The sequence below is a fragment of the Mycobacterium sp. VKM Ac-1816D genome (assembly GCF_000416385.1).
Lineage (GTDB): Bacteria > Actinomycetota > Actinomycetes > Mycobacteriales > Mycobacteriaceae > Mycobacterium > Mycobacterium neoaurum_A.
Genome location: NZ_AOHQ01000141.1, coordinates 1 through 57,076, shown reverse-complemented (window position 1 = coordinate 57,076; position 57,076 = coordinate 1). Strand labels below are relative to the sequence as shown.

The 57,076-nt window shown below is 64.5% G+C and carries 57 protein-coding genes (1 of these 57 cut by a window edge); 35 read left to right on the top strand and 22 right to left on the bottom strand.

The genetic code is table 11. The features are described from left to right. A protein-coding gene (locus G154_RS20675; protein WP_019511700.1) for an FAD-dependent monooxygenase crosses the window boundary here: on the top strand, positions 1 to 743 show its end. 808 nt of this gene lie to the left of the window's left edge; only the last 743 of its 1,551 coding nucleotides appear in the window; its start codon lies off the left edge, out of view; it ends in the stop codon at positions 741 to 743. A 381-nt stretch (positions 744 to 1,124) separates the two neighbouring features. Here the strand turns inward: G154_RS20675 and G154_RS20670 are convergent, their stop codons facing one another. The 3 genes from G154_RS20670 to G154_RS20660 are packed head-to-tail and all read right to left on the bottom strand — an operon-like array spanning position 1,125 to position 4,766. Next, a complete protein-coding gene (locus tag G154_RS20670) occupies positions 1,125 to 2,150 on the bottom strand; it encodes an alcohol dehydrogenase catalytic domain-containing protein (RefSeq protein WP_023985160.1) in 1,026 nt (341 codons plus the stop codon). Between the two features lie 2 nt (positions 2,151 to 2,152). Next, a complete protein-coding gene (locus tag G154_RS20665) occupies positions 2,153 to 4,054 on the bottom strand; it encodes an NAD(P)/FAD-dependent oxidoreductase (protein ID WP_019511698.1) in 1,902 nt (633 codons plus the stop codon). A gap of 52 nt (positions 4,055 to 4,106) precedes the next feature. Next, the gene (locus G154_RS20660) at positions 4,107 to 4,766 is read right to left on the bottom strand and encodes a TetR/AcrR family transcriptional regulator (RefSeq protein WP_162181520.1); all 660 of its coding nucleotides are present in this window, start codon (positions 4,764 to 4,766) and stop codon (positions 4,107 to 4,109) included. A gap of 254 nt (positions 4,767 to 5,020) precedes the next feature. Here G154_RS20660 and G154_RS20655 point away from each other — a divergent pair, with 254 nt between their 5' ends. The 3 genes from G154_RS20655 to G154_RS20645 are packed head-to-tail and all read left to right on the top strand — an operon-like array spanning position 5,021 to position 9,386. Next, on the top strand, positions 5,021 to 6,598 hold the full coding sequence (locus G154_RS20655) for an FAD-dependent oxidoreductase (protein ID WP_023985161.1): 1,578 nt from the start codon (positions 5,021 to 5,023) through the stop codon (positions 6,596 to 6,598). Between the two features lie 38 nt (positions 6,599 to 6,636). Beyond that, positions 6,637 to 8,319, top strand: coding sequence for an acyl-CoA synthetase (locus G154_RS20650; RefSeq protein WP_019511694.1), 1,683 nt, complete (start codon positions 6,637 to 6,639; stop codon positions 8,317 to 8,319). Further along, positions 8,316 to 9,386, top strand: coding sequence for a phosphotransferase family protein (locus G154_RS20645; RefSeq protein ID WP_019511693.1), 1,071 nt, complete (start codon positions 8,316 to 8,318; stop codon positions 9,384 to 9,386). The genes G154_RS20650 and G154_RS20645 overlap by 4 nt, the downstream gene beginning before the upstream one ends. Before the next feature lie 65 nt (positions 9,387 to 9,451). Here G154_RS20645 and G154_RS20640 read toward each other — a convergent pair whose 3' ends face one another. After that, the gene (locus tag G154_RS20640) at positions 9,452 to 9,823 is read right to left on the bottom strand and encodes a nuclear transport factor 2 family protein (protein ID WP_019511692.1); all 372 of its coding nucleotides are present in this window, start codon (positions 9,821 to 9,823) and stop codon (positions 9,452 to 9,454) included. A 290-nt stretch (positions 9,824 to 10,113) separates the two neighbouring features. Then, positions 10,114 to 10,875 (bottom strand): membrane protein, encoded by a 762-nt coding sequence (locus G154_RS20635; RefSeq protein ID WP_019511690.1) that lies wholly within the window; start codon positions 10,873 to 10,875, stop codon positions 10,114 to 10,116. 245 nt (positions 10,876 to 11,120) lie between these two features. Here G154_RS20635 and G154_RS20630 point away from each other — a divergent pair, with 245 nt between their 5' ends. The 9 genes from G154_RS20630 (at position 11,121) to G154_RS27415 (ending at position 20,686) form a co-directional block, all read left to right on the top strand. Beyond that, positions 11,121 to 12,323, top strand: coding sequence for an MCE family protein (locus G154_RS20630; RefSeq protein WP_023985163.1), 1,203 nt, complete (start codon positions 11,121 to 11,123; stop codon positions 12,321 to 12,323). Then, positions 12,323 to 13,354 carry an MCE family protein gene (locus G154_RS20625; RefSeq protein ID WP_019511688.1) on the top strand — a complete coding sequence of 344 codons (1,032 nt, stop codon included), beginning with the start codon at positions 12,323 to 12,325 and terminating at the stop codon, positions 13,352 to 13,354. The genes G154_RS20630 and G154_RS20625 overlap by 1 nt, the downstream gene beginning before the upstream one ends. Then, the gene (locus G154_RS20620) at positions 13,344 to 14,411 is read left to right on the top strand and encodes an MCE family protein (protein WP_023985164.1); all 1,068 of its coding nucleotides are present in this window, start codon (positions 13,344 to 13,346) and stop codon (positions 14,409 to 14,411) included. Before G154_RS20625 ends, G154_RS20620 begins: the two co-directional genes overlap by 11 nt. Beyond that, positions 14,408 to 15,733 (top strand): MCE family protein, encoded by a 1,326-nt coding sequence (locus tag G154_RS20615; protein ID WP_023985165.1) that lies wholly within the window; start codon positions 14,408 to 14,410, stop codon positions 15,731 to 15,733. The genes G154_RS20620 and G154_RS20615 overlap by 4 nt, the downstream gene beginning before the upstream one ends. Continuing rightward, positions 15,730 to 16,911 carry an MCE family protein gene (locus tag G154_RS20610; protein ID WP_019511685.1) on the top strand — a complete coding sequence of 394 codons (1,182 nt, stop codon included), beginning with the start codon at positions 15,730 to 15,732 and terminating at the stop codon, positions 16,909 to 16,911. The genes G154_RS20615 and G154_RS20610 overlap by 4 nt, the downstream gene beginning before the upstream one ends. Continuing rightward, positions 16,911 to 18,617, top strand: a complete 1,707-nt coding sequence (locus G154_RS20605) for an MCE family protein (RefSeq protein WP_019511684.1) — start codon at positions 16,911 to 16,913, stop codon at positions 18,615 to 18,617. Before G154_RS20610 ends, G154_RS20605 begins: the two co-directional genes overlap by 1 nt. A gap of 182 nt (positions 18,618 to 18,799) precedes the next feature. Further along, a complete protein-coding gene (locus tag G154_RS20600; protein WP_019511683.1) occupies positions 18,800 to 19,471 on the top strand; it encodes a TetR/AcrR family transcriptional regulator in 672 nt (223 codons plus the stop codon). Positions 19,472 to 19,802: 331 nt separating this feature from the next. After that, a complete protein-coding gene (locus tag G154_RS27420; protein WP_312035616.1) occupies positions 19,803 to 20,288 on the top strand; it encodes a hypothetical protein in 486 nt (161 codons plus the stop codon). Next, positions 20,261 to 20,686, top strand: a complete 426-nt coding sequence (locus G154_RS27415) for a hypothetical protein (RefSeq protein ID WP_312035617.1) — start codon at positions 20,261 to 20,263, stop codon at positions 20,684 to 20,686. The genes G154_RS27420 and G154_RS27415 overlap by 28 nt, the downstream gene beginning before the upstream one ends. A 58-nt stretch (positions 20,687 to 20,744) precedes the next feature. Here G154_RS27415 and G154_RS26845 read toward each other — a convergent pair whose 3' ends face one another. From G154_RS26845 to G154_RS20580, 3 genes are all read right to left on the bottom strand, one after another. Next, positions 20,745 to 21,359, bottom strand: a complete 615-nt coding sequence (locus G154_RS26845) for a TetR/AcrR family transcriptional regulator (protein ID WP_019511682.1) — start codon at positions 21,357 to 21,359, stop codon at positions 20,745 to 20,747. A 17-nt stretch (positions 21,360 to 21,376) separates the two neighbouring features. Beyond that, complete coding sequence (locus G154_RS20585; protein WP_019511681.1) at positions 21,377 to 22,558, bottom strand: FAD-dependent monooxygenase; 1,182 nt, start codon at positions 22,556 to 22,558, stop codon at positions 21,377 to 21,379. 68 nt (positions 22,559 to 22,626) lie between these two features. Continuing rightward, the gene (locus G154_RS20580) at positions 22,627 to 23,238 is read right to left on the bottom strand and encodes a LysE family translocator (protein WP_019511680.1); all 612 of its coding nucleotides are present in this window, start codon (positions 23,236 to 23,238) and stop codon (positions 22,627 to 22,629) included. A gap of 112 nt (positions 23,239 to 23,350) precedes the next feature. Between G154_RS20580 and G154_RS27320 the strand changes: the two genes are divergently transcribed. From G154_RS27320 to G154_RS20570, 3 genes are read left to right on the top strand one after another with little or no spacing between them, the layout of a single operon-like run. Then, complete coding sequence (locus tag G154_RS27320; protein WP_019511679.1) at positions 23,351 to 23,479, top strand: hypothetical protein; 129 nt, start codon at positions 23,351 to 23,353, stop codon at positions 23,477 to 23,479. Between the two features lie 31 nt (positions 23,480 to 23,510). Then, positions 23,511 to 23,969 (top strand): MarR family winged helix-turn-helix transcriptional regulator, encoded by a 459-nt coding sequence (locus G154_RS20575; RefSeq protein WP_019511678.1) that lies wholly within the window; start codon positions 23,511 to 23,513, stop codon positions 23,967 to 23,969. Next, complete coding sequence (locus G154_RS20570; protein WP_019511677.1) at positions 23,966 to 24,781, top strand: NAD(P)-dependent oxidoreductase; 816 nt, start codon at positions 23,966 to 23,968, stop codon at positions 24,779 to 24,781. The genes G154_RS20575 and G154_RS20570 overlap by 4 nt, the downstream gene beginning before the upstream one ends. A 28-nt stretch (positions 24,782 to 24,809) precedes the next feature. Here the strand turns inward: G154_RS20570 and G154_RS20565 are convergent, their stop codons facing one another. Then, entirely contained in the window at positions 24,810 to 26,345 is a 1,536-nt protein-coding gene (locus G154_RS20565) for an APC family permease (protein ID WP_023985167.1), read from the bottom strand. Positions 26,346 to 26,527: 182 nt separating this feature from the next. Between G154_RS20565 and G154_RS20560 the strand changes: the two genes are divergently transcribed. Genes G154_RS20560 through G154_RS20515 form a run of 10 tightly spaced genes read left to right on the top strand, consistent with a single transcriptional unit; the run spans position 26,528 to position 34,275 of the window. Then, positions 26,528 to 27,808 (top strand): aspartate aminotransferase family protein, encoded by a 1,281-nt coding sequence (locus G154_RS20560; protein ID WP_019511675.1) that lies wholly within the window; start codon positions 26,528 to 26,530, stop codon positions 27,806 to 27,808. After that, positions 27,805 to 29,349, top strand: coding sequence for an aldehyde dehydrogenase family protein (locus G154_RS20555; RefSeq protein ID WP_019511674.1), 1,545 nt, complete (start codon positions 27,805 to 27,807; stop codon positions 29,347 to 29,349). Before G154_RS20560 ends, G154_RS20555 begins: the two co-directional genes overlap by 4 nt. A gap of 4 nt (positions 29,350 to 29,353) precedes the next feature. Further along, positions 29,354 to 29,953, top strand: coding sequence for a BMC domain-containing protein (locus G154_RS20550; protein ID WP_019511673.1), 600 nt, complete (start codon positions 29,354 to 29,356; stop codon positions 29,951 to 29,953). Beyond that, entirely contained in the window at positions 29,950 to 30,450 is a 501-nt protein-coding gene (locus G154_RS20545) for a hypothetical protein (RefSeq protein ID WP_019511672.1), read from the top strand. The genes G154_RS20550 and G154_RS20545 overlap by 4 nt, the downstream gene beginning before the upstream one ends. Continuing rightward, positions 30,447 to 30,698, top strand: a complete 252-nt coding sequence (locus tag G154_RS20540) for a EutN/CcmL family microcompartment protein (RefSeq protein WP_023985169.1) — start codon at positions 30,447 to 30,449, stop codon at positions 30,696 to 30,698. The genes G154_RS20545 and G154_RS20540 overlap by 4 nt, the downstream gene beginning before the upstream one ends. 9 nt (positions 30,699 to 30,707) lie before the next feature. Then, positions 30,708 to 30,989, top strand: coding sequence for a BMC domain-containing protein (locus G154_RS20535; protein ID WP_019511670.1), 282 nt, complete (start codon positions 30,708 to 30,710; stop codon positions 30,987 to 30,989). 2 nt (positions 30,990 to 30,991) lie between these two features. Beyond that, positions 30,992 to 31,636 (top strand): microcompartment protein, encoded by a 645-nt coding sequence (locus G154_RS20530; RefSeq protein ID WP_019511669.1) that lies wholly within the window; start codon positions 30,992 to 30,994, stop codon positions 31,634 to 31,636. Between the two features lie 31 nt (positions 31,637 to 31,667). Next, the gene (locus G154_RS20525) at positions 31,668 to 32,657 is read left to right on the top strand and encodes a phosphotransferase enzyme family protein (RefSeq protein WP_019511668.1); all 990 of its coding nucleotides are present in this window, start codon (positions 31,668 to 31,670) and stop codon (positions 32,655 to 32,657) included. Positions 32,658 to 32,675: 18 nt separating this feature from the next. Continuing rightward, positions 32,676 to 33,473, top strand: coding sequence for a 3-oxoacyl-ACP reductase FabG (fabG, locus tag G154_RS20520; protein ID WP_019511667.1), 798 nt, complete (start codon positions 32,676 to 32,678; stop codon positions 33,471 to 33,473). 37 nt (positions 33,474 to 33,510) lie between these two features. Continuing rightward, positions 33,511 to 34,275 carry a GntR family transcriptional regulator gene (locus G154_RS20515; RefSeq protein ID WP_019511666.1) on the top strand — a complete coding sequence of 255 codons (765 nt, stop codon included), beginning with the start codon at positions 33,511 to 33,513 and terminating at the stop codon, positions 34,273 to 34,275. Between the two features lie 56 nt (positions 34,276 to 34,331). Here the strand turns inward: G154_RS20515 and G154_RS20510 are convergent, their stop codons facing one another. Then, positions 34,332 to 34,778 carry a MarR family winged helix-turn-helix transcriptional regulator gene (locus G154_RS20510; protein ID WP_019511665.1) on the bottom strand — a complete coding sequence of 149 codons (447 nt, stop codon included), beginning with the start codon at positions 34,776 to 34,778 and terminating at the stop codon, positions 34,332 to 34,334. Between the two features lie 115 nt (positions 34,779 to 34,893). Here G154_RS20510 and G154_RS20505 point away from each other — a divergent pair, with 115 nt between their 5' ends. Further along, a complete protein-coding gene (locus tag G154_RS20505) occupies positions 34,894 to 35,388 on the top strand; it encodes a TspO/MBR family protein (RefSeq protein ID WP_023985170.1) in 495 nt (164 codons plus the stop codon). Here G154_RS20505 and G154_RS20500 read toward each other — a convergent pair whose 3' ends face one another. Genes G154_RS20500 through G154_RS20485 form a run of 4 tightly spaced genes read right to left on the bottom strand, consistent with a single transcriptional unit; the run spans position 35,389 to position 39,507 of the window. Next, positions 35,389 to 36,354 (bottom strand): SIS domain-containing protein, encoded by a 966-nt coding sequence (locus G154_RS20500; protein WP_019511663.1) that lies wholly within the window; start codon positions 36,352 to 36,354, stop codon positions 35,389 to 35,391. After that, positions 36,351 to 37,574 (bottom strand): glucosamine kinase, encoded by a 1,224-nt coding sequence (locus G154_RS20495; RefSeq protein ID WP_019511662.1) that lies wholly within the window; start codon positions 37,572 to 37,574, stop codon positions 36,351 to 36,353. Before G154_RS20495 ends, G154_RS20500 begins: the two co-directional genes overlap by 4 nt. A 2-nt stretch (positions 37,575 to 37,576) precedes the next feature. Further along, on the bottom strand, positions 37,577 to 38,881 hold the full coding sequence (locus G154_RS20490; protein WP_019511661.1) for a glycosyltransferase: 1,305 nt from the start codon (positions 38,879 to 38,881) through the stop codon (positions 37,577 to 37,579). After that, positions 38,878 to 39,507 carry a TetR/AcrR family transcriptional regulator gene (locus G154_RS20485; protein WP_019511660.1) on the bottom strand — a complete coding sequence of 210 codons (630 nt, stop codon included), beginning with the start codon at positions 39,505 to 39,507 and terminating at the stop codon, positions 38,878 to 38,880. Before G154_RS20485 ends, G154_RS20490 begins: the two co-directional genes overlap by 4 nt. 180 nt (positions 39,508 to 39,687) lie before the next feature. Here G154_RS20485 and G154_RS20480 point away from each other — a divergent pair, with 180 nt between their 5' ends. The 3 genes from G154_RS20480 (at position 39,688) to G154_RS20470 (ending at position 44,271) form a co-directional block, all read left to right on the top strand. Next, positions 39,688 to 41,076, top strand: a complete 1,389-nt coding sequence (locus tag G154_RS20480; protein ID WP_019511659.1) for an FAD-binding oxidoreductase — start codon at positions 39,688 to 39,690, stop codon at positions 41,074 to 41,076. 12 nt (positions 41,077 to 41,088) lie between these two features. Beyond that, complete coding sequence (locus G154_RS20475) at positions 41,089 to 42,546, top strand: aminobutyraldehyde dehydrogenase (protein ID WP_023985172.1); 1,458 nt, start codon at positions 41,089 to 41,091, stop codon at positions 42,544 to 42,546. Positions 42,547 to 42,843: 297 nt separating this feature from the next. Beyond that, positions 42,844 to 44,271 carry an APC family permease gene (locus tag G154_RS20470; RefSeq protein ID WP_200879136.1) on the top strand — a complete coding sequence of 476 codons (1,428 nt, stop codon included), beginning with the start codon at positions 42,844 to 42,846 and terminating at the stop codon, positions 44,269 to 44,271. Here G154_RS20470 and G154_RS25640 read toward each other — a convergent pair. Beyond that, the gene (locus G154_RS25640; protein ID WP_131701337.1) at positions 44,256 to 44,654 is read right to left on the bottom strand and encodes a hypothetical protein; all 399 of its coding nucleotides are present in this window, start codon (positions 44,652 to 44,654) and stop codon (positions 44,256 to 44,258) included. The genes G154_RS20470 and G154_RS25640 overlap by 16 nt on opposite strands. Positions 44,655 to 44,791: 137 nt before the next feature. Then, positions 44,792 to 45,427, bottom strand: a complete 636-nt coding sequence (locus tag G154_RS20460) for a L,D-transpeptidase (protein ID WP_235215542.1) — start codon at positions 45,425 to 45,427, stop codon at positions 44,792 to 44,794. Between the two features lie 212 nt (positions 45,428 to 45,639). Between G154_RS20460 and G154_RS20455 the strand changes: the two genes are divergently transcribed. After that, positions 45,640 to 47,076, top strand: coding sequence for a DHA2 family efflux MFS transporter permease subunit (locus tag G154_RS20455; RefSeq protein ID WP_023985173.1), 1,437 nt, complete (start codon positions 45,640 to 45,642; stop codon positions 47,074 to 47,076). Between the two features lie 15 nt (positions 47,077 to 47,091). On the opposite strand, the gene G154_RS20450 is transcribed toward G154_RS20455, so the two are convergent. Continuing rightward, positions 47,092 to 47,763: a S9 family peptidase gene (locus G154_RS20450; RefSeq protein ID WP_023985174.1), complete on the bottom strand. Its 672-nt coding sequence runs from the start codon at positions 47,761 to 47,763 to the stop codon at positions 47,092 to 47,094. Between the two features lie 8 nt (positions 47,764 to 47,771). Continuing rightward, entirely contained in the window at positions 47,772 to 48,014 is a 243-nt protein-coding gene (locus G154_RS20445; RefSeq protein WP_019511652.1) for a hypothetical protein, read from the bottom strand. 121 nt (positions 48,015 to 48,135) lie between these two features. Between G154_RS20445 and G154_RS20440 the strand changes: the two genes are divergently transcribed. The 3 genes from G154_RS20440 to G154_RS20430 are packed head-to-tail and all read left to right on the top strand — an operon-like array spanning position 48,136 to position 50,647. Then, positions 48,136 to 49,062: a metal ABC transporter substrate-binding protein gene (locus tag G154_RS20440; RefSeq protein ID WP_019511651.1), complete on the top strand. Its 927-nt coding sequence runs from the start codon at positions 48,136 to 48,138 to the stop codon at positions 49,060 to 49,062. After that, complete coding sequence (locus G154_RS20435) at positions 49,062 to 49,799, top strand: metal ABC transporter ATP-binding protein (RefSeq protein WP_019511650.1); 738 nt, start codon at positions 49,062 to 49,064, stop codon at positions 49,797 to 49,799. The genes G154_RS20440 and G154_RS20435 overlap by 1 nt, the downstream gene beginning before the upstream one ends. Continuing rightward, positions 49,796 to 50,647: a metal ABC transporter permease gene (locus G154_RS20430; protein ID WP_019511649.1), complete on the top strand. Its 852-nt coding sequence runs from the start codon at positions 49,796 to 49,798 to the stop codon at positions 50,645 to 50,647. Before G154_RS20435 ends, G154_RS20430 begins: the two co-directional genes overlap by 4 nt. 6 nt (positions 50,648 to 50,653) lie before the next feature. On the opposite strand, the gene G154_RS20425 is transcribed toward G154_RS20430, so the two are convergent. The 3 genes from G154_RS20425 to glgX are packed head-to-tail and all read right to left on the bottom strand — an operon-like array spanning position 50,654 to position 54,796. Continuing rightward, on the bottom strand, positions 50,654 to 51,820 hold the full coding sequence (locus G154_RS20425; protein ID WP_019511648.1) for a SpoIIE family protein phosphatase: 1,167 nt from the start codon (positions 51,818 to 51,820) through the stop codon (positions 50,654 to 50,656). After that, entirely contained in the window at positions 51,817 to 52,617 is an 801-nt protein-coding gene (locus G154_RS20420; protein WP_019511647.1) for an alpha/beta fold hydrolase, read from the bottom strand. The genes G154_RS20425 and G154_RS20420 overlap by 4 nt, the downstream gene beginning before the upstream one ends. Positions 52,618 to 52,645: 28 nt before the next feature. Next, a complete protein-coding gene (gene glgX / locus G154_RS20415; protein ID WP_019511646.1) occupies positions 52,646 to 54,796 on the bottom strand; it encodes a glycogen debranching protein GlgX in 2,151 nt (716 codons plus the stop codon). 295 nt (positions 54,797 to 55,091) lie between these two features. Between glgX and G154_RS20410 the strand changes: the two genes are divergently transcribed. Next, positions 55,092 to 55,970 carry a formylglycine-generating enzyme family protein gene (locus G154_RS20410; protein WP_019511645.1) on the top strand — a complete coding sequence of 293 codons (879 nt, stop codon included), beginning with the start codon at positions 55,092 to 55,094 and terminating at the stop codon, positions 55,968 to 55,970. 25 nt (positions 55,971 to 55,995) lie between these two features. Here G154_RS20410 and lysE read toward each other — a convergent pair whose 3' ends face one another. After that, positions 55,996 to 56,595 carry an L-lysine exporter gene (gene lysE / locus G154_RS20405; protein ID WP_019511644.1) on the bottom strand — a complete coding sequence of 200 codons (600 nt, stop codon included), beginning with the start codon at positions 56,593 to 56,595 and terminating at the stop codon, positions 55,996 to 55,998. Positions 56,596 to 57,076: the final 481 nt, after the last annotated feature.

Sequence of the window (57,076 nt, the reverse complement as noted above, 5' to 3'; positions counted from 1 at the left end):
CAGTGTTTCGGATCAGCCACCGCATCGTGGACGCCTACGGCCGCGGCCGGGTCTTCGTCGCCGGCGACGCCGCGCACATCCACCCGCCCACCGGTGCGCAAGGAATGAACACCGGAATTCAGGACGCCTACAACCTGGCATGGAAGCTGGCGTTGGCCGTGACCCGTGATGCGGCGGACGGGCTTCTCGACAGCTACGACGCGGAGCGTCGACCCATCGGTGAGGAGGTGGTCGGACGTACCGTGCGCAGCGCGCGGGAGGGGATCGGCGCCGACTCGACCGATCCCGACTTCGTCATCCGCCGGGAGGCGCAACTGCTGGTGAGCTACGCGGACAGTCCCATCGTGGCCGCCGGTGCCGGCCGCCGGGCACCCGATGCGCGTGGGTTGACCCGAGCGGCCGAGGCCGAGCCGTTGCGCCTGTTCACTCTGTTGGTGGGCACCCGACACACTCTGCTGTTGTATGCCGACCCAGCAACAGGTTTCGAGGAGCTGGAGAACGCAGCCGAGGCCGCCGAGCGTGCTGCGCACGGGCTTCTCGATGTGTACGTTGTCGCTCACCCCGATGCGGCTGTCGAGGCCACCGTGCTGCCGTTGGTGCGCGACGAAATCGGCGAATTCGCCGCGGCTTACGGTGTCGACGGACCTGCAGCCATCGTGGTGCGTCCTGACGGGCATCTGGGCTATTCCGGCGCGGTGGATGCTGACGCGCTCGTGGGGTACCTGAAGCGGACGTTCGTCTAGCGTCCGCGGCCCTCGATCGGAGTCGAACCGCCTTTCGGCATGCGCGAGCCCGGGGTGTTCGACCTGGCGGGACCGGCGACGCCGCCTTCGCCGGTAACACCATGCACGCGTTTCACTGTGTAGTTATCAAGGTACGCAGTAACTTTGGTCGGACATGGTCTCAAGGCGGCGGTGTGTTCGGAGTGGAGTCGCAGATGATGGGTGGCTACATACCGGACCCAACCTTTCGCAAAGGCCAGCACAATGCCCTTCGGGCACGATGGTTCGCACAGGCCTCGTCGGGGCTGTAGAACCTCTCGGTGACTGGGTCACCGACCCGGGCTCACCGGATATCTCGTGGGAGCCACGTACGCTTCGAACTTGTGGACGGCCGCGGACGACTCAGGGGATCAACTGCACCTTCAGATGGTCCTCCGACCGTGCCATCGCCACCGCGTATCCGGCGGCGGCATCGTTCAAAGGCAATGTGGTGGTGAAGATGCCGTCGACGTCGAGCCGGCCGGCCTGTAACAGCGGGATGAGTGCGGGCCAGGTCTGTTGCACCGGGGCGGTGGTCAGCCGGATGGTGAGGCTGCGGATCAGGCAGGCCAGCGCGGGCAGCGGGTAGGGCTGCAGATCGTGTACGCCCACGATCGACACCGTACCCCCGGTGCGCACGCTGTCGATGGCATCGCTGATGGTGGCGTCCGTGCCGACGGCGTCGATCACGGCATCGGCGCCCAGCCCACCGGTAGCTTCCCGAATATATTGCACAGCAGGCGAATCCACAGCAACCGCACCCCATGCGGCCGCGCGGTCGCGGCGCGTCTGCACCGGATCGACCGCGTACACAGTGGCTGCGCCGAGGGTCAGCGCGCTGCGCAGCGCGCACATGCCGACCGCGCCGAGGCCGATCACCGCGACGGTGCCGCCGACCGGGATGTCGGCGCGCAAGGCTGCCGCCCATCCGGTGGCCAGGTTGTCTGTCAGTAGCAAGGCCTGCTCGGTGCTGATCGACTCGGGCATCTTGAGTAACTGGAAGTCGGCGGCGGGCACCGCGAGCAACTCCGACTGTGCACCGCCGAGCCCGCCGGATCCGAAGATCTGGGGACCGAGCACGCAGCGGATGGGGTCGCGGGTGGCACAACCCGAGCATCGTCCGCACCCAGCCACCGAGGAGACCAATACCCGGTCGCCCACGTTGAAACCGGCTACCTCCGAGCCGGTTTCGACGATGGTCCCGATCGCCTCGTGGCCGAGCGCTACGGGTTCGGCGAGCGGGTAGTGGCCTTCCAGGAAGTGCAGGTCTGACCCGCAGATCGCGGCCGCCTCGACGGCGATGATGGCACCGTCGGCGCCAGGCAGGAGCGGGTCGGGACGGCTCTGGACGCTGACGGTGCCTTCGGCGTCGACCACCACTGAACGCATGCTCATTCCTCCCGGAAGTCCGACCAGATGGGTTCGCGCACGGCAGCGTGATAGGTGCTCAGGCGCCAGGGGCTGACGGTGTGGATCTCACCGTCGTCATTCTTGAAGTACGAGTGGGTGATCGATGGGTGAGCCCAGACGGTCTTGCGGATCTCTTCCTGAGACCGCCTGTGCCATTCGGCGGTCGGATCGGGTAGTGGTTCGATGCATCGCAAGTCGGCGGTGATCAGGTGCTCCAAGCATTGGTTGATATAGCGCATCTGCAACTCGGAGTTCAGGATCAGACTGCCGCCGTGCGCCAGGTGGGCGCCCGGACCGTAGGTCATGAAGAAGTTGGGAAAGCCCGGGACGGTGATGCTGCGGTAGGCATACGGTCGGGTGCCCCACACCGCGTGCAGGTCGAGGCCGTCGCGGCCGGTGACGGTGATCGGGAACAACACGTCGGTGGCGCGGAAACCGGTGGCGTACACGATGATGTCCGCCTCATGGGTGGTGCCGTCGGCGGTGACCACGCCCGTCTCGGTGATGCGCTCGATCGGGGTCCTGATGAGCTCGACATGGTCGCGTTTGAGTGTGCTCAACCAACTGCCGTTGTCCTGCAGGGTGCGCTTGCCGGTGGCCGGGTAGTCGGGTAACACCTTGGCCAGCAGGTCTGGATCATCTCCGACCTGGTTGGTGATCCAGTCGGTGAACATGATGCGCGCGATGGCGTTGATCTCGCTGACGGCATTGCTCTGGTCTCGGTAGTCGGGGTCGACCAGCGCGGCATCCAGACCTTTGTCCGCGCCCGGCCAGAGCAGTAGGAAGCGATACCAGCGGCCGTAGTAGGGCAGGTGTTCCATTGCCCAGTGCACGCCTTCGGCCACGGGCTCGTGGTACATGGGATTGGGAAACATCCACTGGGCGGTGCGCTGAAAGACGTTGAGGCGTGCGACGTTGTCGGCGATTGCTGGGGCGATCTGGAATCCGCTGGCCCCGGCGCCGATCAGGGCAACGCGCTTTCCAGTGATGTCGACGCCGTGATCCCAGGCAGCGGAATGGAATGACGGCCCGGTGAACGTGTCGGCGCCAGGGAAGTCCGGGATCTTGGGACGGTTGAGTTGTCCGACGGCGGTGATGATGGCGTTGGCGGCGAAGCTTTGGCCGTCGCCGGTGGTGACGTTCCAGCGATCACCATCCCAGCTCACCTGCCGGACCTCGGTGCCGAAGCGGATGTGCGGGCCGAGTTCGTGGCGGTCCACGACATCGGTGAAGTACTGCCGCAGTTCGGGCTGTTCGGCGAAGAAGTGCTGCCAGTGATTGCTGGGTTCGAAGCTGTAACAGTAGAAATGGTTGGCTACATCGACACGAGCACCGGGATAGCTGTTCTCCCACCATGTTCCGCCCGGTCCGCTGTTCTTCTCCAGGATGGTGAAGCCGATGCCGGCCTGCCTGAGCCGCACGCCGGCCAGGATGCCGGACTCACCGCAGCCGATGACGATGACATGGAAGTCCCCGGTGTCCTCGAGCGCATGCGGTCGCCGTGGGTCGATCCCGTCGAGGTCGAGCTCCTCGAGTACCAGCGGCAGGTTGTCCTCGCCGACGTGCTCACAGGCTGCCCAGTCGAGCATCTGTCGGATCAGTTCCGGCGAAAGGGGTTCCGGCACCGGGCACCCGGCGTCGCGGTATGCAGTGATGACGGGAAGGGCCTCGGTGCGAGCACGGTCCTTGTCCTCCTCGGACATGAAACCCTGTACCTCATTGAGGAACAGTCCGGCCTGCTTGTAGTCGCGGATGAAACGCGGGTCGCCGGTGATGTGAACGAGTGACAGCAGCAGCGTAGGAATGCTGACCTGCTCCAATGCCGCGGCGATATCGGCTTCGGGGGTCTCGAAGGGCCGGCCGGTGTGGAAGCTGCGGGTCACAGCTGGTTACGCTACGGCGGGTTGCGGAATGAGGCAAGGGTGTGGTGATGCTTCACCCTCGACTCGGTCGGCGCTCGGCGCTGCGCCCCACGATGTCGATGGCATGGCCCAATCTGGAGCGCATCTCGGAGAACGTCCTTCGGCCCTGGACCAACGCGAGTACCTCTGAAGTCCACACGTCGGTGATGAGGTCTGCGATGGCGGCGAAGGTGTTCATCTCGGCGGAGTAACCCTGGGCCATGACGTGTATGAACATGATCGCCGTCTGTCTGCGGATCATCTCGGCTTCCACGGAAGCCACCACATGAGACGCGACATAGGCATGGGTGAGCGAGTGTGTCACTCGGTCGGAGTGTTCCATGGCGTTGATCAGGCTCCAGACCGACAACCGGAGTCTCGATATCGGGTCGTCGATGGCGGACAGATCCGCGCTCAGAAATTCGTCGAATCGGATCAACTCCCGTTCCAAGGCCATCACGAGAAGATGAACCTTCGACGGAAAGTAATGATAGAGCGTGCCCATCGCGACACCTGCTTCGTCGGCGATGGTGCGCATGTGGACGCGGTCATATCCGCCGGCACCCGCGACAGACACGGCGGCGTCGAGTATTCGGGATCGGCGTTCGCGCTGACGTTCGGTGGTCAGTTCTTCTTCGGGCAGCGAAGCGACGTGATAGTGGTACGCCTCCTCGTCGTCTGGCCTCAGCGCCACGCGGTCTCCCTGTAGATCGTAGCCATCCATCCGTTGAAACCGTGGTGGACAGGTGTCCAACGATATGCCCCTATCGACCGTCCGACAGTTGTGTCCGCTTCGTTGGTCGTGGACGTTACCCGCCGGAAAGATGCGACAAAACAGGCACAATCGGTGGACGCTTGTTAAACGATAACGGATCATATAATAATGGACACCTGTCCAGCTAATCGAGTGGATGTAGTCCGATGACCGTGAGGTCGAGGGGAGGGGTCGTGGCGTACGTCATCACGCAGAATTGCTGCAAGGACGCCAGTTGTGTGCCGGTCTGCCCGGTGGACTGCATTCGTCCGGTCGATGCGTCGGCCGCCGACATGCTCTATATCGACCCCGAGTCGTGCATCGACTGCGGCGCCTGCTTCGACGAATGCCCGGTCGATGCGATCTACTACGAGGAGGATGTGCCCGCTGCGCAGGCACGGTTCCGCGAGATCAACGCCGAGTACTTCCAGCGCCATCCGCTGGAGCCGGACACCACGCCGCAGCGACCATCGCGACAGGTTGCAGACGGCGAGTTGACGGTGGCGATAGTCGGCGCCGGTCCGGCGGCGTGTTACGCCGCGGCTGAACTCATGGCGATCGACGGAGTGCGGGTCAACCTCTTCGAGCGGTTACCCACCCCGTTCGGCCTGATTCGGGCCGGTGTCGCACCAGATCATCAACACACCAAATCGGTGGTCGACATCTTCGATAGAACCTTCGTCAACCCCAGGTTCGGGTGCCACCTTGGCGTGGAGATCGGTAAAGACTTGAGTCACGACCAGGTGCTCGACCATCACCACGCGGTGATCTACGCCGTGGGCGCGGCCACCAGCAGGCCGCTCGGGATTGCCGGTGAGGACCTGCCCGGCAGCCACCCCGCCGCCGACTTCGTCGGCTGGTACAACGGCCATCCCGATTACGCGGACGGTGGGTTCGTCCTCGACGGCGAACGTGCGGTGATCATCGGCAACGGTAATGTCGCGCTCGATATCGCACGGATGATGCTGCTGGACTCCGTTGCACTCGGTCGCACCGATATCGCGGATCACGCATTGGACGCACTGCGGGACAGCACGATCCGTGAGGTCGTGGTCCTGGGGCGACGGGGCATCGCGGATGCCGCCTTCTCGGTAGGCGAGTTCCTCGCGCTCGGGGAGCTCGACGGAGTCGATGTGACCATAGACGGACCGGTGCAGGATTCGACCGGGGACACCGACCTCTGGGCCACCTTGAAGCTGGACATCGCCAGGGAGTATGCGGCGCGGCCCACCGCTCCGGGCAACAGACGAATCATCCTCCGTTTCAACACATCACCGGTAGAGATCATCGGTGACGGAAGAGTGTCCGGACTGCGTGTCGAACGGGACGGCGCCAACGAAGTGTTGGACACATCATTGGTGTTGCGTTCGATCGGCTATCGCGGGGTGCCGGTGCCCGGCCTCCCGTTCGACGATGTCGCTGGGGTCGTGCCCAACGAGGACGGCCGCGTGCAGGACAGCCCGGGTAGCTATGTCGCAGGCTGGATCAAGCGCGGCCCGCGCGGCGTCATCGGTAGCAACCGCACGTGTGCAGAACAGACCGTCGATACGCTCTGGCGTGATCACTGCGACGGCAAGCTGACCCGTGACATCGCTGGGCCCGAGTCCCTCAGTGCGGCGCTGCGTGAAAACGGTGCGCAACCGGTGGATTGGTCGGGTTGGCGCAATATCGACGCCGCCGAGCGACGACGCGGCGCGGCAGTCGACCGCCCACGGGTCAAGTTCATCGGAATCCCGCAACTGCGGTCCGCGTCGGTGACGGCGGGATCGTGATCGAAGATGGGTCGATCCAGGGCAGGAAGTAGGTCGCGGTGAGCTTTGAATTCGATCTGTCCAGTGTGTTCCGCGCGGTTGCCGCCGCGATACCGGATTACTGTTTCCTGCACTGGCGTGGTGAGCGGTTCACCTATGCCGCCACCGATATTCGTGTCGACGGCGTTGCGCACTATCTCCACAGCCTGGGCGTGGGTTGTCACATCGAGCGCCGCGGGCTGCAGGGTTACGAATCCGGGCAGGACCACCTCGGGATCTACCTGCGGAACAGCAACCAGTATCTGGAGACCATGCTCGGTGCATACCGTGCGCGTGTCGCACCGTTCAACGTCAATTTCCGTTACACCGGCGAGGAACTGATCTACCTGTTACGCGATGCGCGTGCCACCGTGCTGGTCTACGGCGCGGAGTTCGCACCACGAGTCGCCGAGATCCGTGATCGCTTACCTGAGGTGAAGTTCCTCATCCAGGTGCCGGATGATTCCGGACATCCTCTTCTCGAAGGTGCGGTCGACTTCGAGACCATCGTCCATACGGCGCCACCCTCGACCGCCATGCCGGCTCCTTCCGGTGAGGACCTGTTCATCATCTACACCGGCGGCACCACAGGCATGCCCAAAGGCGTGTTGTGGCGCCAGCACGATATCTTCATGTCCTCCATGGGCGGCCGACCTCTGGGAGGTGGACCTGCCTTGGAAAGCCTGGAAGCGCTACAGGCTCGCGTCCGGCAGGCACCAGGCGCATTGTCACTGTTGATGGTGGCTCCGTTCATGCACGGTGCCGGACAATGGGCGACGTTCTATCTCATGACCATGGGAGGTTGGATCGCGCTACCCGATGATGTCCGCACACTTGATCCGGCCAAGGCGCTGCGTCTGGTCGATCAACTCGGAATCACCGGAATCCCGGTGGTGGGTGACGCGGTCGCTCGCCCGCTGATCGACGAGATCGAGACTGGGGGTCACGATCTGAGGACACTCCTCACCATCACCAATGGTGGGGCGCCGCTCTCGCCCACCGTCCGGGACCGCATTCTGGCGGCACTGCCGCACGTTGCGCTTGTCGACGTGATCGGGTCGTCGGAGACCGGCACTCAGATGAACAGGTTGTCCACCGCCGAAGTCGCCGAGGCGACGGGCTTCTCTCCGTCGGATGCGACTGCAGTGATATCGCCTGATCGCGAGAGGGTTCTCGCCCCCGGCGGCGGGCAAGGGTGGCTGGCTCAACGAGGGTTCATACCGCTTGGATACCTTGGTGATCCGGCCAAGACTTCGGCGACCTATCCGACGATCGACGGGGTGCGATGGTCCCTGCCGGGCGACCGAGCCGAATATCGCTCCGATGGCCATATCGTTCTGCTCGGCCGTGATTCACTGACCATCAATACGGGAGGAGAAAAGGTCTTCGTCGAAGAGGTCGAGCGGGCTCTGTGTGCGCACGACGCGGTGTACGACGTCGTAGTCGTGGGACGGCCCTGTCCGCGTTGGGGCCAGGAGGTCGTGGCCATCGTCCAGCTGATCGACGGTGTAGAGGCGACCGACCAGGAGTTGGCTGCCACATGCTCCGAACGGCTTGCGCGCTACAAGATTCCGAAGTCTTTCATCCGAACTTCCACCATCGTACGATCCCCGGCAGGGAAGGCCGACTACCGCTGGGCCAGAGAACTGGCTATCCGAACCAGTGCCCAGCTGCCCGAGTCGACACCGTCGGAGATCGCATGATTCCGCTACAGCCGAGCGAGATCACGCCGGCCTGGATGTCCGGTGCACTGCGTTCGGTGAGCACCGAGCCAGTGGTCGACACTGCAACGGTGACCCCCGTCGGAACCGGCCAGACCGGGGCGACCTACCGTGTCGCGGTGACGTACACCCGAGGTGGCGATCAGCTGCCGTCGAGCTACGTCGTCAAGTTGCCGTCGCAGGATCCCGAAGTGCGGCAACGGGTTGCGCTGGGATACCGATCTGAGCATGCGTTCTACACGGAGGTTGCGGCGACCGTCGCGGTGCCGACACCGCACTGCTATCACATCGACATTGCGAACGAGGGCGTCGACTTCGTGATGCTCATGGCCGATCTGGCACCGGCTGTTCAAGGTGACCAGATCCACGGTTGCTCCGCAACCGAGGCTGCGTTGGCAGTCGAGGCTCTTGCCGGCCTCCACGGTCCGCGTTGGTGTGATCCCGCGTGGCTGGACTTCGGGGGCACGACGATGCCGCGTGCGGATGCCGACATCGCCCGCGGAATGGGTGATCTGGCGCGGTTCGCCGCCGACACCACCACGGAGCGACTAGGGGCCCGGATATCGCCCGAGGACCTCCTGACCATCGACCGGGCGGTCACGCTCGTGTCGGCGTGGCTTCGTCTTGAACCGAACCGCTTTGCTCTTCTCCATGGGGACTACCGTCTGGACAACCTGTTGTTCGATCCAGGATGCACCCGGGTGACTGTGGTGGACTGGCAGACACTCGCGGTCGGGTTGCCGGCGCGTGACCTGGCGTACTTCATCGCGACGAGCTTTCCGGTGGCCGAGAGGGCCGGCTTCGAAGCGGATCTCGTCACGGCGTATCACCGCCGGCTGTGCAGCCACGGCGTCACCGGTTACGACGTAGGCGCGTGCTGGGATGACTACCGCATCGGCATGCTTCAGATCCCGCTGTTGACCATGCTTGGATTCGCCTTCTCCGCTGCCACCGAACGCGGCGACGACATGGTGCTGGCGATGCTGGCACGCGGGTGCGCAGCCATCAGAGACCTCGGCACGCTCGACCTCATCGAGCGCCGCTCATGACCAACCGCGCGGTGTGCCCACGCGGTGTAAGCCGCAACTGACCATCGAGACACGCTGTACCCGTGTTACGCCCAGGACCCTTCTTGATGGCCTGTGTTCCACACTTCGGTGATCCTGCCATCGACGACCCGGAAGATCTCCATGCTGCCGATGGCGCTCACCGTGCCGTCGTCGAGGACGATTGTGGCGTCGTACATGATCGCGGCGTGCTCACCGTCCACCCCGGCGACGATGGTTCGCACATCGAATCGAATGCTCTCGAACATCGCGTGGTGGTCTTTGATACGCGCGACCGCCTCATCGTGGGTCAGGACGGTCACCGAGCCCACACCGTGCCGAATGATTCTGTCGCCCAGAAGTTCATCGGCGAGATCGAGGTCGCACTGATTCCAAGCGATGAGGTTATACGCTTCGACCACCTCACGCGCCGACCGCAACCGAGGCGCTATCGGCCGATTCGACTGCGGGTTTGAGGGCGACGAGGTCGGAATATCCCGCATCAGCGCAGCGGTTGATCGACGAGTCCGCAGAAGAATGTTCGCTGCGCATACGCGAACGGACCTGGCGCTCTGGAATCGAGCAGACTATGCACACGCCGGGTGGCCATCTGTCCAGACTAGGATCAGAGTCCGGGTGGGGCAAGGATCCTGCGAAAGTTGTTGTACCAGAATGGTGGCCGTAGGCAAGACCCCAGGGGTGGCGGCGCGGGTGACAGGTTCGATGCCGATCAGAATCGGACGGTCAGATCCTGGCCGACGAGGCGACGCACGCCCCAGAAATAGGTCAACAACGGCATGGTGCACCACAGTACGTTGATCAACACGAACTTGACCCACATCTCAGCCGGCGACGACATGCTCTCCAAGTTGTTGGCGATCTCCACGCCGAAGTAGACGGCAGGAAGCGTCACCTCGACGATCATGCCGGCCATGATCAGTGAGAGCTGGTTACTGGTGAATCGACGGCCGTTCCGGAAGAACTGGAACAGCGCGTAGGCCTCGAAGATGCCGACGAACAAGGCGATGTACTCCATGCAGACGATCAGCGGGTCGCCGGTGAGGTAACGTGCGTCGCCGCCCAGCAGGATCGGCGACCACATGTAGGTCCACAGTGCGCCGTTCTCGATGCCCTCCACGATCTGGTCGAAGAACAACAACCATGGCAGCTCCCAGATGAACCGGGGAATCAGCGCGATGAACACCCAGACGATGATCATCGCCCCGAAGCGGTCGGCGCGAGTCCAGTCGCGGCGGTCGCCGACCCGAAGCCACGGCAACGCGAGAGCGGTCACAAAGCAGCAGACCACCAACACCACGAGCACGGTGGATGCTGTGGACTGCGGCACGCCGACGTGCATCTCCAGGTACCAGAAGATTGGTTGGATCGCGAAGAAGACTGCCAGCACGACGAACAGCGCTTTCTGAAGCGAGGAGAATCCGCGCCGTTGGCGGGTGTGCTCGCCACCATCGGGGGTGATGGTCTCGGTCATGAGCGCTTCCTCCGCATCGAGGTATTCATCGAACTCGTACTCGTCCGATCCGACGAGTGGGGGCCGTCATGAGGGACGTCGAGACGGACTCTAGTTTTATATCACGCGTAATGTTATAACGTGTTGTAGTTTTTTGGGACCGTCCCAGCGAAGTTCCGGTGTCGATCCAGTCGACTCCTGTTGCCTTCGTTCACGGCGGACCCGGATGCCGGCAGTGAACATTCCGACGTGGCGAAGGGCGCGCAGTGGCAGTGCATCTGACTCGTGGCACCAAGGTGCGAGTGGCTGCGGTCGTGCTGACGGCAACCTGCCTGGCTGCAGCGTGCGTCACCTACCTCGGCTACCAAGGTGCGTTCGCCTCGACCGCGGCCGTCACGTTGACCGCACCGCGGGCAGGTCTGGTGATGGAACGTGATGCCAAGGTCAAGTTTCTCGGCGTCCAGATCGGGCGAGTAACCGATATTGAATACGAGGACGACGCTGCCCAACTAACCCTGGCCATCCGCACCGACGAGCTCGCCAAGGTCCCGTCGAACGTCACCGCGCGCATCGCCAGCAGCACGATCTTCGGAGCGAAATCCGTCGAGCTGCTGCCTCCGGAGCGTCCTGTGGCGGATCACCTTGCCCGCGGCGCGCATCTGACGGCCGCCGATGTCAGCGTCGAGGTCAACACACTGTTCCAGACTCTGGTCGACACACTCGACAAGATCGACCCGGTTCGCCTGAACGCCACCGTGACTGCGCTTGCCGAAGGGTTACGCGGCAACGGGCATGATCTCGGTGCCGCACTGACATCTCTGTCCGAGTTCGTCGGCAGTGTCAGCCCACATCTGCCGACCCTGCAGACTGATCTCCAGAAGTTCAGTGGCACGGGTGACATCTACAACGCCGCTGCCGACGACCTGGTGTCCACACTGGGAAATGTGCCGACGGTGAGTGCCACCATTGTCGACGAAGCCGACCAACTCAGTTCGGTCTTGATGGCGACGACCGGGCTCTCCATCACCGGAGCGGACACCCTCGCACCCGCTGAGAACGATGTCGTGGCCGCCGTCCAACGACTACGCGCCCCGCTGGGGGTGCTCAGTGATTATTCTCCGGAATATGGTTGTCTCATAGACGCATTGGCCATGGCCTACAAAAAGTTCGGGCCCAATATCGGCGGAGTGCAACCGGCGCTCTTCGTCAATGCCGGATTCATTCCCGGGACCGCGGTCTACACCTATCCCGAGAGTCTTCCGTTGGTCAACGCATCAGGTGGCCCCAATTGTCGAGGTCTTCCCAACCTGCCCACAAAGCAATCCGGCGGATCGTGGTATCGCCCCCCTTTCCTTGTGACCGACAACGCCTATGTGCCATACCAGCCGAACACCGAGCTCCAGTTCGACGCGCCGTCGACACTGCAGTTCCTCTTCAACGGCGCCTATGCCGAACGGGATGACTACTGATGCGCTCCCGGAGGACCGGCCTGAAAGTTGCCATCTTCACTGCCGTCATGCTGCTCGTGCTGGCAGGCCTGGTCGTCACGTTCGGTCAGTTCCGCTTCGGATCGAACAACACCTTCCGTGCCGAGTTCGCGTCGGTGTCGCGTCTGAAAACCGGTCAGGACGTGCGCATCGCCGGAATTGCCGTCGGCTCTGTCAAAAACATCGCCATCGAGGGCGATCACGCCATCGTCACATTCACCGTCGACAAACGTCAGCAGCTCTACACCTCTACCCGGGCCGCCATCCGCTATCTCAACCTCACCGGCGACCGGTACCTGGAGATCCTCGCCGGACCCGGCGATCTCGTGAAATTGCCTGCTGGAGCCACGATTCCACGCTCGAACACTGTGCCTGCGCTCGATCTGGACGCTCTTCTCGGCGGCCTTCGACCTGTTCTCAAAGGTCTCGATGCAGCCAAACTGAACACCGTCAGCAATGCCATCATCGAGCTGTTACAGGGCAAAGGGGGCACGCTGTCCACGGTGCTCGCCACCACCGCCGATTTTACCCGGACGATCGCCAGCCGTGATCAGTTGATCGACCAGACGATCGACAATCTGACCACGGTGCTGGCCGCCGCCGATCACCGAAGTACCGAACTCAACACCAGCATCGATCAGCTCCAACAACTGGTCACCACACTGAGCAAAGGGCGTGACCCCATCGTCGACGCCGTCGAACCGTTGGCGGCGGCGCAACGAGATCTCACCGATGTCCTCAGCACGGCGCGACGTCCGTTGCAGGGCGTGCTCGAGAACGCCGGCCCGTTGGCCACCGCGCTGGACGACCGGAAACAGGAGGTCAACGCGACGATAGAACCGCTCGCCGAAGACTATCTGCGGTTGAGCGCGCTCGGTGCCTACGGATCGTTCTTCAACATCTACTTCTGCTCGGTCAAGATCAAGATCAACGGCCCCGCCGGTAGCGACATCCTCTTGCCTGCGGTCAAACCGCCATCGTCGAACAATGGGAGATGCGACTTTGTCAAGTAGCCCCACACGGCGAGATCCGCTGCGCACAGGTGTTTTCGGCATCTTTGTCGTCACCTGCCTGGTACTGGTGTCCTTCAGCTATCCGAAATTGCCGATCTGGCCACAGGGCCTGCACTATGACGCGTACTTCGCCCACGCCGGTGGCATCGTCGTCGGAAACCCGGTCCAGATCTACGGTTACACCGTCGGTCAGGTCGACTCCGTCGAGCTCGACCTCACCCACCGAGCTGCCAAGGTGGGTTTCACCATCGACCGTGATATCCGGATAGGCGACCAATCTTTGGTTGCGATAAAGACCGATACCGTCCTCGGCCAGCGCTCGGTAGAGGTCACCCCACTCGGAGTCGGTTCTGTCACCGCGATACCCCTGGCCCGTACCACCACGCCGTACACGCTCAACAATGCGTTGCAGGACCTCGGGCACAATGTGGGCGAACTCGACCAACCCCGCTTCGTCGAGACGCTGGACGTCCTGACGACCGCCATGCGCGATGCCACCCCACACGTACGGGCTGCGCTGGACGGCATCACGGCGCTCTCGCGCAGCGTGAACAACCGCGACGAGAAGGTGCAACGGCTTCTCCAGCATGCGAAGTCGCTGTCGGATGTGGTCGCCGCGCGGTCCGGGCAGATCAACCAGCTGGTCACCGACGGTAACCTGCTGTTCGGCGCCCTGGCGGAACGGCGTTACGCCATCGACCAGCTGATCACCGGCATCAGAGATCTCGCTACCCAGCTCAAAGGGTTCGTCGACGACAACAAAGAGCAACTCGGTCCGACGCTGACCAAGTTGAATCTCGTTCTCGACAACCTCAACGAACGGCGCGAGCACATCTCGGCCGCCCTGACGCGACTACCTGCCTACTCGACCGCACTGGGTGAAGTGGTCGGGTCCGGACCGGGCTTTCAGGCCAACGTCTTCGGTGTCCCCCCACCATCGATCGGAGGGATCCTGCTGGACTCCTACTTCCAGCCCGGCAAGTTGCCCGACAGCCTGGCCGATTTTCTTCGCGGGTTCATCACCGACCGTGCGGTTGTGAGGCCGAAATCGCCATGACGCGACTCAATGCTCTTCTGCGCCGCCGGACTCCCCGGCTAGCCTTGGTCGTTGCACTGCTGGTGGCGCTGACCGGGGGTGTCATCGTGGGGAGGCCCAGTCCGGCCCCGCTGACCGTCACCGGACATTTCGCCTCAGCCGTCGGGCTTTACCCTGGTGACGACGTCGAAATCCTCGGCGTACCAGTCGGTACGGTCGCCAGTATCAGCCCGGGCGTGGATCACACTGCGGTGACTTTCACCGTCAATCCCGGAGTCACCGTCCCGGCTGATGCCTCCGCCGTCATCGTGGCGCCCAATCTGCTTTCGGCTCGCGTCATCGAGATCGGCCCGCTGTACACCGACGGGCCCACGCTGGCCGACCATTCCACGATCCCGATCGAACGTACCGCGGTCCCGGTGGAGTGGGACGACGTCAAAGACGAACTCACGCAGCTTGCGTCCCAACTGGGGCCGCACAACGGTGCAGTACAAGGACCGCTCAGCGCCGCGATCGATCAGGCAGCCGACACGTTTGACGGCAAGGGCCGATCCTTCCGTGACGCCATCCGCGAACTGTCGCAGACCGCAGGGCGTCTGGGAGACTCCCGATTCGATCTGGTGGGCACGGTGAAGAATCTGCGCACCCTTGTCGATGCGCTTGCAGGCAGCAACGAGCAGATCGTCCAGTTCACCGGCCACGTCGCATCGCTGTCGCAGGTGTTTGCCGACAGCACCGATGATCTCGCGAGTTCACTCGACGTCCTCAACACCGCACTGGCCAGTGTCAAGAACTTTCTCCAGGAGAACAATTCGGTCATCAGCGGACAGGTGCGCAAGCTCACCGATTTCACATCGTTGCTCACCGAGCACAGCGAAGACATCGAGCAGGTGTTGCATGTGGCGCCCAACGGTCTTGCCAACTTCTACAACATCTACAACCCGGCACAAGGGTCCATCGGGGCCATCTTGTCACTGCCCAATCTTGCCAATCCCGTGCAGTTTCTGTGCGCAGGCGTGTTCGACGCCGGCGGTACTCCCGACTACTTCAAACGCACTGAGCTGTGCAGGCAGCGAATGGCACCCGTGCTCAAGAGGATCATGATGAACTTTCCGCCGGTGCTGTTCCATCCGATCAACTCCATCACCGCCTACAAAGGTCAGTTCGTCTACGACACACCGGCTACCGAGGCGAAGGCGCAAACGCCAACATCACAACTGCAGTGGCAGCCGTTACCCGGTTCGACCTTGCCCGGGCCGTCGACACCTGATCTGACCAGCTTGATCCTGCCTCCTGTTAACCCCGGGGAGCCGACCTCACCGACAACGGAGCCGGGACGATGAAGTATCCGGTCACCTTCCGATCTGTGCGACTGCTGGCGGCGCTCGGATCTACACTCGTCGTTGTCAGTGGATGCCAGTTCGGTGGACTGAATTCACTCGCCATGCCGGGTACCGAAGGCCACGGGACGGGATCTTTCACGATCACCGTCGAGTTGCCCGATGTGTCCACTCTCCCGCAGAACTCACCGGTTTTGGTCGAGGATGTCGCCGTCGGCAGTGTTTCAGGACAACAGGTCATGCAGCGTCCGGACGGAACTTTCTACGCCGCGTTGCAACTGTCCTTGAGCGCGGCAGTCGAGCTGCCGGCGAACTCCACCGTCACACTGGGGCAGACATCGTTGTTGGGCTCTCAGCATGTCGAACTGGCTGCGCCCACCACCGAGCCTGGTGAGGACGTTCTGCGTGACGGCACGAGTATCCCGATGGAGCGCGCCGCACGCTACCCGAGTACGGAAGAAGTGCTGTCGACGCTCGGCGTCGTTGTTAACAAGGGCAATCTCGGTGCCTTACAGGACATCACCGACGAACTCGACAAGGCTGTCAACGGGTATAGCGGCGACTTTGCGAACCTGCTACCACAACTGGCCGACTTCACCGCGGCGGTGAACCGACAGGCCGGCGACATCGTGACAGCAATGGAATCGGTCAACAGGGTGGCCGGGAAATTCGCCGCCGATGACACGACGATCAGCTCGGCGCTGGCCGCATTACCGGAGGCCACGCGGACCCTGAACGACAACGCAACACGGATCGTCGACACCTTCTCCGCACTGGGCAGATTCAGTGATATCGCAGCCCGTATCCTTGCCAAGACCAAGACTGATCTCACCATCGATGTGACCAACGCCTACGCCGTGGTGAAGCCCCTCGCTGATCACGCCCAGGAACTCATCGATGCTCTACCGATCATGGCCACCTATCCGTTCCCGCAGACCGGCATCAAACAAGCGGTGCGCGGTGATTACCTGAATGCCATCGCCACACTGGACCTCACGCAACGACGATTCGGCGAAAACGTCTTCACGACATCGCCATTGGATCCCAATATGAAGCACCTCAGCGAGATCCTGACCACGCCGGACTTCCTCATCGGTGAACAGGCCAATCTGTCCGGTCAGGCTGCCGACCCCTTCGCCGTGCCGGCGCCGGCGTCCGACCCGAGCACCGGGCAGCGCTGATGCTGACCCGACTCGTTCGTTGGCAACTGAGTGTCTTCGCTGTCGTCACCGTCATTGCAATGGGTTCGGTGGCGATCTTCTACCTACGTGTCCCGGAAGCACTGGGCATCGGACGTTACAGCGTGACCGCCAACTTCGGGGCCAGCGGTGGGCTCTATCCGAACGCCAACGTGACCTATCGCGGATCCACGATCGGCAAGGTCACCGCCGTGACATTGACCGACGAACTGAGTGTCGACGTTCACATGCGCCTCGACTCGGATACGCCCATCCCCGCCGACGTCACCGCGGCGGCGAAGAGTGTCTCGGCGATCGGTGAGCAGTACGTCGACCTCATCCCGCACGCGGATGGCGATCCGCAACGGATGCTGCGAGACGGTGCCGTCATCGACCGAGCCCATACCGCGCTGAGCGGCGATGTCGCCGGCCTTCTGCGGGAAGCCCAAGGCCTGGTCAATTCCCTGGACCACAGCAAACTCCGGGACGTGCTCGACGAGACCGCAGCCGCCTTCGGTGGTACCGGTCCAGAAGTGGCCCGGCTGATCAACTCCGGCAAAGACCTTCTCGACGAACTGAACTCGTCCAGCCAGGACACCACCGCGTTGATCGATCGGCTAGGTCCCTTTCTGGAGGCGCAACTGCGCAGCGGCACGGACATCACATCGCTCGCAGATGGATTGGCGCGGTTCACCAACCATCTCCGCAACGCCGACCCACAGCTGCGGACACTGCTCGACACGGCGCCTGCCGCCGCTGACGCGGCGACGCAGGCATTCGAGGGCATCCGCCCCTCCTTTCCCATGCTGGCCGCAAATTTGGCCAACTTCGGCCGCATAGGCGTGATCTATCGCAAGTCGCTGGAACAGACCCTGGTCGTACTGCCGGCGGTGACGGCGGTCCTGATCAGCGCCGCCGAGCAGATGCCGGCCGACGAGGGTGCCAAGGTCGACTTCAAACTGGGGCTGGGCGATCCGCCGCCGTGCAACGTCGGCTTCATCCCGCCACCGGAAATCAGGTCCCCAGGGGACCAGACCCTGCGAGACCTGCCGAACGACATGTATTGCAAGGTGCCGCACAACTCAGCGTCGGTCGTCCGGGGAGCGCGCAATTACCCGTGCCAGGAATTTCCGGGAAAGCGGGCGCCTACGGTCGCCCTGTGCCGGGACCCGATCGGATACGTCCCGATCGGGAACCAAGCATGGCGGGGACCCGCGGTTCCCGAAGCCACGCCGATCACAGACCCTCGAAACATACTGCCCTATAACAAATATCCCTATATCCCGCCGGGCGCAGACTACGATCCCGGTGCGCCTGTGACCCAACTGCCCGACGGTGTCGAACCGGGGCCGGGGCCTGCCCCGTTCGCGCCTTTCCCGCTGCCGGTACCCCCTGTCACACCAGGTCCGCAACCACCGCCGCTGCCCTACAGCCCTCCGGCTGACCAGCAGGTGCCCCCCTACGGGCAACGGCCGCCCCCGTCGGGCGTACCAGATATCACACCGCCACCGGCGGCGCTGCCCGCCGAAGCGGGAACCGACACCTCGGCACGAGACGCCTTCGCCGGACTGGACGTGACGACCTACGACTCCGGGAACGGTCTCTTCCAGGACCGCAATGGCGGTGTGGGGATGTTCGCTGCGGCAGATGCCAGCATGCGGCCCGCAGAGAACTGGCTCGACCTCATGCTCGCACCGCGCGCTTTCTGACGAGTCCAGTGTGGGCGTCCGCAGTCGACCGATACGACTGACACCTAGGATCTAGCTCATGCGGCACCCGAGACGACATCGACGCGGCGGCGCTGCCTGGTCTGTGGTCGGCAACGAACCGGCGCTGCCTGCCGGTGGGTCGTCTACGCCGCAGCAGCTCACAGCGTAGGAAAGCGACGTTGATGCCCAAGAAGGTCACCGGCGGCACCGCGCCACGACGCACCCGTCACCGTAGCCAGGAACGTGCCGATCGAACGCGTGAACTCGTCATCGAAGAGACAATCCGATGTATCCGAGAGGAAGGGTTCGCCGCAGCCAGCACTCGGCACATCATCGAGCGGATGGGTTTGAGCACCGGTGTCATCCAGTACCACTTCGGTGACCGTGACGGGCTCCTCACCGCCGTCGTCGACCACGCCATCACCTCCCTGGTGACCGCCGTGAACGAGCTTGCCGACGAGGTGGACGGCATCACTGATACCGAAGCCCGGATGACGGCGCTCGCCGATGCAGCGTGGCGAACCTTCCTCAATCCCGCCAGCATGACCGCCATGGAGATCCTGATCGCCACCCGGTCGCTGCGGTCGACTCTCGGTGTCGAGCAGCTCGCGAAACTGCAGCCAGGACTGCAGAGGATCGCCGGTCTCATCGGCGCGCCGTCGTCCTACACCGATGCCATCGCCGATCTGCTGTGGGCCGCGCCGGTCGGGTTGATGGTCGGTCAGATGATCACCGACGTGCCGTTGCCGACCGAGCCGCAACGGCAAGCGATGGCAAAACTGATGACCGATCACCTCGCCGTCAGTTCGCGCGAGGCCGCGGCACGACCGCGCAAGAAGGCGCCCCGCGGCTGAGCGGTCCAGATGGGCAGGGGGGCGCCGGGGTCATGACCTGATCGCGCGTCGCGGGTGCAACCGCAATCCTCGCGTTCGGGGTGACGACGCGAAACTCAAACCTCTGGCGCCGGTTTTCACCACGTTTCGGCCTCCGCTCTTCGGGTAAGCGGCCCGTATGTCGAGTAATCGTGCTGCGATACTCCTGATCGCCGACCCGGGAGCCCCGGCAGCCATCGCTGAGCGGGTATCCGGCTCGCTTCCGGAGGTGCTGCCCGACGCACCTTCGGGTTGCGGTAGATGGCAGGTCTCGGTGCGCCGACAGGCTATTTCGGTAGACGAGGACACCGCAATGGCAGACATCATCAAAGCTGTGGCACCGGATGACGAGGCAGAAGACATAGTTGTCTATGTCACCGATCTACCGCGGCGGCAGGGTACGACGCCGGTGGTGGCTGACATCAGTACGCGCGATCGGTTTGCCGTGATCTCGGTGCCGGCATTGGGGGCGGTATCGATCGAACACCGGCTCAAAGCCGTCGTGCAATCGGTTTACTCCGAGATGACACACTCGGCGAAAGATCGAGAGGCACCCGTGCCGAGGGCAACTCGGATAGTGGACGGTGACGTCGTTCACTATGTTTCGTCGTCCGGGTTGCAACGCGTGCGATTACTCGCGGGCATGGTCTACGCGAATCGCCCATGGCGGCTGGTCACCGGGATGTCGAAGGTCATGATGGCAGCATTTGCCACCGGTGCCGTGAGTCTCGCCTATCCGACGATGTGGCAACTGTCGAGCACCATGGGGCCGTGGCGACTCAGTGCCGCAACAATTTGACCAGTGTTGCCATGGTCAGTTGGCTCATCGTCGAACACGGCTTGTGGGAGCGGCCAAAGGGGTCGGTGGCACGGGATCGTGCGGTGTTGTACAACGCTTCAACTGTCATCACCCTCGCCGTCGGTGTTGTCGTCTTCCATGCTGCGCTGTTCCTGCTTCTTCTGTTGACGGCGTGGTGGACATTGCCTCCGCAATTGGTCGCCCAGAGCATCGGTGGACCCGTCGGTCTGCCAGCGCTGCTGTTGATGGCGTGGTTGGTGGCTGCGGTCGCCACTCTGGGCGGGGCATTGGGGTCTGGAATGGAAGACGATGATGCCGTGAAGGCCGCGGCGTACGGTGCCCGCCAGCGCAAGAGATTCGAGGATCAGCGCGGAAAGGTCAGTCCGCACTCCGGATGAGCTGAGTCATCCATATTTCCGATGACGCCATGGTGGCTGATCTACCGGGCGACGTTTCCTATATCTCCGCCCCACCCAACGGGCAATCCACGATGGCCCGTTGGACGATCTCGCGCAGCGTCCCGGCGCTGGGTATGTCCAGCCAGTACTGGACCGCGGTATGGATGGCGGCGATGACGGTCGCGGCGGCCAGTCGTGGAGCCAGGTCGACGTCCGGGTCGGTGCCGGTCCGTTCGGCGATCTCGTCGGCGAGGACCCGCTCGACCTCGATATCGGACTTGCGTTCCTCGGCGAACAACGACGGTTCGGATCGGATGAGGCGAGCCCGGGCCATCCAGGCGCGGTCGGGTTCGTCGGAGAACAGCGCAGCCGCGGCTGCGCGCAGCGCCTGGGGAAGTGGTTCGTCGGCAGGGCGGGCACGCAATGCCGCGCGGAAGACGTCGGCGCGGATCGCTGCGACGCCGACGATCGCCGCTTCCTTGCTGGGGTAGTAGTTGTTGAACGTCCGCGGTGATACTCCGGCCGCGGACGCGATTTCTTCGATGCGAACTCCTGCGACGCCGTGCTCGACCGCGAGGTCGAGCGCCACCGCGCTGAGAAGGGCGCGCAGCTCGCGCTTCTTGCGCTCGCGCAGGCCCTGTCCTGGTGCAGGGGAGGCCGAATCTGAACCCACAGCTCGTGTCCCCCTCGTCAACTGATCGGTCGAGAACAGTAGTCGGGCAAGCTGCTCGGGTCGTGTGACGATCGTCGTCCCAGTATCCGAGGTATCGGACTGGACAGCATGATGTTTCGGGCAGCGATGCCGGATCGGGTCCGGGGAACCGTGATGTAGGTGAACAGGTGGCTCTGCTTGGCTGCCACCAGCGGGCGGTGGGCGGCCTCGTACCGGAGGAAGGCGTCCAGCGGTGAATCGCTGCGGCTCAGCTCGCCCGCGAGACGATAGGCTCCGGTGAGCGCCAGCAGTGCGCCGGCCCCCGACGCCGGTGATGCGCAATAGGCGGCATCGCCGACCAGCGCGATACGTCCGGTCGACCATGACGGCATCGAAATCTGGTCCAGTGCATCGAAGTAGAAGTCGTCGGCGGCTTCGGCGGCATCGAGAAGTGCCGGAACGTGCCATCCCGATTCGGCGAAGGCATCGCGGACCAGGTGGCGCTGAGCGGTGATATCGCGATAGTCATAGCTCAACGGAGTGGGGCTGTGGAAGGTGAAGGTCATCAATCCGTGTCCGGATCTATCGCAGTAGAGAGCCACCGATTTGCCGGGCTCGTTGTAGAACGTCGTCCAAAAGGGCTCGCCCACAGTGGAATCGACGCTCGCCACTGCATAGTAATGCTGCTTGAAAACGCGGAAGTCGTCCTCGGAACCGAACGCTGCGCGCCGGATTTTGGAGTGGATCCCGTCGGCGCCGATCACCGCGTCGAAATGCCGTCCAGGTGTGCGGGCGAACGTGACGTCCACTCCGGCGTCGTCCTGGTTCAACTTGGTGACGGTATCGCCGAAGATGTATTCGACGTCGGATTCGGTTGCGGCGTAGAGCAAGTGCGCGAGATCGCCGCGGGTGATCTCGATATCTTCGGAGCCGACCATGTTCTGGACTTCGGAGGTCGGGAAGCGGACGCGTTGCCGGTCGGATCGATCGACGAAGCGCATTCCGCGGTTCACCATGGCGCGATCCCTCACGTCGGCGGTGAGGCCCATGCGATCGATCACGGTCAGCGCCTCGGAGCGAATGTCGACTCCGTTACCGCCGCGCCGGAGTTCGGGTGACTGCTCGACGATGGTGACCTCGAAACCGGCACGGGTCAGCCAGAAGGCGGTCGCGGGACCGGCAATGCTGGCGCCGGCGATCAGGATGCGCGGTGTTGTCATGCCTCCATCCTGCCCAAAAGATGCGCAACGCGCAAAGTTGCGTGGTACGCAAAAGTGGGACCTCTTCGTCAGGTGAGCACCTGCACCAGGATGAAGACACCGACGATGGCGATCGCCGCTCCGGATCCCACCCGGAGTCGGCGTTGCGTGCGTGGATTGGTGACGCGCGTGAAGATGCGTGCCGCGGCGATGGCCAGCACGGTGAGGTAGAGGAAGGCCACTGCCGCGTCGATGGCACCCAACGCCAGGATCGAGCCGACCGTGAGGTTCGGCGCGTACTGCGGAGCCAGTAGCAGAAAAAACAGTCCGACCTTGGGATTGAGTAGACACGAAACCAGTCCCTTGGTGAATCCGGCTGTCCCGGCGCGCGTCCGACCGCCGGGATGATCGAGCAGTTCGTCGGTGTCGAACACCTCGCGAATGCCGAGATAGATCAGGTAGGCCCCGCCGGCGAAGTGCAGGACATCGACCAGACCGGGGTGGGCCGCCAGCAAGCGGGCCAATCCCACCGCGACGGCGCAGGCCCACAGCAACGAGCCCATCGCCGAGCCGGCCGCGACGAAGATGCCCTCGCGTGGCCGATTCAGGGCGAGCCGGAGCACCAGCAGGGAGTCCGGACCCGGTGAGATGGACAGCAATAGGCACAGCCCCGCGAAACTCAGCGCGGTCTCGATCGTCACGGGTCAGCTACCCGGTGCCACACCCGGTGCTTTCATGTGGACGCGGACAACTCGTCGGATCGCCACTTCGCCGCACTCGGTGTGCTGGGGCGCGACGTCGACGATGCCACTCATGGTTGCCTCTCCATCGGAGTTCTCCGTGGCCATAAGGGGTATCACGCTGCTGCGCGGCGGCGCACCCGATTTTCCGCTCGCCGGCACGGTGGTGGCCATCAACCTCATCGGCGATGGACCCGCTTGACAGTTTGTCTGGCACCAGACAGACTTGTCTGGTGCCAGACAATGACAACGATGGGCACCGAGACACGATCGGTGCCTGGACCAAACGCTGTTACCTGGCCGCCCGCGAGGCCATGGAAGACTCGCTCCGGCCGCACGGCCTCGGGGCGACGCAGTGGTACGTGCTGTACTTCCTGGTCGAAGATGGACCCATTCGACAGCGCGAGCTCCAGGACCGCCTTCAGGTCGAACGGGCCACCCTGAGTTCGGTGGTGGGCGCGCTGGTTCGCAAGGAACTGATCGAGCAGGTCCCTGCCGACGATGACATGCGGCAGAAGCTCTTGCGGATCACCCCGGCAGGACGCGCGCTGTGGAGAGATCTCCCGGACCTGACGCAGATTCACGCGTTGGCGTTCGACGGAATCGACGCCGACGACCTGGAGGTGGCCGTCCGGGTGCTCAGAACGGCCACCGCACGTCTCGAGCAGTACCGGAAGGAGAGACACACATGAAGATCGTGGTGACCGGTGCAACCGGGCTGGTGGGTTCCCGATTGGTCCCCAGGCTGCTCGAGCAAGGTCTGGACTGTCATGCGTTGGTGCGGCGCCCCGGGTCCGCCCCCGCCGGTGTCACCGAGGTGATCGGCGACCTGTTCGACGGTGACACGCTCGCCCGGGCGCTTGAGCAGGCCGATGCCGTGATCCACCTGGCCGCGATGTTCCGTTCGACCGATGAGGACCTGATCTGGCGGACGAACTTCGACGGCACTCGCAAGCTGGTCGAGGCCACCGGCAGAATCGCTCCCGAGGCCCGGTTCATCATGGCCAGTACGAGCCACGTGTACGGCACCGGTGGCGGGCGACCGGGCCGTGAAGATGACGCGGTCGCCGCCACCGCTGCCTATCCCGCCAGCAAGATCGCGGCCGAAAAGCTCTTACGTGCAGCCGGTTTGACGTGGACGATCCTGCGTTACGGATTCGTCTACGGAGACGGCGACGGCCACCTGGAGGCGCTGCCCGCCCTGGTGGCCGGTCGCAATATGCACCCGGCCGCACGGATGAGCATGGTCCACCACCGTGACATCGCCACCGTGACCGGGTTGGCCTTGACCGGAGCCCTGGACGGCCAGATCATCAACGTCGGCGACGAGGCCGCCATGTCCCTCTATGAACTGGTCCACCTGGCCGGAGGCGCCATGGATGCGACCGCGGGTCCGCTGCCGAACCCATGGCATCTGGTGATGGATGGATCGCGGGCGCGACGTCTCGGCTTCCGGCCGGCGGTGCGCACCGTTCACCAGGCCGTCGCTGACGGACTGCTGTGACCCGTGCCGGCCGGAAGCCGCGAACACGTCAGTCCCTGATCTCGCTGTCCTCGTACACGATTCGTCCGATCAGCTCGTAGCGTCGAGGATCGCGAAGTTTGAAGTAGGTGGCAAGCACCGCACCCAACACGAACAGGCCGACGACGATCCAGGGTGTCAACGTGAACAACAGCGTGCCGGATGCGGTTCCCGCGGCGGTGTCCTTGTGCTGCCACAGCAGGTACACCACGTAGAGCATGCCGATGCCACCGAGGCCGGGTGCGACCAGTGTCTTGAACCAGTGCTTGGACACCGGATGGTTCTTGCGGATGTGGAAGTAGCTGATCACCGAGAACGCACAGAGCGATTGGACGATCAGGATCGCCATCGTCCCGAGGATCGCCAACAGGGTGTACATGTGCACGTAGGGGTCCATGCCGGCGAAAAGGAAGGACAGGATGATCACCAGGGTGATGCCGCTCTGCACGAAGGACGCGATGTGAGGTGAGCCGTGAGTGGGGTGTGTCGCACCGATGGTCTTCTGCAGACGAGTCGACAGGCCCTCGCGTCCCAGCGCGTACAGATACCGCGAGGCGCAGTTGTGGAAGGCCATACCGCAGGCAAACGAACCCGACACCAGAAGCACGTTGAAGACCATGATCGCCCATTCGCCGTACGTACTGCGGACGGGCGCGAAAAAGATCTCCGAGGCGGTGTCGGCGTCCTGGGCGAGTTCAATCGCTCGATCGGGACCGGTGCCTGCGATCGCCATCCACGATACGAAGACGTAGAACGCGCCAACGCCGAGAACACTGATCATGGTGGCACGCGGGATGATCCGCTTGGGGTCGCGCGATTCCTCTCCGTACATGGCGGTCGATTCGAATCCGACCCATGACCAGAACGCGAAGAACAGGCCGAGTCCGGCACTGGCGCCGGCGATTCCGGCGGCAGGACTGAATGCGCCCAAGGGATTGAGGGTCTCGGCCACCGCGAAACCCTGCGGACCACCGCCGCGGAAAAGTACCGCGACAGCGCCCAGCGCCAGCATGACGATCTCTGTGACCAGGAAGACGCCGAGCACCTTCGCGGTCAGGTTCACGTCGAAGTAGGTCAAGATCGCGTTCGCTGTCAGCATGAGCAGTGCCGGGATGATCCAGTGCACGTGCACACCGAGCTGAGATAACAGCATGTTCTGCGCGAAGAACGAAAAGATGCCGATCAACGACGCTTCGAACACCACGTAGGCCATCGTGATGAGCCCGCCGCTGGCCATCCCGACCACCCGACCGAGGCCGTGGGAGATGTAGCCGTAGAACGCGCCGGTGGTGGTGATGTGTTTGGCCATCGTCGCGTAGCCGATGGCGAACAGACCGAGGACGACGGTGGCGACGATGTAGCCGGCGGGGGCGTGTGAACCATTTCCGGATCCCACGGCGATGGGCACGTTACCCACCATGGCGGTGATCGGCGCCGCGGTGGCGACAGCCATGAAGATCACGCCCACCGTGCCCACGGCATTGCGCTTGAGCCGCTGGACGTCTTGAACTGGTGTTTCTCCAGTAGGTCGAGAATTTATGGACATCGATAGCGCACCTTCCACGCTGAGGGTTGGGAGTCGGTGTGGCGCAGGCCACATGCGAACCAGTCGATATTGGCACTACCAATTCAGCTTGGCAATACCCAGAAAGAGACCATTGACTTAATTGGTCCACTCGTTTTAGGGTGGGCGGCGTCACAGCTTCCCCGTGGCAGTAGAGGAGTCGCATGTACGACTACGGCACGTTCTCGTTCGAATCCAAGGAACAGGTCCTGGAGCAGGCGACCGCCTTCTGGAATCCGGACAAGACGCGGTTCTGGACGGATTCCGGGGTCGATCTGGTGATCGACCGCCGGGAGGGCTACTTCCTGTGGGACATGGGCGGTCGTCGTCTGATCGATATGCACCTCAACGGCGGCACCTACAATCTCGGGCATCGTAACCCCGAAGTGATGCAGGCCCTTTCGGACGGCATGGCGCATTTCGACGTGGGAAACCACCACTTCCCGTCGGTCGCGAGGACCGCTCTCGCTCAGCGACTGGTGCAGACGGCGCCGGCGTCGATCAAGAAGGTGGCCTTCGGGTCGGGTGGTGGCGAAGCGATCGATATCGCGCTCAAGAGCGCACGCCATGGCACCCAACGGCGCAAGATCGTCTCGGTCATCAAGGCCTATCACGGTCATACCGGCCTGGCCGTGGCAACCGGTGATGACCGCTTCGCCAAGTTGTTCCTCGCCGATCGGCCCGACGAGTTCCTGCAGGTGCCCTTCGGTGACATCGACGCGATCGAACGAGCCCTTGCCCCAGGCGACGTGGCGGCGGTGATCATGGAGACCATCCCCGCGACATACGGATTCCCGCTTCCGCCAGTGGGTTACCTCGAAGCAGTGAAGGCCGCCACCGAAAGACACGGAACGCTGTACATCGCCGACGAGGTCCAGACCGGGCTGATGCGCACCGGCGAACTGTGGGCGATCACCAAGCACGGTATCGAACCAGACATCATCGTGACCGGAAAAGGATTGTCCGGCGGAATGTATCCGATCACCGCGGCCCTGCTCGGGGAACGGGCCGCGCAATGGCTGGATCAGGATGGCTTCGGGCACATTTCGACCTTCGGTGGCGCCGAACTCGGCTGTGTTGCCGCGATCAAGACCCTGGAGATCTGCACCCGGCCCGAGGTGCGTTCGATGGTCCACTACATCTCGGATCTTTTCGATCACGGACTGCGACGCATCCAGGCCGACTACCCCGACTGGCTGACCGGAATCCGCCAGAACGGTGTTGTCATCGGCTTGGAGTTCGACCATCCCGAAGGGGCCAAGTACGTCATGCGGGAACTCTATGAGAACGGGGTGTGGGCGATCTTCTCGACCCTGGATCCCCGTGTGCTGCAGTTCAAACCGGGACTTCTGCTGTCCCGCGAACTGTGCGAGGACGTCCTGGACCGCCTCGATGTCGCGGTGGGCCGGGCCAAGACAGCTGCCACCGGAAGAAGGGCATCATGAACACCGCACAGGCCGGCCACATGCTCGAACGTGCCCGCTGGGCTGCCGCGGCCTACGCCGGATACGACGCGGCCACGGTGTCGACGATTGTCAACGCGGTGGCCGAAGCGGGATACCGGGAGGCCGAACGATTCGCTGCCGATGCCGTGAAGGAAACCGGGATTGGGGTGGTGGCCGACAAGGTGATCAAGAACCGGGCCTGCTCCCGGGGCATCGTCGATCACTATCGCGGCCGGGACTTCGTCTCACCGCGCGTCGACACCGACCGCAAGATCGTCGAGTTGCCCCGCCCGGCCGGCGTGGTGCTGGCACTGACGCCCACGACGAATCCGGTTGCCACCGTCTACTTCAAGACAATTCTGGCGTTGATGACACGCAACGCCATCGTCATCGCCCCGCACCCGCGGGCCAAACGATGCTCGGCGGATGCCGCACTGATACTGGCCGCAGCGGCGGAGGCCGCCGGAGCGCCCGACGGCATCATCCAGGTCATCGATGAACCGACCATCCCGTTGGCCGAGGCATTGATGGCCGACGAACGTACCGATGTCATCGTGGCCACCGGTGGTTCGGCGGTGGTCCGCGCCGCGTACTCCTCCGGCAATCCTGCGCTCGGGGTAGGGCCCGGTAACGTTCCGGTGCTCGTCGACGCGAGCGCCGATATCACCGCGGCGGCTCGACGGATCGTGGACAGCAAGGCCTTCGACAATTCGGTGCTGTGTACCAATGAGTCCGTCCTCATCGCCGAGGCGGGCATCGCGGACAAGCTCCAATCGGCATTGTCGAGGGCGGGTGCCTACGTCCTCGACGAGGATGGCGCACGTCGCCTGCGTGCCTACATGTTTCCCGGTGGACACCTCAACACCGACGTGGTCGGGCGCGACGCCGCATGGATCGCCGGACAGGCCGGACTGCGGGTCACTCCGAAGACGCGGGTACTGGTTGCGCCGTTCGGCCAGGTGATCTCGGAGGAAGTGTTGGCCCACGAGAAGTTGTCCCCGGTACTCGGAATGACCACTGTCGCCGATGCGAATCGCGGTATCCGGGCGGCGCGTGCGGTGGTGCGGATCGCCGGTGCCGGCCATTCGGCTGCCATCCACAGCGAGAACCCGGCGGTGATAACCGAATTCGCCACGCAGGTACCGGTCCTGCGAGTGTCGGTCAACGTGGGCAACTCCACCGGGAGCTCGGGCTTGGAGACCAACCTGGCACCGTCGATGACCATCGGTACCGGTTTCGTGGGTCGCAGCTCCATCGGGGAGAACCTGCAACCGGACAATCTGGTCAACTGGACACGGATCGCCTACAACTCCGACGCGGCCGTCCGCATGGCCGATTTCGGCGGTATCCAGCCGTGGCGTGCGCCGAGCGGCAGTGTTCCTGCCTACCCGCGAGCCTCCAACGATCGCGGCGATGGTGCCCCACCGGTGCCGGCAAGGCGCATGCCGCAGCCCCGTTCGTCCGATCCGAATCTCGATGTCCTGCGCGCTGAGCTGCGCGCGCTGGTCGTCGAGGAACTCGCTCAACTGATCAAGAGGTGACCTTGTGGCCGAACTACGTTCCTTCATCTTCATCGACCGGCTCCAACCCCAGACGATGTCCTATCTCGGGACCTGGATCAAGGGTGCACTGCCCCGGGCTGATCAGGCCGCCCAGATCATCGAGGTCGCTCCCGGCCTCGATATCGAAGGTGTCACCGATGTCGCGCTCAAGCACGCCGAGGTCAAGGCCGGAATCCTCGTGGTGGAGCGGCAGTTCGGCTACCTGGAGTTCCACGGTGAGACCGGTGCGGTGAAGGCCGCGGCAGATGCCGCGCTGGACTCCCTCGGCGGTGACGGTGGGGCGGCCGTGCGCCCGACGATCCTGGCGTCCCGCATCATCTCCAGCATCGATCACCAGCACGCATTCCTGATCAATCGCAACAAGATCGGCTCCATGGTGCTGGCCGGAGAGTCGCTGTTCGTCCTGGAGGTGCAGCCGGCCTCCTATGCGATCCTGGCCACCAACGAGGCAGAGAAGGCTGCCGACATCAAGGTCGTCGACTTCCGGATGATCGGCGCCACCGGCCGGGTGTATCTGGCCGGCGCCGAAGCCGATGTCCGCCAGGCCGCCGACGCGGCCCGACATGCCTTGGCGCAGCCATGAGTGTCGACCGTGATGAATTGCGCGCCATGGTTCGGGAGGTGGTGCGCGACGCCGTTGCAAGCCTGAAGACACCGGAACCGGGTCCGCCCGCACCGACCGCGGTGGCCCCCGCGCCACCGGCTTCGGTGGCCGAAGCGATGGGTGTGGAACCCACCGGCCCGCGTGCGTCCGACGGTAAGATCCGCACCGAGACGGTGCGGCTGTCCGACGAGGTGGAACTTGACGGCTTCGTGCGAAAGCTGCTGCGGTTGTTCGAGAATCCGAAGAATCGCGCGGACCTCAAGGCCGGCCGGCTCCGCTTCCGGCTCGCGTCGAAGGCAACCGGTTCGGCATCGGTCGGCCCGGTGCACCGCGTGGACAGCGGAGCGGTCACCGAACGCTATCTGGCGGATCTGGCAGGCGGGACGCTGCTCCTCGGCCGCCGCGCGGTGCTGACACCGCTGGCCAGGGAGAAGGCGCGCAGCCTGGGCATCACCATCACCAAGGAGCGGACATGATTACAGCAACTGTCACCGGCAATGTCTGGTCGACACGGCACGTGGAGGGCATTCCGCCGGGCGCCTTCCTGGAGGTGCAGATCGACGGCACGGAATCCCGGTTGGTCGCCTTCGACGTCCTGGGTACCGGCGTCGGAGAGCGTGTGCTCATCGCGCAGGGATCAGTGGCCTCGGGGTGGTTCACCGGCCCACCACCACCGGTCGATGCGCTCGTCATCGGTTCCATAGACGCAACACCCAACAAATAAGGAGAAGTCATGTCCAGCAACGCAATCGGTCTCATCGAAACCAAGGGATACGTCGCCGCACTGGCAGCTGCCGACGCGATGGTCAAGGCGGCCAACGTCACCATCACCGACCGCAAGGAGGTCGGTGACGGGCTGGTGGCGGTGATCGTGACCGGTGAGGTCGGAGCCGTGAAGGCAGCCACCGAGGCCGGCGCCGAAACCGCATCGCAGGTCGGTGAACTGGTGAGCGTCCACGTCATACCGCGTCCGCACAATGAATTGGGCGCCCACTTCGCGGTGTCCAGCAAGTAGCCATGTCGGGCTCCATCCACACCCAGATACGGGTCTACCTCCTGGTCGAGGATCTGCAACGGCAGTTCGCGGCGTATCTTGGGACTCCGACCCGGGCGCGCGGCTATCCGCCGTACGCGGGTGAACACGCCCTCATCGTGGAGGTGTCGCCGGCGCTCGCGATCGAGCGGGTGATCGACCTGGCACTGCGGGAGGTGCCCGGTATTTCTCCGGGAATCCTCTACGTGGAGCGCCAATTCGGCGTGCTCGAGATCCACTCGGCCGACCTGGAAGAGGTACGTCGGGCAGGTGCGGCAATCCTGGCGGGTACCGGGAACAAGGCCGAGGATCAGTTGCGGCCTCGGGTGCTCTATCACGACATCATCGCCGACATCACCGATCAGCACGCTGTCATCCTGAACCGCAATCGGCAGGCGTCGATGATCCTGCCGGGTGAGTCGTTGCTGGTTTATGAGATGACGCCGGCGTTGTTCGCCGCTGTCGCTGCGAACGAGGCCGAGCGAGCGGCACCGGGATTGACGATCGTCGATGTCCAGATGATCGGTGCGGCCGGGCGGCTGTACATCGGCGGCAGCGACGAAGACGTCACCGTCGCCAGGGATCGGATCACCGAGGTGTTGGCCGGCATCGAAGGTCGGGAGCACTGATGACGACGAAGATGGAAAGGAGGCGATATTCGTGGCAGCGGTGATCACCGACGATGTTGATCTCGCCAGACGTGCGCTCGGCCATTACGAGGTCTCGGCCGGTGCCGACCTGCGGCTGCTCAATCTCTCGGAGAACGCCACGTATCTGGTGACCGATCGTGGCGAACAGTCCATCCTGCGGGTACACCGACAGAACTATCATCGGGCCCACGAGATCGAATCGGAGCTCGACTGGCTCTCAGCGTTGAGTGCCGACAGCGATGTGACGGTTCCTCGCGTCCTGCCTGCCCTCGACGGTCGGCGGGTGGTCACGGTCGACGGGGCCGGCGCGGATCGGCACGTCGTCCGATTCGAGATGGTCGCCGGTGCCGAACCCGATGAAACAGCATTGACCAACCACGACTTTCAGTCGCTGGGCCGGATCACCGCCGCGCTGCACGATCATGCTCAACGCTGGCAACGGCCCGCAGGCTTCCAGCGCTTCTCCTGGGACTGGGAGCACAGTCTGGGCGACCGCGGCCGCTGGGGACGTTGGCAGGATGTCGCAGGCGTGGGGGAGGGCGAACGGCACCTCCTCGGCCGCGCGGAGCAGCTGCTGAAGGACAGGCTGCATGCCTATGGCACCGACCCGAATCGCTTCGGGCTGGTGCATGCCGACCTGCGGCTGGCGAACCTGTTGGTCGACCCGGCAACCGAACGGACCACGGTCATCGACTTCGACGACTGCGGATTCGGGTGGTATCTCTACGATTTTGGTACAGCGGTGTCCTTCATCGAGGACGACCCGGCCTTGCCCCAGTGGCAGGAATCCTGGGTAGCCGGCTACCGGAGCCGCCGTGAACTGGCGGCCGCAGACGAGAACATGCTGGCCTCGTTCGTGTTCCTGCGACGGCTGCTGCTCGTTGCATGGATGGGCTCGCACAGCCATTCCAAGGAATCCGCGACCAAGGCCATCAGCTACGTCGAAGGTAGCTGCGGATTGGCCGAACGTTATCTCTCGTCCAACGGGCATAATCTCTGACACACAGTGAGGACAACGATGTTTCATTCACTAGCCGGTCGCACCGCGATCGTGACCGGTGGTAGTAGAGGAATCGGCCGCGGAATCGCCGAGGTCTTCGCCGCCGCAGGTGTCAACGTCATCATCACCGGGCGCAATCAGGAGGATCTGGATCGCGCGGTGGCGGCATCAGCCGGTGCTGCCGGCGCGATCAGCGCGGTACGCGCCGATGTCGCGGATCCAGAGCAGGCGCAGCGGGTGGTCGAAGCCGCCATCGAACGTCACGGTGGTCTCGACATCGTCTGTGCGAACGCCGGCATCTTCCCGTCCGGCCGGCTCGAGGAACTGACCCCCGACGATATCGACCAGGTGCTCGCGGTCAACTTCAAGGGCACGGTGTTCATGGTCCAGGCCGCGCTGGGCGCCCTGACCACCAGCGGCCATGGGCGGGTCATCGTGACCTCGTCCATCACCGGTCCTGTCACCGGCTACCCGGGATGGTCGCACTACGGCGCCAGCAAGGCTGCCCAACTGGGCTTTCTGCGCACTGCGGCAATCGAACTCGCACCCCGCAAGATCACCATCAATGCGGTCCTGCCTGGGAACATCACCACCGAGGGTCTGGCGGACATGGGCGGAGATTACATCGATCAGATGACCTCGGCCGTGCCCATCGGCAGGTTGGGCTCGGTCGCCGATATCGGGAATGCGGCACTGTTCTTCGCCACCGATGAGGCGGCATTCGTCACCGGGCAGTCGCTGGTCGTGGATGGCGGTCAGATCCTGCCGGAGTCGCACATGGCCATCGCGGAAATGACCGCGCCCGCGTCCGGTTAGAATTGGATGTACCAATCACGCGGATGCAGGGGGAGCGGTGGCGAGTCACAGCGAGCAGTTGCGCCGCCGCATCGTCGCGGATGTGAACGCCGGAGATCCTGGAGCCAAGCTGGGCAGCGAACGCGAGCTGGCTGAGCGGTACGGCACCAGCCGGACCAGTCTGCGGCAGGTGTTGGCCGCACTGGAGGAGGCTGGGCTGGTGCACCGAGTCATCGGGCGTGCCGGTGGAATATTCATCAGCCACGGCCAGGTCGAGCGCAACCTCTCCGACGTGGTGGGCGTGCCTGCCTTCCTGGCCAGCCAAGGCTATGTTGCCGGCTCGCGGGTGCTGTCGACCAAGATCGGCGTCGCCGACCAGACGACCCGGCAAGCACTGCAGATCGGTCCCGGCGATTACGTCGTCGATATCACCAGGGTGCGGCTGGCGGACGGTTCGCCGATCTCGCTGGAACACGCCCAGTTACCCGCGGACAGATTCCCGGGCCTGCTCGAACAGCAGCTCGGCGGCTCGCTCTATGAGCTCTTGGAGTCGCAGTACGGTCTGGTCAATGGCCGGGCGATGGAGCGTATCGAGGCTGTCAATGCCACCGATGAGGAGGCGAGCCTGCTGGGCATCGAACCGCAGAGCGCGCTCCTGCTCATCACCCGCGTGACACATGATCAGCACGGCACCCCGTACGAGTTCTCGCGAGATCTGTTCCGTGGGGATCGGACCGCGCTGGCCGTGACCGCGCAGGGCAGGGGCCTGACGGGAGCCAAGTCAGGACCAGCCACCATCACGCTACAAAGCCAGACGGGCTGATCTCTCGATCTCATAGGCGTTGTACGTCAACGGTTCTGTTCGAAAGGTGCTCGCGCTCAGGGCGGCGGTGCAGAGCCGTCGCCTTCGGCTCGTCGGCTGCGCACCAGCTTCAACAGCATTCGGCGTAGTTCGGGGCCGTCGTCCCCGATCACGGCAACCAGTCCCGGATCCTTCTTCTCCCGCTCCACCAGCGTGGCGTACACCCGCCGGCCCGCCGCTGTGCTCGTGACCGTCTTGCGTCGCTCGTCTCGCGGATCGACCTGTCGGCTGACATAGCCGAGACGTTCCAGCCGTTCGACGGTGCGACTGGCCGTCTGGTCGGTGACCCGACAGGCGTGCGCGATCTCGCGTTGGGTCGCGGGTCCGGTCGCGACCACGTGCAGCACGACCAATCCCGCACTGGACAGGTCATACTCGCCGAGGACGTGCTCCCAGGACTGTTCGACGAGCCGTGCCGCCATCGACAAGAGTCGACCGGTCGGCCAGCCGTCCAAGTCGTCCATCGATCTTCCTTCGTCGGGACTTGCAATTATTCAGCAGGCTGAACAATATGGTGGGTATCCGAGTCATTGTGTCAGCACCGCAATGGCGCCGAGAAGCGAGCAGAAATGGACGCAGATGACTTTTGATACCTCTACCGAAGGCCGGTCCCGACACATCCCGGCACTGATCGTCTCGCTGGTTTCGGTGGCTCTTGTCGCGGCGTTGGGCGGACTGGCGTCGGCGGACGCGGCAAGCGATTACGGTAATCTCGCCCAGCCGGACTGGGCTCCGCCGCCGAACCTCTTCGGCCCGGTGTGGACCGTGCTGTACGTGTTGATGGGAGTCGCGGCCTGGCTGGTCTGGCGGGAGACTCCGCGGTGGACCAGCCCTGCCATCATCATCTATGCCGTCCAGCTCGTCCTGAATCTGCTGTGGTCACCGCTGTTCTTCGGTGTCGGTTGGCGCGGAGTGGCGCTCGTCGACATCCTGCTTCTCGACGTGGCCGTCGCAGCAACCATCGCCTTGTTCTGGAAGATCAATCGGGTTGCCGCGGTGATGCTGGTCCCCTACCTCGGATGGGTGCTGTTCGCGACGGCGCTGAACTACTCGATATGGTCGCTCAACAGCTGATCAGCTCTGCGCCTGCCAGGCGCGGGCCGCGACGAGCTCGGGTACCAATGTCTCGGTGAGTAGTCGGACATCGTCGACGCCATCGCCGGGGTAGCGCACGCAGGTGGTCGCGGTGGGTACCGTACCGCCCACCGCAACCACGGTGGTCTGGCGCGGACCCGTCCACTCGGCCAGCTGGGCCTCCCATGCCGACCCGGCGAAGACCAGCATCCGCATATCGGTGTTCTTGGTGCGGTACACGTCGACGTGGCTCCAATCGCCGGTCTCACAGCCGATGGCCGACCGCCGCGGACCCTCGCGGAACATCAGTGCACCCTGCTGGGCGGACGAGAGTCGGTGCGCCGGTGCGCAGAGATGTGTCTCGACCGGACCCAACAGGCACTCGGAAACTGTGGGAAGCCAGTCTGATTCACGGGTCAGCAGGTGGTCGCTGGCCTGGGCTGCCATCTCCACCGTGGCCGTCAGCTCATCGATGGGTGTTCCCGTCAGCTGGCACTCGAGCGCCAGCAGCAACACCACCGTGTGCTGGAAGCTTCGGCAGGCCACCCCGCCGAGCTCGGGCTCGGCCAGGAGTTCGACAGTGGCCGAGCAGCGTTCGGTGATGGCTGATCCGGCGGTGTTGGTCAGCGCCACCGTCGTGGCGGTGGAATCCAGGCGGTCGAGTGCGTCCAGTGTCTCCACCGACCCGCCTGAGGCGGAGGTCGCAACGACCAGGGTGCCCGGCCCCCAGTTCGGCAGCAGCTGGGATGATGCGATGTCGGAGACTGCGCATACGCCACGCGCACGCAATCGTGCCGCGGCGACACCGGCTGCGTACGCGGAGGACCCCATGCCGAGGAAGACGACACGCGATATGTCCTCCGTGATCACCGACGCCCACGGATTCCGCTGTGCCAGAGCCATGGCCAGTCCGGACAACACCTCCGGCTTGCGGGTGAGGTCGGCGGCGAAGGCATCAGGATTCATCGGCTCATCTCGTGCAGTAGGGCGGGTAGGGCGGCATCGGGAACATACATCCAGCGGGGCAGATGGCGACCGGCGTAGACGATCTCACGCAGTACCTGCTGTAACCGCAGGGCGATGAGTGCACCGTCGACATGCAGTTCGGCGTGCCCGTTGTCGGCGAGCCTGCTCAGGTAGGCGTCGTAGAGCGCAGTGCGTGCCGTCAGGTCCACTGGTCGCAACTGCTCGGGTGTGAATTCACCGCGGCGGGCCGCGACGATGCCGACATGTGCCAAAGACTGGATGATCCCGGCCAGGTCGACCGCCGCCGGTGCGGGTAGCACACGCTCGGCCGGGGGGAGAACGGGATTGCCGTCGAAGTCGTTGACCAGCAACGTGTTCGACGAACTGAGGATCTGGCCGACATGTAGATCCCCGTGGGCGTCCAATATCGGTACACCGGCGAGAGCGGCCAGGTCCTGCAGAGTTGTCGCGATGGCGTCGGCGTGTCGGGTGAGAAGGTCGGCCAGCTGGGGATCGGCCAGTCGGCGCGCGGCATCGAACGTCGTGAACGCATTGTCGCGCCAACGGCGGGCATCGGTGTCGGTCGCGATGGTGACTGTCGCGGCCAACGCGCAATGCATGTCGGCGATCACTTCCCCCAGTGACGCACAGGTGCGCAGCACGGCGGCGTGATCACCGGTTCGCGCCGCGTCCAGAAACAGGTCGACGGCCCACGTCCAGCCGTCGACTGCACCCGGCAGGTATCCGGTGATCGTCGCCACGAGGGTTTCCTGGTCGTCATCGGGCACCCAGGTGAGTACCGCCCACGGCGTGGGCATCGCGGTGAAACCGGAAGCGATCAGGTGGGTCAGGCGTCCGACCGCCGGGTGTGGCCCGCGCTCCAGGTGCGTTGCCCACTTCACCACCGCGGTATCGCCCACGATCACGGACTCGTTGGTCTGGTCGACCCCTACCGCTCGCTCTCCATTCGGCACCCGGCCGTTGGCCCATGACACCACTTCGAAACGGCCGGCCGAGGTGCGACCGGCAGTGCCGACGATGAGCTCGAGCAGGGCTTCTGCCGCACCGTCACCCGGGCTGGCACGACGGATCCCGCCGTCGCGGACCACCGGAACAGCTGAGAACTCACCGTCGCTGCTGATGATCGCGAGCGCATGCCGATCCCCCAGTGGCAGCAGATCGAGCGGGGCGGTGAGCGGATCGTCGGTATCCGAGATCACGGTCAGCTGCGGTGTTCGAGGCCGACACGTTCGATGACATCGGCCGCCACTCGCAGTCCGTCACGCTCGCGGATCTTCTCGCCGATCTGCGAAACCCGTTCGCGTAGATCATGATCGGCCAGGATGCGGTCCAGGGCGTCGACCAGGTCGCCGTCGGCGAAGTGATAGGTGTCCAGTCGCACCCCGAGGTTCAGCTCGTCGACCCGCTGCGCGTTCTCGTACTGATCCCAGAACAAGGGCAGGACGATCAGCGGTTTGCCGAAATGTAGTGACTCGGTGGTGGTGTTGTTCCCGCCGTGCGATATCACCGCATCGACCAGCGGGATGATCCTGGTCTGCGGCAGCATCTGCTCGCCGACCATGTTGTCGGCCAGCCGGATCTGGTCGGCTTGGGGGCCCTTGCTGACGATGAAGCGATGCGGCGTACGGCCCAGCACGTCGACCAGTCGTTGCATCAAGGCGACGTCGGCGGCACCCAGCGAGCCGAGCGACAGATAGACCAGCGCGCTGCCCTCCGGGCGCTGTGCCATGCTCGGCGGAAGTTCGTAGGCTTCGTCGGTCTCTCGAATGCTGGAGTCGACGCGCGTCCAGGAGTCGTCGAGCGCGCGACGATCGACATAATCGGCCTCGGCGGGATAGATGTAGATGGTGGCGGCATTGTCGCGAGGCATGAATTCCAGCTCGGGGAGCGTCGCGGCACCCTGAGCGCGGACCCAGGCATCGAAATCCGCCCACATCGGACGCAGGACACGGTCGAATTCGGCGCGATAGCTCTCCCATTGCGACGGGTCGTCACTGGGGAGTCCGGAAAACGGCGGCGGCACATCGGGTCCTGGCACCTCCAATGGACTACAGGAGATGAATCGGACGAAGGGCTTGCCGGCGGTGGCCAGCGCGGGGAACAGGATGACATTGTCTTCGACGATCACGTCGGGCTGATGGGTGGCGACGATCTCTCGCAGCCGCGCCTCGCTGTATTTCGCGCCGTCGATCAGCGCCTGGAACGTCGGTGCGATGAAGGACTCGATCTGCTCGATGGTCGGCTTGGCGAACTCGGGTGCGGTGCCGGCGATGAAATCGGTCCAGAACTGTCCGGCGTCGGCGTCGGCATCCTGGGGGCTCGGCTCGGCGAGATCGACCAATTCTTCGACGAAGCCGTACTTTTCGATCTTTCCCGCCCAGGACGACTCGGCGGCGAAGATGATGCGGTGGCCGCGCTCCTGCAGCTTCGCTGCGACACCGATGCACTGGTTGGTAGGCCCGTAGGCGGACTCCGGCCAGAACATGATGGTCAGGGGTGTGCTCATCGTTTCTTCCTTTCGCCATGTTCTGTGCGGGGCAGGGGATGGCCGGTCGTCACCCGTGCGTAGTCGAGGATGAGCTCGGTTGAGGCGTCGGCATCGAGGCTGGGATGGCGTGCCACCATCCGATAGCCGTAGGCGTCCTCGAGCGCGACGATGTTGCGCGCGATGGTCAAGGACGGGGAGGCCAGGGTGAAGGTGCCCTGTGCCGCACCGGATTCGAGGATGACCTGATACATGGCGACCTGGCGATCGAACAACGCCGTGAGCAGCACCCCATAGGTGGGGTAACGGCCTGCCGCGCCACCGAGCTCGCACAACAGTTTGACCGCCGGGTCGTCTGAATCCACCGGGAGACCGGATTCGATGGTGACGACCAATCGACGGTCTGGTTCGGCAATACCTTCGATGGCCCGGAGCCGGTCGTCGTAGAAGCGCTCCATCCCGGCGCGGTTGGCCTCGACGAGCAGGGTCTGTACGTCGGGAAAGTGATAGAGGACCGCGCCAGAGGTCAATCCGGCCTCGGCGGCCACCTGGTTGAGCTGCACATCGGCACCATGTTTCATCACGGCGCGCTGCGCCGCGTTGAGCAACTTCGCGCGTCGTTCTGTACGGCTGACCGGCACGCCCATTCCCCTCAGTCGATGTGGACATCACTGTGCCAGATAACCGCCAGTGGTGGGATATAAATTTGAACAGTTACTCAGTTTTTACATCCCTAGGGGCACCTACGTGCGATGTTATGAATAGATGGCATTGAAGTTCAGTGCAAGTATGTTCCCGATCGTTCAACAGAGATACCGGAGTGCACCATGAGACCCGCCGACGAGTTGCGCGATGCCGTGCCGCGGCCCGTCTGGTGGGACGGAGTGCAAACGGGACCGCGCAGTGAACCGCTGACCGGTCGGCAGCGCGCCGACCTGGTGATCGTCGGTGGGGGGTACACCGGGCTCTGGTCGGCCATCGAGGCGCTGACCGAGCACCCCGATCGTCGTGTCGTCCTGCTCGAACAGGACTGGATCGGCGCGGGTGCCTCCGGCCGCAACGGCGGCTTCGTCTCCGAATCCCTGACCCACGGCATCGCCCACGGTGAGGCGATGTGGCCCGATGAACTCGACGAGCTGCAGCGACTCGGCCGCCAGAACGTCGAGCAGATCGCGGAGTTGCTCCAGCGGCATGATGTCGACGCCGATCTGCGCAGGTGCGGTAAGACCACGCTGGCCAGGACGGCTCACGACGCCGATGCACTTCGGGCTGCGGTCGCGACGTACACCCGGCGCGGTGAGGACGTACGCTTCCTCGACCGCGACGAAGTGCGCGCCGATCTCCACTCACCGGCCTTCGTCGGGGGATTGAGGATCTCTGGCGGCGGGCTCGTCGACCCGATGGCGTTGACCCATGGACTGCGCTCGATCGCAGAAAAGCTCGGTGCCGCCGTGTTCGAGCGATCCGCAGCGACCGGTATCGAACGTTCGGGCGCCGGGCTGACCGTGCATGGCACCCACGGACGTGTCGACACCGCGCAGGTCGTGCTTGCCTCCAACGCCTATCCGCCGCTGCTACGGCGACTGCGCGCCTGGGTTCTTCCGGTCTACGACTATGTGCTGGCCACCGCACCACTGACCGCAGATCAGTTGGAATCGATCGGCTGGGCGCAGAACCAGGGGCTCACCGATGCGGGGAATCAGTTCCATTACTTCCGCCGGACCCGCGACGATCGCATCGTGTGGGGCGGCTACGACGCGATCTATCACTTCGGGAATGCCGTGCACAGCAAGCTCGAACAGCGAGACGCCTCGCATCGTGTTCTGGCACAGCACTTCCGACAGACATTCCCGCAACTGGGTTCGCTCCCGTTCACCCACAGGTGGGGCGGCGTGATCGACACCACGAGCCGGTTCACCCCGATCTTCGGGACCGCATACGACGGCAGGCTTGCCTACGCGGTCGGCTTCACCGGCCTTGGCGTGGCCTCGACGCGATTCGGTGCCCAGGTCGCTCTCGATCTGTTGGCGGGCCGCTTGACCGAACGGACCAGGCTGAAGGCGGTTACCGGCACCGCGGTGCCTTTTCCGCCCGAGCCACTGCGCTGGACTGCCGTGCAACTCACCCGCGCGGCACTGGCGCGTGAGGACGAAACCGGCACGCGGGGAGTGCTTCTGCGCATTCTCGACCGGTTCGGTGTCGGCTTCAACAGCTGAGGAGAGGGAGCCATGACCACAGGACTTTTTCATCGAGGACGCAGGGCGGCCGGATCTGGGCATCAGCGCATGCTCATCGATCCCGCCAGCGGTAAGCCCACCTCGACCGTCACCGAGGCCACGGTGGACGAAGCGGCCGCCGCGGTGACGGCGGCGGCCGATGCGTTCGGTGACTGGTCACAACGCACCGCAGGTGAACGTGCACGCGTGCTGTTGAAGTGGGCTGATCTGATCGAAGCCCATGCCGACGAGCTCACTGCGATCGAGGTGGCCGAAACGGGTAAGCCGGAGGCCGTCTTCCGGGATGGCGAACTGCCCTTCGGGACGGACAATCTGCGTTTCTTCGCAGGCGCGGGTCGGTCGCTCGAGGAGACGGGAGCCGGCGTGCTCAGCGCGGGATACACCTCGATGATCGTGCGCCGACCCGTGGGCCCGGTGGTGGGTATCGCACCGTGGAACTTCCCGATGATCATGGCGCTGTGGAAGATCGGCCCCGCGCTGGCGGCCGGGAACACCATCGTGATCAAACCGGCGCCGACGACCCCGACGAGCACGCTCTACATCGCCGAACTCGCCGTCACGGCCGGTATGCCGCCCGGCGTGCTGGAGGTGGTGACCGGTGGTGACGACGTCGGACAGGCGTTGGTGGCCGATGAACGAGTTCAACTGATCTCGATCACCGGATCCACGCGTGCCGGTCGGCAGGTGATGTCGGCTGCTGCCGTTCGTGGTGCGCGTGTTCATCTTGAGCTCGGTGGGAAGGCTCCCTGTCTGGTGTTCGAGGATGCGGATCTGGATGCGGCCGCGCACGGTATCGCCATGGGGGCGACATACAACTCCGGCCAGGATTGCACCGCCGCCACTCGCGTCTACGCCCATCGGTCGGTGTTCGATGACCTGATGGACCGCCTTGTGCGGGTTCTCGGTGAGATCCGCGTCGGCGACCCACGTGATCCGCGCAGCGATATCGGACCCTTGATCAGTCTCGAACATCGCTCCAGAGTCCACGATTTCGTCGATCGTGCCGTCGCTGCGGGAGCGACGGTCCGCGCCGGAGGCGTCCTGCCGGAAGGAGACGGTGCCTACTATCCGCCCACGTTGATCACGGGGGTACAGCAGTCTGCCGAGATCGTGCAGCACGAGGTGTTCGGTCCGGTGCTGGTAGGGCTGCCTTTCGTCGATGAGCCCGACGCGATTCGGTTGGCCAACGACTGTCGGTACGGTCTGGCGTCGTCGGTGTGGACGACCGATGTCGCGCGGGCGTTGCGGGTCGCACATGCCATCGAGGCCGGCGTCACCTGGATCAACGATCATCTCCCGATCGCTTCGGAGGCGCCGCACGGCGGCGTGAAGGCCAGCGGTTTCGGCAAGGACATGAGCCAGGCGGCGGTCGCCGAGTACACGGTGGCCAGGCACATCATGGTCAAGCACGCGCCGCGTGCTGCGCACGACTCGTTCCGACCGTCATGAAAAGCGCTGTGCTGCAGTAGCGAGAGCGGTAGGTGACAGCTCCGGGGCGGTCTTCACGGACGGTCCGGAGCATCGTCGTGTGTATCAATACATCTGAAAAGTGTTGATGAAAAACAATTTTTCCTATCTGATGCGCTGAAGCGCGTGTGGGTCTAGCGTGTGAACCGCGCCGAACATCCGTGAGAATTACTCCGGAACAGCGTGATACGCGAAGAGGGCCCACATTCGGGGTCGCACCTGATCGACACGCCCGACATGGATGTCGGGTACTCGTTTCTGAAGACAATGGAGGATCGCATGGCGACCAGGAATGATCCCGTAGCGCTGCATTCGGTAGACGAAGTGCTGCCTCGAAAGATGCGCTGGTTCGATGGCTTCGCGATGGCCATGACCATGCCTGCGGCGCTCGTGGCCACTTTGGGCGCGTCGATAGCCGGCCTGGGCGGCTGGGGTGCCGCGGTGTTGTGGGCGATCTCGATGGTGATTTCGATGGCAGTGAACTGGATCTACATCGAACTGGCGGCGATGTTCCCCGATGCGTCCGGCGGTATCTCGGGATATGCCGCGGAGGCATGGAAAAAGCGGGTGCCGTGGTTCGCCCCGCTGGCGGGTGTGGGTTATTGGCTGCCGTGGGGGTCCAATCTGGCCACCTACGGCTCCTTCACCGGCCTGCTCGTGCAATCGCAGTGGTTCCCGGATCAACTGTGGTCGATGGACTTCGGGCCGCTGCATCTGAATTTCCCGATCGCCGTCGGGCTGATCGTCATTTTCGTCCTGTACGGGATCAATATCGTCGGAGTGCGGGTGACGATGGCCTTCGTCTACGTGACTGCCGCCATCCTGATGGTGCCGCTGGCGGTATTCGTCATACTGCCGCTCTTCAGCGCCGACTGGGCCCCCATGGACCTGACCTGGAACCTGCACGGATGGGCGGGCCTACACACGGCGATCGTCTGGTTGTACGTGATGGCATGGACGACATTGGGCATCGAGGTCTGTGCGACGTTCGCCTCGGAATACCGGGACCCGGTCCGCGACACCGCGCGCGCGATTCGCGCCTCCGCGTTGTTCTGCCTCGGGGTGTTCTTTCTCGTCCCGCTCACGCTCGGTGGATTCGCCGGAGAGCAGGCGATCAGCGAGAACCCGTCGACGTTCTTCGTCGCCAGCTTCTCGCAGCTCACCGGTGCCGGTGCGGACGTGATGGTGTTGTGCCTCATCGCATCCCTGGTATTGGTGATGTTGACCTCGGTCGCCGACGCCTCCCGGGTGCTGTTCAACATGGGCAAGGAGGGCATCACCGTCCGGGCGATGGGCAAGCTCAACAGCCGGGGTGTACCGGTGCGGGCGCTGAATGTGATGCTGGTGCTCAACATCGTTCTGCTGGTGGTGCTTCAGCAACCCTTGGCCATCATCGTGACCGGCAACCTGGGCTACATCCTGGCCCACGTGCTGGCGTTGGCCGGCTTCGCGCTGCTGCGAAAGGACCGCCCCGACGCCATCAGGCCCATCCGGCTACCGCACGTGTTCGTGCCGTTGTCGGTCGGTCTTTCCGGTCTGCTCGCGGTGCTGCTGGTGGTGGGTGCCACCGGTTTCTCGATCACCGGCTACGGGGGCGTGCTGGAGTTGGGTATCGCGTTGTCGATCCTGGCCGCCGGCGTCGTGCTGTGGTTGTTCGTGCAGCGAACGAGTCCTGCGGACGCGCGCGCCGATCAGGGCAGCGCGTAATCCATCGGCGGACCGTTGAGGTTCATCGCCTCGCGATGAACGACCGTGGTGGCGATCTTTTGCTCGCCGCGCGAAACACCCACGATGGACACCTCGTCGTTGACCGCGAAGGCCGCGGAGGTGCCGCCCAGCTGACTGCCGTGTGCGGTGACCCCATGGGTCTGATCGTCGACGAGGAAGGTGCGCGCCACGCCGTCTGGCCCCATCGCGGTCAAGGATGTCGGCGACACCGCGATCAGCCGACCCTCCTGGATCACCGGCTGGACGGCGTGGGCGACGGGAGTGGGAGCGGATTCGGGCTCGGTCGACGGCTGCGTGGCCACCGCGTGCATGATCAGCGCGGTGGCCACCGCGGCGAACGCAACGGCGAAGGAGATCGTCACGCTGATGGTTGTGCTGCGGGGCGTCCGCCGCGCGTGCTTTCCCTGTCGCATATCTGTCGACCTCCTCCGGCTGAACGCGGGTTACCCGGAGCCGGGTGGCGCGTAAACGCCTCCCTGCGCTGACGGCGCAACGGTCGTCATCGGCCGGGTAGCGATTGGTCGCCGATGCCGATGGTGATGCGCGGTGACGCTGCCGGGTCGAGCCACTGCAGCAGCGCCCGCATATCGTCACGGGCGACGGCGATACAGCCCCAGGTGGGTTCACCGTCGGTCACGTGCAGGAAAATGCCGGCCGAGCGGCCGGGAATGCGGGCGGGATTGTGGTCGATCAGCACGGCGTAGTCGTACATCGCGCCCGAGGAGCCCAGGTTCTCCGCATCTTCGGACGGCATGGCCGATGAGCGCACGAGGGTGTTGTAGGTGGGGGAGTCGACGTCCTCGTCCCACCAGTCCTGGTCATCGACCCGGGTGTAGGGCAACGCGGTCCCCGGATCGGGTTGGCGCCCGAACGCCATCCCGAGCGGGAAGGTACCCAGCGGGGTGCGGAACACATCGTCCTGCGGCTCGCCGACGCCCAGTTCGCCGAGATCGGCCGGAATCGGTCCGATCACCTGCTGCCAGTCGTGGCCGACCATCTCGTAGGCGGTGAGCGTCCCGACCGGGGAGTCGGCACTGGGTGCCTGCACCGTGATCAGCTGCGATTGGGTCGGTTGTGCCGACGCGGGCGGGGTGGCCATCATCCCGAGCAGCATGACCGCGCTGCAGGATGCCATTCGGCGGAGTCCCTTGCCCATACCGTGATGTCCTCTCATGGATGCTTCGACTCCATTGTGCGTGTCCGGCCGGATAGCTTGACACCCATGCCGACTCAGCGAGATCGATTGGCCACCGCGGGGACCGAATAATCGATTTCCCGACCGATGCCTGCGCGCCTACCCTGGAAGGCCGCACCACATCGCGCGTGCGGAAATCCAGGGAGTTTGAATTGAGTACCGGGCCGATCGTGCGTACCGAAGCGCTGCCGAAAGCCCCACCGAGCGCGGCGGTGATCATCGCGTTGCTGGTGTTCTCCGCGTTCGTCATGATCCTCAACGAGACGATCATGAGCGTCGCGTTGCCGGTGCTGATCGTCGACCTCGACATTGCGGCACGCACCGCGCAATGGCTGACCAGCGGCTTCCTGCTGACCATGGCGGTGGTCATCCCCATGTCCGGGTCGCTGCTGCAACGCTTCTCGGTGCGCACGATCTTCACCTCCGCGATGTCACTGTTCAGTGGGGGCACGTTGATCGCGGCCCTGGCGCCGGGCTTTCCGGCCCTGCTCGCCGGTCGTATCGTCCAGGCCTGCGGCACCGCCGTGATGGTGCCGCTGTTGATGACGACGGTCATGAAACTGATCCCTGCCGAACGCCGTGGGCAGACGATGGGCACCATCTCGATCGTGATCGCGGTCGCCCCGGCGGTCGGGCCGACACTGTCCGGCATCATCCTCGGATCGCTGAACTGGCGGTGGACGTTCTGGATCGTGCTCCCCATCGCCCTGCTGGCGTTCGCGGCGGGTCTGACCTGGTTACGCGTCGCCGATGACCGAGAACAGCACACCCCGATCGACGCCATATCGGTACCGCTGTCGGCTATCGCGTTCGCCGGCTTGGTGTTCGGACTCTCCGAACTCGGCGGCCACGGCGGGCAGGGCGTGCCTGCGTGGATTCCGTTGGTGGTGGGAACAGTAGCCATGCTCGCCTTCGGCGCGCGTCAGGTGCAGTTGCAACGCGTGCAGCGCGCATTCCTGGACCTGACACCTTTCACGTACCGGCGGTTCGCGGTATCGGTGGGCCTGGTGGTCATCGGTTTCATGGGCCTGTTCGGCGCCATCATCATGATCCCGCTGTACGTCCAGGATGTGTTGGGACGCAGTGCCCTGATCGCCGGGCTGACCAGCCTGCCCGGCGGTTTGTTGATGGGGATGGCGGGTCCGCTGGTCGGGCGGGTGTACGACCGCCATGGGGCGCGCAGGCTGGTGGTGCCGGGCTCGATCATGTTGTTCCTGGCACTGTGTGGCTTCGCCTTGATGTCGGCCGCCACTCCGATCTGGGCACTCGTTGTGCTGCAGACGGTCATGATGGTCGGCCTCGCCATGATGTTCACACCGTTGATGACGGATGCGCTCGGCGTGCTGCCGGACCGGCTCTACTCGCATGGCAGCGCCATCATGACCACCCTGCAGCAGGTCGCGGGCGCTGCCGGTACCGCCCTGTTCGTGACGGTCATGGCCAAGGCGTCCACCGCGGGTGGCGCCCCGGACATGCCGGGGGTACATGCGGCGTTCGTGGCGGCGGCCATCATCGGTGCGGTCGCGGTGGTGGGAGCCTTCTTCACCGCTGCGCAGCCGAGCCCGGCCGGCGGTACACCGGTGCACTGACGTACCGGCGGCCGCCTACGCCGCCAGCCGGGCCATGATGACCTCGGCGACCGCTGCGACGACGCCACGGGTCCGGGGGTCGTCATCGGCCTCGTATCGGTCGTCGTCGGCAAGGTAGCGCGCGCCGGCGATCGACCCGTGATCGGCGGAAACCTCGATCACCTCGGCGGGCCAGCCGATGACCCGCAGTTCCGCAGCGAATTCGATGGAGGCCGACGCCGGCACCACGGCATCGGCATCTCCGGTCAGCAGGGTGAACGGCGTCGGTGTCGCGCCCGCCGGAGCGCCGGACTGCACCACGCCGCCCGAGATCGGGTCATCGGCCCAGAATGCGCCACCGAGGCATACGGTGTGCGCCACAGCGATATCGAGCTCTGCGGCCCGCAACGTGAGGCCGGCGGCGGCGACACCGCCCAGCGACCAGCCGATCACGGTCAGGGCGCTTCCTGCTGCCTGTTGCGCAGCGAACCGAGCCGATGCCAGGAGATCGGACCGTCCCGCATCGGGTGCGTGGGAATCCCAGTCGGCGGCGATGACGGTCAGACCGCGCTCGGCGAGAACTTCGGCCAGTGGTCGTACGGCCGCCCGGGAATCGGTCTGGGTGCCATGCCAGAACAACGCGGTGGGCCGGCCCGCCGGCCCGTACATGTCAGCCGATCTGCCCGGGGCATATTCCACGGTGCGCATCGGCCGGCTCACGAGTGCGCGGTCGGGCTCTGGGTGGATTCCCACTTGGATTCCAGCGCCCGACGAGCAGGGGTACCGGCGGCCAATTCGAGCTGGAAGGTCTCACCGTCGTCGGCCTCGAACGTCACCAGGTAGCCGTCTTCATGATCTTCCTTGTGGACCACCTTGTACTCGCCGGCCCGATCATGCAGGGAAACGATGTCGCCGGGTGCCGCGTCGTCGATGATGCCGTCGGTGGGTGTGTTGGTCATTGTGCAGCGGTAGCCGGAAATGCTCGTCGCCAAACGCGCGCAGCTCAGCCGGCGCCTTGCCGATGCGACACCTCCACATTAAGGTTTCGGCCAACCGAAATTTTTGAGTGGAGTGAGCGAAATGGTGCTGGTTGGGTCGTGGGTCACCCGCTGCGTGGCTGCCGCGATCGTGGTGCTCGTGGCGGCGGGCTGCGAGGTCGGCACGGACTCACGGTCAGGGGATCGGCCGACCGTGCTCACCACCTTCACGGTGCTCGCCGATATCGCTGCCAACGTGGCCGGCGAGCACCTCACGGTCGAGTCGATCACCAAACCCGGCGCGGAGATCCACGGCTATGAACCGACGCCCGGTGACATCAAGAAGGCGGCGAGGGCCGATCTGATCCTGGACAACGGCCTGAATCTGGAGGCGTGGTTCGCAAAGTTCGTCGACGGTCTCGACGTCCCGCATGTGGTGGTCAGCGACGGGGTCGCGCCGGTCGACATTGCCGATGATGCATACGCCGGAATGCCGAATCCGCATGCGTGGATGTCGCCGCTGAACGTCCAGACATATGCCGACAACATGGCGGAAGCCTTCGCCGCACTCGATCCCGCGCACGCCGAGGACTACCGGGCCAACGCCGCCGCTTACCGCGGGCAACTCCAGCAGGTGCACGACGAACTGGTCACCGAACTCGAGTCACTTCCTGCCGGGGAGCGCGCGCTGGTGACCTGCGAGGGTGCCTTCTCCTATCTGGCCCGCGATGCCGGCCTGACGGAGAAGTACATCTGGGCCGTCAACGCCGAACAACAGGCCACTCCGCAACAGATCGCCTCGGCCATCGACTTCGTCAGGACCAACAACGTGCCCGCCGTGTTCTGCGAGTCGACGGTGTCCGACGCTGCCATGCAGCGGGTCGTCGAGGCCACCGGTACGACCTTCGGCGGCGTGCTCTACGTCGACTCGCTCTCGGCGGTCGACGGACCGGTCCCCACCTATCTCGATCTGATCCGGCATGACGCCGACACCATCGCGAATGCGCTGACCGCCAAACGGGTCTCGTGATGGCCGCTGCACTGGAGGTGGATTCGATCACGGTGCGTTATGGCACCGTCCTGGCCCTCAGGGATGCCACGGTGACCATCGAACCGGGGCGCGTGTGCGGCCTGGTCGGGATGAACGGATCGGGTAAGTCCACGCTGTTCAAGGCGATCATGGGCCTGGCGCGTCCGGACAGCGGCGCGGTGCGGATCTTCGGGCGGGATCCGGCGCGAGCCCGTAAGACGGGCACGGTCGGGTACATGCCGCAGAGCGAGGCCATCGACTGGGCCTTCCCACTGGCGGTTCACGATGTCGTCATGACCGGTCGGTACGGGCGGATGGGGCCGACACGGCGAGCGCGCGCCGCGGACAAACGGGCGGTCGAACAGGCATTGGAACGCGTCGAACTCGGCGAGTATCGCCATCGCCAGATCGGTCAGCTGTCCGGCGGCCAACGCAAACGGGCCTTTCTGGCGCGGTGTATCGCGCAGGAGGCCGAATTGCTCTTGCTCGACGAACCTTTCGCGGGCGTGGATACCCGCAGCGAAGCGACCATCAGCTCCCTGCTGCGCGGCCTGGCCGACACCGGTGTGACCATCGTGGTGTCCACACACGATCTGCGGGCACTGCCCGATCTCGCCGACGAGGCCGTACTGCTGATGAATACCGTGCTCCTGCATGATCGTCCCGATGTGGTGCTGCAGCCACAGAATCTGGCGCGCGCCTTCGGGCTCGGCGCGAACGATGAGGATGAGCGATGAGCATCCTGGACTTTCTCGCCGAGCCGCTGCAGTTGGAATTCATGGTGCGTGCCATCGCGACGACGCTGATCGCCGCGGTCGTCTGCGCCACTCTCTCGTGCTGGCTGGTGTTGATCGGCTGGTCGCTGATGGGTGACGCCGTCTCGCACGCGGTATTGCCCGGGGTGGTACTGGCCTACATCGTCGGAGCCCCATTCGCCCTGGGCGCCATAGTCTTCGGGTTTGCCGCGGTGGCACTCATCGGCGTGGTCCGAGATACCAGCCGCACCAAGGAAGATGCCGCCATCGGGGTGGTGTTCACGACGCTGTTCGCGTTGGGATTGGTCCTCATCTCGATCACCCCGAGCCAGATCGACTTGAACCACATCATCTTCGGCAACCTGCTGGGGGTTTCCCGTTCCGATCTCCTGCAGGTCGCGGTGCTGGGCGCGATCGTGCTCGCAGTGCTGGTCATCAAGCGCCGCGACTTCACGCTCTACGCCTTCGACCCGAGCCACGCCCACGCGGTCGGGATCAGCCCGAGGCTGCTGAGCGCGGCGCTGTTGGGGTTGCTGGCGCTGACGTCGGTCGTCGCATTGCAGGCGGTCGGTGTCGTGTTGGTGGTGGCCCTGCTCATCACTCCTGGTGCGACCGCATACCTGTTGACCGATCGTTTCGGTCGGATGTTGGTGATCGCGCCGGCCGTCGCCTCCGGCAGTGCGCTGGTCGGGCTGTACGCCAGCTATTACCTCGACACTGCCTCCGGGCCCATGGTGGTGCTCGTCAACGGCGTCGCTTTTGCCACGGCCTACCTGTTCGGACCTCGGCACGGTCTGCTGGCGACCCGGTTACGCACCGCCGCAAGCTGATTCGGGTCACGCCGACGGGCCGGGCACGCCCAGCGCCAACACCGCGACATCGTCATCGACCCCGGATCCCAGTTCGGCCAGCAGCGCGCGGATGGCGTCAACGATCTCGGCGGGACGGGTGGGTGTGTGCGTGGCGGCGAAACGGAGCAGGGCCTTACCGTCGTCGTCGAAGCGTTCGGGCCCGGGGCCGACGCGTGCGTCCGGCAGCCCGTCGGTGTAGAGGACCAGGGTGTCCCCCGGGCCGAGATGCATTCTCACACCGAGAAAATGCGGATTCTCGATCAATCCGACAGCCTGGCCACCGACGGTGTCGACGAAGTAGGCCTGACCGTCCGCGCCGAGTAGCAGCGGCGGCGGGTGGCCGGCACTGGCGAGCTCGACATCAAAGCCGGAACCACGCCGAGTCAGGTTTCCGTAGACCACCGTGCACATCCGGTGAGCGGCCACCTCGAGCCGCTGCCGGAGCACGCTGTTGAGGTTCTGCAGAACGTGCAGGGGATCCGCGTCGAACACCGCAGCCGAACGCAGCACATACCGGGTCAATCCGGTGATGACGGCGGCGTCGACGCCCTTGCCGGACACGTCGCCGAGGAAGAACCCCCAGGTGTCGGTGGACAGCGGAAACAGATCGTAGAAGTCGCCACCGACGTCTTCGTCGGCCGCGGCATGGAAGTGGTCGGCGGCGTCGAGCCCCGGAGGTGGCGACAACAGCGGTGGGCGTAACGAGCGGCGAAGGGTGTCGGCAAACGAACGTGCCCGTTCACGTTCCGCTTCGGCGCGGCGCCGCTGCTCCAGCAGCTCGCGCTCGTAGGCGCGGCGGTCGCTGGCGTCGACAGCGGTGACGCGCCACAGCTCGGGATTTGCACCGGAGGCGGGTTTGACGTTCGCGGTCAGGAACATCGGCAGCCGGGAATCATCGGCTGCGCGCAGATCGACGGTCACCCCGTCCAGGGCTCCCGTCATCCGCAGCATCGGAACGAAGTGCGTTTCGTAGTGAATCCGGCCACCGACGGTGAGCAGTTCGGCAAAGAACCGATCGCGGAGCGATTCCCGCGGATAACCCAACCAGGCGGCGAAGGTGGCATTGGCCGCGATGATGCGGCCCTCCGACGTCAGCAACACATGCCCGGATGGCGAATCGTCCCAGAAGTCCGCGCGGTCCGGCTCGGTCATGTCCGGATGGCGAAGTCCGCTATGGCGGCCGCCGTGGCCTCGGGAGCGCTGACATGCGGACAGTGACCGATCGCGTCGAGGGTGACCAGCGTGCTGTCCGGCACGTGCCGGTGCACGTACTCTCCCACCTCACGCGGCGCGATGACATCCTGCGAGCACTCGATCACCAGCGTCGGCACCGGGATCTTCGCCAGGTCGGAGCGATTGTCGGAGAGGAAGGTCGCCCGCGCGAACACCCGGGCCCGGTCCGGGTCCGTTCGGCAGAAGGCCGCCTCCAGTTGGTGGTGCAGATCCGGGCGGTCGGGATTGCCCATGATGACGGGAGCCATCGAATGGGACCAGCCCAGGTAGTTTGCGTCCATCGATTCCAGCAGCTCGTCGATGTCATCGGGGGAGAAGCCGCCCCGATAGTCGCCGTCGTCGATATAGCGCGGAGACGGTGTCACCATGACGAGCTTGGCGAACCGATCGGGCCGATCGATGATCGCCAGCGCCCCGATCATGGCGGCCACCGAATGCCCGACGAAGATCACTCCGGTCAGGTCGAGATCCTCGACGATGTCGAGCACATCATCGGCGTAGCCGGACAACTGCGCGTACCGGTCTGCATCCCAGGCCGCGGGGTCCGAGGCTCCGGCACCGACGTGATCGAACAGCACTATCCGAAACCGCGAACGCAAACTCTCCACGACCGGTCGCCACAGGTTCTGGTCGCACCCGAACCCGTGCGAGAGCAGCAGTACCGGTGCATCGGCACAGCCGACCTCGGTGATGTTGTTCCGCACGCGCGCCCCCATGATCGCTCAGCATAGGGCGCGCCCGGAATCAGCCGGTCACCTGTTGGAATACCGTCACCGACCGCGCGCCGACCTTGCGCGCCGCACCGGCGGATACCGCCTCCTCGGCGACGTCCGGCATGGCCGCAGTGTCCACCACCGGCACCCAGGCCTGCCCGAACTCGGACGGCGGAAGCGTGAACTCGATCGGTTCGTGATGTCCGTTGAAGCACACCACGAACGAATCGTCGGTCACCCGCTGGCCACGAACGTCCAGGTCGGGTATGCCGTTCCCGTTGAGGAAGATCGCGACGGACTTGCCGAATCCGGTGTCCCAGTCCTCGTCGCTCATCTCCGACCCGTCGGGACGGAACCAGGAGATGTCCGGAACCGACTCGGATCCGCGCTGACGCACCGGACGCCCATTGAAGAATCTCCGGCGTCGGAACACCGGGTGTTCTGCGCGCAGCTGGGCCAGTTTCGCGGTGAATTCCAGGAGGCCCTGATCGGCATCGGCCCAGTTCACCCACGTGATCTCGTTGTCCTGGCAATACCCGTTGTTGTTGCCACCCTGGGTGCGGCCGAGTTCGTCGCCGTGGCAGATCATCGGCACCCCCTGCGACAGCAGCAGGGTGGTCAGGAAGTTGCGTTCCTGCTGTGCGCGCAGCGCCAGGATGTCGGGGTCATCGGTGGGGCCTTCGACTCCACAGTTCCAGGACCTGTTGTGACTCTCGCCGTCGTTGTTGTCCTCGCCGTTGGCCTCGTTGTGCTTGTCGTTGTAGGACACCAGGTCGCGCAGCGTGAATCCGTCGTGGGCGATCACGAAGTTGATCGACGCGACCGGTCGGCGCGCGGTGTTCTCGTACAGATCCGCCGAGCCGGTGAGTCGGGACGCGAACTCGCCGAGACTGCCCGCCTCACCGCGCCAGAAGTCGCGCACCGTGTCGCGGTACTTACCGTTCCATTCTGTCCATTGCGGGGGGAAGTTGCCCACCTGGTAGCCGCCCGGGCCCACATCCCACGGCTCGGCGATCAGTTTGACCTGGCTGACCGTGGGATCCTGCTGGACCAGCTCGAAGAAGGTCGACAGCTTGTCCACGTCGTAGAACTCACGGGCCAGCGTCGAGGCCAGGTCGAACCGGAACCCGTCGACGTGCATCTCGGTCACCCAGTAACGCAGCGAGTCCATGATCAACTGCAGGGAGTGCGGGTGGCCGACATTGAGGCTGTTTCCGGTGCCGGTGTAGTCCATGTAGTAGCGCTTGTCATCGTCGACGAGCCGGTAGTAGGCGCAGTTGTCGATACCGCGCATGGACAGGGTCGGGCCCAGATGGTTGCCCTCGGCGGTGTGGTTGTAGACCACGTCGAGGATCACCTCGATACCGGCCTCGTGCAGAGTGCGCACCATCGCCTTGAACTCCTGCACCTGACCACCGGGGGTCGAGCTGGAGGAGTATTTGGCGTCAGGGGCGAAGAAGCCGATCGTGTTGTAACCCCAGTAGTTGGACAGGCCCTTGTCGATCAGCGTGGAGTCATTGGCGAAATGGTGCACCGGCATCAGCTCGATCGCGGTCACACCGAGTGACTGCAGGTGGGCGATGATCGCCGGATGCCCGATCGCGGCGTAGGTGCCGCGAATGGCGTCGGGGATGTCCGGATGGGTCTGGGTCAATCCTTTGACGTGGGCTTCGTAGATGAAGCTGTCGGCGTACTCACGCTGCGGTGGCCGGTCCACGCCCCAGTCGAAGTACGGGTTGATGACCACCGACTTGGGCATGCTGGCGGCCGAGTCCTCGTCGTTGCGGCTGTCGGGCTCACCGAAGTTGTACCCGAACAGCGACTGGTCCCACTGGAAGGTGCCATCGATGGCCTTGGCGTAAGGGTCGAGCAGCAGCTTGTTCGGATTGCAGCGGTGTCCGGTGGCCGGGTCGTGCGGTCCGTGTACTCGGTACCCGTAGCGCTGACCAGGCTCGATGGTCGGTAGAAAACCGTGCCAGATGAACCCGTCGACCTCGGGCAGCCGGTAGCGCGTCTCGTTCCCGTCGGCGTCGAAGAGGCAGAGCTCGACCTTCTCGGCCACCTCGCTGAACAGGGCGAAGTTGGTCCCGGAGCCGTCGTATGACGCTCCGAGCGGATAGGCCTTCCCAGGCCACACCTCCTGTGTCGGTGTGGACGGTGTCGGATCGAGCGTTTCCGGCATGGGGTTCCTTCTCTGTCGAACTCTGTCGGACACATCGCGCTGTTCGGCTTCGCTGACGAGCGTGCACGTGGCTCCGGAGCACGGGAGTACCCGTTGACGGCCGTGTCTATTCTGCGAGATCCATCACGACTGGTGCCGGCCCATTCGAGCGTCGCCGCGTCGTCACACAACCCTGCACCATCCGCACCGGTCTCGCCACCTGCCTCTATTCCGGACGGCGCCACGTGGTACCGAAGGTGCTGTGCAGAAACAGGATTGATGGCGCCCACGGCACGTCGCTGTTTACCCTGACACAATGCTGACCGAACTGGTCTCCCTTCCGGGTGGCACCTACAGAATGGGGTCGACCGCTTTCTACCCCGAGGAGGCCCCGGTCCACACCGTGACCGTCGAGCCGTTTCGGATCGAACGCCATCCGGTGACCAACGCGCAGTTCGCCGAATTTGTCTCCGACACCGGGTATCTCACGGTTGCCGAACGGGCATTGGAGCCGGCCGACTTCCCGGGCGTTCCGGCGGCCGACCTGGTGCCCGGTGCCCTCGTCTTTCGGTCGACGCCCGGACCGGTGAACCTCGCGGATTGGCGGCAGTGGTGGGTCTGGGAACCCGGGGCGTGCTGGCGGCGGCCGTTCGGCGGTGACTCCTCCCACGATGACCGCCCAGACCACCCCGTGGTGCAGGTCGCCTACCCCGACGCTTTCGCCTACGCCACCTGGGCGGGCCGACGGCTACCCAGCGAAGCCCAGTGGGAGTATGCGGCGCGGGCCGGTTCCACCACCGCCTATGCGTGGGGTGAGCAGGTACGGCCCGAAGGTCGACTGATGGCCAACACCTGGCAAGGGCAATTCCCCTATCGCAACGATGGTGCGCTGGGCTGGTCGGGAACCTCTCCGGTCGGCACATTCCCGCCCAATGATTTCGGCCTCGTCGACATGATCGGCAACGTTTGGGAGTGGACCACGACGCGTTTCGGCCGCCATCACCGCATCGACGGTGGCGTCGACAACGGTTGCTGCCCGCCGCCACCGTCCGGTGACCCGACTGTCAGCCACGCGCTCAAGGGTGGTTCGCACCTGTGCGCGCCGGAGTACTGCCACCGTTACCGCCCGGCCGCGCGGTCCGCTCAGTCTCAGGACAGCGCGACCACTCACATCGGTTTCCGCTGTATCGCCTGATAGGTCATCGGCGACGAAAAGCGTTTCAGGACAGTGCCATCCATGTCCCGAGACCGATCATGACCACCGCGATCACGATATCGAGTGCGCGCCATGTCGCCGGATTGGCGAAGAGTCCGGCCAGCTTGCGGGCGCCCAGACCCAGACTTGTGAACCACAGCGCGCTCGCGGCGACGGCACCCGCGCCGAAAAGCCAGCGCTGCTCGTGGTGCTCATTGGCCAGCGATCCGAGTAACACGACGGTGTCGAGATAGACATGCGGGTTGAGCCACGTCAGGGCCGCGGCGGTGAGTAGCACCTCGACGAGCCGGGTCGGGGCCTGCTCGGCCGGCGCTAGCCCGGCCGGCCGCAGCGCCCGGCGTGCGGCCAGCAGGCCGTACCCGATGAGGAAGGCCGCTCCGCTGAGTTTGACGACGGTGACGGCGGTGGGGTGGGCGGTGATGACCGCGCCGATACCGGCGATGCCCGCGGCGATCAGGATCAGGTCCGAGACGGTGCACAGCGCGATGACCGGCACGACGTGCTCGCCGCGGATGCCCTGACGCAGTACGAACGCATTCTGCGCGCCGATGGCAGCGATGAGCGCCATCGTGGTCAGGAAGCCGATGAACAGCGGTGATGCCATGGTCTCGACGCTAAGCTGCTGCCGCGATCCAGTACAGCTAACGATTCTTACTTCAGTTAAGAATTGCTTATGTGGGCGGTTGTGTTGTCGTCCGCCGCGTAGGGCTCTGTCGATTTTGTCACGGGGAGCAACGTGATGTCTCAGGACATCGGTGACAGTTCTGCGGTCTGCCCGATGTCGCCCACCCACTATTCGCATCCATGTGTTGGCGGGCAGGTTCTCCGTGCGGTGACGCCGTCGGCCCATCGTAGGGGCGCGTTTACCCAACTCGTAGCACGACTTTCGCGAGATGCCGTGCTCGGCGCAGGACGTCGACACCGCTCCCGAGCGGCCGAAGTGTCGCCAGCAAGACCGCCCAAATCGACACCGACGCCCTGAGGGGCAACACTTGCGCAGCAACTGCATCGGGCGTAGACTCGAACATAAGTGGCGCTCCTAGTGTTTTAGTGGGCGTCTTTGTGCTGTTGAGGGTTGATTTGCA

Excerpts from the sequence above, each read along its gene's own strand:
- G154_RS20670 (WP_023985160.1), bottom strand. The coding sequence starts at position 2,150 with ATGCGTTCAGTGGTGGTCGACGCCGAAGGCACCGTCAGCGTCCAGAGC.
- G154_RS20645 (WP_019511693.1), top strand. The coding sequence starts at position 8,316 with ATGATTCCGCTACAGCCGAGCGAGATCACGCCGGCCTGGATGTCCGGT.
- G154_RS20635 (WP_019511690.1), bottom strand. The coding sequence starts at position 10,875 with ATGACCGAGACCATCACCCCCGATGGTGGCGAGCACACCCGCCAACGG.
- G154_RS20625 (WP_019511688.1), top strand. The coding sequence starts at position 12,323 with ATGCGCTCCCGGAGGACCGGCCTGAAAGTTGCCATCTTCACTGCCGTC.
- G154_RS20615 (WP_023985165.1), top strand. The coding sequence starts at position 14,408 with ATGACGCGACTCAATGCTCTTCTGCGCCGCCGGACTCCCCGGCTAGCC.
- G154_RS20610 (WP_019511685.1), top strand. The coding sequence starts at position 15,730 with ATGAAGTATCCGGTCACCTTCCGATCTGTGCGACTGCTGGCGGCGCTC.
- G154_RS20605 (WP_019511684.1), top strand. The coding sequence starts at position 16,911 with ATGCTGACCCGACTCGTTCGTTGGCAACTGAGTGTCTTCGCTGTCGTC.
- G154_RS20600 (WP_019511683.1), top strand. The coding sequence starts at position 18,800 with ATGCCCAAGAAGGTCACCGGCGGCACCGCGCCACGACGCACCCGTCAC.
- G154_RS27420 (WP_312035616.1), top strand. The coding sequence starts at position 19,803 with ATGGCAGACATCATCAAAGCTGTGGCACCGGATGACGAGGCAGAAGAC.
- G154_RS20585 (WP_019511681.1), bottom strand. The coding sequence starts at position 22,558 with ATGACAACACCGCGCATCCTGATCGCCGGCGCCAGCATTGCCGGTCCC.
- G154_RS27320 (WP_019511679.1), top strand. The coding sequence starts at position 23,351 with ATGGTTGCCTCTCCATCGGAGTTCTCCGTGGCCATAAGGGGTATCACG.
- G154_RS20570 (WP_019511677.1), top strand. The coding sequence starts at position 23,966 with ATGAAGATCGTGGTGACCGGTGCAACCGGGCTGGTGGGTTCCCGATTG.
- G154_RS20565 (WP_023985167.1), bottom strand. The coding sequence starts at position 26,345 with ATGTCCATAAATTCTCGACCTACTGGAGAAACACCAGTTCAAGACGTC.
- G154_RS20560 (WP_019511675.1), top strand. The coding sequence starts at position 26,528 with ATGTACGACTACGGCACGTTCTCGTTCGAATCCAAGGAACAGGTCCTG.
- G154_RS20555 (WP_019511674.1), top strand. The coding sequence starts at position 27,805 with ATGAACACCGCACAGGCCGGCCACATGCTCGAACGTGCCCGCTGGGCT.
- G154_RS20545 (WP_019511672.1), top strand. The coding sequence starts at position 29,950 with ATGAGTGTCGACCGTGATGAATTGCGCGCCATGGTTCGGGAGGTGGTG.
- G154_RS20540 (WP_023985169.1), top strand. The coding sequence starts at position 30,447 with ATGATTACAGCAACTGTCACCGGCAATGTCTGGTCGACACGGCACGTG.
- G154_RS20535 (WP_019511670.1), top strand. The coding sequence starts at position 30,708 with ATGTCCAGCAACGCAATCGGTCTCATCGAAACCAAGGGATACGTCGCC.
- G154_RS20530 (WP_019511669.1), top strand. The coding sequence starts at position 30,992 with ATGTCGGGCTCCATCCACACCCAGATACGGGTCTACCTCCTGGTCGAG.
- fabG (WP_019511667.1), top strand. The coding sequence starts at position 32,676 with ATGTTTCATTCACTAGCCGGTCGCACCGCGATCGTGACCGGTGGTAGT.
- G154_RS20510 (WP_019511665.1), bottom strand. The coding sequence starts at position 34,778 with ATGGACGACTTGGACGGCTGGCCGACCGGTCGACTCTTGTCGATGGCG.
- G154_RS20505 (WP_023985170.1), top strand. The coding sequence starts at position 34,894 with ATGACTTTTGATACCTCTACCGAAGGCCGGTCCCGACACATCCCGGCA.
- G154_RS20500 (WP_019511663.1), bottom strand. The coding sequence starts at position 36,354 with ATGAATCCTGATGCCTTCGCCGCCGACCTCACCCGCAAGCCGGAGGTG.
- G154_RS20490 (WP_019511661.1), bottom strand. The coding sequence starts at position 38,881 with ATGAGCACACCCCTGACCATCATGTTCTGGCCGGAGTCCGCCTACGGG.
- G154_RS20485 (WP_019511660.1), bottom strand. The coding sequence starts at position 39,507 with ATGGGCGTGCCGGTCAGCCGTACAGAACGACGCGCGAAGTTGCTCAAC.
- G154_RS20480 (WP_019511659.1), top strand. The coding sequence starts at position 39,688 with ATGAGACCCGCCGACGAGTTGCGCGATGCCGTGCCGCGGCCCGTCTGG.
- G154_RS20475 (WP_023985172.1), top strand. The coding sequence starts at position 41,089 with ATGACCACAGGACTTTTTCATCGAGGACGCAGGGCGGCCGGATCTGGG.
- G154_RS20470 (WP_200879136.1), top strand. The coding sequence starts at position 42,844 with ATGGCGACCAGGAATGATCCCGTAGCGCTGCATTCGGTAGACGAAGTG.
- G154_RS20460 (WP_235215542.1), bottom strand. The coding sequence starts at position 45,427 with ATGGCATCCTGCAGCGCGGTCATGCTGCTCGGGATGATGGCCACCCCG.
- G154_RS20450 (WP_023985174.1), bottom strand. The coding sequence starts at position 47,763 with ATGCGCACCGTGGAATATGCCCCGGGCAGATCGGCTGACATGTACGGG.
- G154_RS20445 (WP_019511652.1), bottom strand. The coding sequence starts at position 48,014 with ATGACCAACACACCCACCGACGGCATCATCGACGACGCGGCACCCGGC.
- G154_RS20440 (WP_019511651.1), top strand. The coding sequence starts at position 48,136 with ATGGTGCTGGTTGGGTCGTGGGTCACCCGCTGCGTGGCTGCCGCGATC.
- G154_RS20435 (WP_019511650.1), top strand. The coding sequence starts at position 49,062 with ATGGCCGCTGCACTGGAGGTGGATTCGATCACGGTGCGTTATGGCACC.
- G154_RS20430 (WP_019511649.1), top strand. The coding sequence starts at position 49,796 with ATGAGCATCCTGGACTTTCTCGCCGAGCCGCTGCAGTTGGAATTCATG.
- G154_RS20425 (WP_019511648.1), bottom strand. The coding sequence starts at position 51,820 with ATGACCGAGCCGGACCGCGCGGACTTCTGGGACGATTCGCCATCCGGG.
- G154_RS20420 (WP_019511647.1), bottom strand. The coding sequence starts at position 52,617 with ATGGGGGCGCGCGTGCGGAACAACATCACCGAGGTCGGCTGTGCCGAT.
- glgX (WP_019511646.1), bottom strand. The coding sequence starts at position 54,796 with ATGCCGGAAACGCTCGATCCGACACCGTCCACACCGACACAGGAGGTG.
- G154_RS20410 (WP_019511645.1), top strand. The coding sequence starts at position 55,092 with ATGCTGACCGAACTGGTCTCCCTTCCGGGTGGCACCTACAGAATGGGG.
- lysE (WP_019511644.1), bottom strand. The coding sequence starts at position 56,595 with ATGGCATCACCGCTGTTCATCGGCTTCCTGACCACGATGGCGCTCATC.